A 51,730-nucleotide genomic window follows, 5' to 3' on the forward strand; every position below is an offset into this window, starting at 1 on the left:
ATCTTTATTATAACGAAAAGAAGGCCAATTCTTATTGGCCTTTTTGAACGTTATGTGTCTTGAAAGCCTCGTTCCTAAGCTCTTCAACCTCTTTTGGCGTCAAGTGGCGATACTTCGCTCTTGGCAGGCCGGTAAGAAAGATCGGACCGAATTTAATCCGTTTTAATCTGATCACAGGGAAGGAAATCGCCTCGAACATCCGTCTGACCTGCCGGTTCCTGCCTTCGTAGATCGTGATCTGAATAACGGACTCATTCTTCTCTAAATTCACGTCGGCATATTCAACTTCCGCCGGGGCTGTCATCCCGTCTTCTAACTGTATGCCCGTTTTTAGCTTATCTAATAACGTTCCGTGCGGCACCCCCTTTACCGTCGCTTGATACGTCTTCGGTACGTGATGCTTCGGATGCGTAAGCAAATGCGCAAATTCACCGTCATTCGTTAGAATGAGCAAGCCTTCCGTATCATAATCCAATCGACCGACTGGGTACACACGCTCTTTAATTCCTGGCAAGAAGTCCGTTACGACTTTACGTCCCTCAGGGTCCGTCGCGCTTGTAATGACACCTTTCGGTTTATGTAAAATAACATAAATCTTCTTCTGTTGGCCGATAGCTCGTCCATCGACTTTAATTTCATCTTCAGCCGGGTTAACCTTAACGCCAAGCGTGGTGTTCACTTCACCGTTCACTTGCACACGTCCGGCAAGGATGATTTCCTCACATTTCCGGCGGGATGCGACGCCCGCTTCTGCCAATACCTTTTGCAGTCTTTCCATTATCCGCTTTCACCTCAAGCTAATGATAACGGAGTTGACCGTAAATCACAAGAGCGCCGGCTCAGGTAAACACCAAATAACAGATAACAATGGACGCGGCGAAGCCGACAAGATCCGAAATCAGCCCTACTTTCAGCGCATAACCCGCTTTCCGTATGCCGATTGCTCCGAAATATACCGTGATTACATATAACGTTGTGTCCGTGCTGCCTTGAACGGTCGATGCGATCCGGCCAATCATCGAATCCGGACCAAACTGTTCGATCAGATCCGTTGTGAAAGCAAGGGAGCCCGCTCCTGTAATCGGCCGTAAAATCGCCAGCGGAAGCACCTCGGTAGGAACGCCAATGCTTTCGAAGAAGGGGCGCATCCAGCCAATCAGCAGATCCATCGCCCCGGATGCGCGAAAAACGGAAATAGCGACCATCATCCCCACCAGATGGGGAATAATTTTAATCGCAGTGTCAAAGCCCTCTTTGGCTCCGTCGACGAACGATTCATAGACAGGCACCTTCCGGTAAGCGGCATATAAGGGGATGAACACGATCATGACCGGGATGGCCCAAGATGAGATGAGTGAAACGAAGGCATACATGCGTAATCATCCTTTCAAAGGAGGGATGGGAGAGCGTGACCTTCGGTACCATCGATCCACAAAAATGGCGACAGCTGTCGAGATGATCGTTGCAATCAGTGTCGTGCCCACGATTTCCGCGGGGTTGACCGAATTGTAATTCATCCTAATGGCAATCAGAGTCGTCGGAATTAACGTAATGCTGGATGTATTTAAGGCAAGCAGCGTACACATCGCAGTGCTTGCGGTATCTTTGTCCGCATTCAATTTTTGCAGCTCCTGCATCGCTTTGATGCCCATCGGCGTTGCCGCGTTGCCAAGACCGAGGATGTTTGCGCTCATGTTCGACATTATATAGCCGATCGCCGGATGGTTCTTAGGGACGCTCGGGAATAAAAAGCGAACCGCCGGCTGCAGCAATCGGGCAAGCTTGCTCAAAATGCCCGCATCCTCAGCCATTCGCATCATGCCCATCCAAAACACAAGGACGGAGATCAATCCGAAGCAGACCGTCACGCCGCTCTTAGCGCCATCGAAAGCAGCTTGCGTTACCGTTTCGACATTCCCGTTCAAAGCAGCAACGACGAAGCCAATGACGATAAAAAATAACCAAATCCAATTCACCATTTCGAGGGCCTCCTTCCCATTTTGCCAGAGTGGCATCAGCAGCATCCTAAGCGTAAGTGCTCTAGTCCGCCCACTTTGATTTAGAGATCGAGAACAGCTCCTGAATCAACATCCGGCAAATCAAGCTGTAATGCGAGAGCAGCGTTACTTGATAAGGTTTTCCTTCCTGGAAGGAGAACGCGGACTTGCTCTGTGCCTGCAGCAGCGGGCTCGATTTATCGTAAATCGGCACCGTTTGAATCAGATTCTGCTGGAGCGAATACTGCACGGTGCCCCGCTCCGCCAGCCGGTAATCCGTAGACGCAGGATCGACTAGCGTCACCTTATGCGTCAGCTGCGCCGCTTCGCCTTCCGCTAACGGATACAGAAACGTTCTGCCCGCCACCCACGGCGTACCTTCGACGACGTCGCCTTTCTTGACAATCGTTTGCAAAGGGAAATACGTAAACCCATACTGCAGCAGTCTCGCATGATCCGCCCAATCGTCCCCGTCATTGAGCGTGACGACAGCCAATTGCTGTCCGTTTCTCGTCGCCGAGGAAACAAGGCACCGTTTAGCCAACTTCGTATAGCCCGTCTTCACGCCATCGGCGCCTTCGAAAAGAGAGAGCATCTTGTTTTTGTTCAGCCACGAGTAATCCCAGGCTTCATTCGGATTCGGCACCTTTTTCAGCTTGGTGGAGACAATTTCTTTAAACACAGGATTTTTAAGCGCATAAGCCGTTAACTTCGCCATATCATTGGGACTGGAACGGTGCCCTTCCCCTTCATCCAGACCTGACGGATTCGTAAAATGCGAATGATCCATGCCAAGCATGCGCGCCTTCTCATTCATCAAGTAAACGAAGCCGTCCACACTTCCGCCAACATGTTCCGCAATAGCTGTCGCCGCGTCATTCCCTGAGCGGAGCATTAAGCCATACAGCATATCGTGCAGCCGCATCTCTTCTCCCAGCTTGAGATAAATCGACGAGCCTTCTTTACCGAAAGCCGTTTTGCTGACCTTCACTTTATCGTTCAATTTTCCTTGTTCAATCGCGATAATCGCGGTCATGATTTTGGTTAAGGAAGCAATCCGCATAGGCGTGTCCCCTTTTTCGCTATAGAGAATACGTCCGGATTCCACATCAATCAGCGAGGCGCCAACCGCGTTGGTATGTATGCCGGGAGGCGCGGCTTCCACTTGCGCCCAAGGTGTTAGCAACAGACTAATGAGTACACTGCACATCATGATGAACCTGACACTTTTCTTCATCGTTATCCCCCTACACACCTAATAGACAAGACGAAACTTTGTACAAGTATATGCTTATGAAACGGGGATATGTCCAAATAGAAAAAGCTGCCATAAAGGCAGCTCCGACGATAATTCGCTATACGATGAAATTTTGATTCTCGATATTCGTAACATTATTGCCGCTAGGTGTTCCAACGGTGTTCGTCTTCGTATTAAAGCCTTTGACCATGCTTTGAATTCTGTCTACAACTTGCGGAGCAGAATCGATGAGGCGTTCAATAATGTGCGTTTGATTGTCGAGTGGAACGACCTTCACGCCATTTTTGCCTACGACGAGGAAAGCGATTGGCGTGATCGATACCCCGCCGCCGCTGCCCCCGCCGAACGGAAGCGCCACTTTCGCATTCAGCGCGTCACTTTTCCCTACTGAGCTGCCATCAATTTCAATTTCGGAATCCGTGACAAACTCGCTGCCTCCTGCGGCAAATCCGAATCCTACTTTGGAAATCGGCATAATGACGCTGCCGTCCGGCGTTTCAACCGGGTCACCGACAATCGTGTTCACGTCGACCATTTCTTTAATATTTTCCATGGCGACTTTCATGAGACCTTGAATCGGGTGTTCTGACATGATAATATTCCTCCTTCGCGTTTTTCGCCACTCAAAACTGGCATCGGAAGCTTAAACGTCTATGACCAATATTGGTTCTTTTTTAGAGTACCCTTAGAGGAATATCGTTATGTACATCACGAAGCGGTTTTCAGCCTCGATCTTGCTTTTAGGAATATTTGGATCCATATGCGAATACCGCCTTTTACTTTAGCCGCCCTGGCGATCAGACTGACCATTGCCAACACCACGTACCAACCCCGGATACGACCCGCAAAACGCACTTCCGTTGAGAAATGCTTTTCATTAAACTGCGGAATCACGTCCACCCGCGGAGCCGCCTTCACCTGCACATATCGCATCGTAAAACCAAGAAGGGATGATTTAATTCCCCAAATCGCTCCCGTCGTGATCGCCGTCTCCGGGGCATCGCCAACTCCAACGCGCGTGATCCATTTGAGCTCCGTACATTCGATCTTGGCCAAGGTCTTTTTCATCCATTCATACAGATTGACGGTATGTAGAAGAGCTTCCCTTGCCTGCTTATAAAAAAGGATCACTTTGTCTTTCGTAATATGATCCTTGCTTTCATCCCTAAGCTTGGCATAGGTATCGCTCAAAATTTCAGATTTGATCAAAATCCCTTTGGTAAACCCTCTGAATTGGATAATGGGAATGACATAACGATAACGGATGATTCCAAATAACGCACGAATCTCCACCGTCAATGTGTCATTATCTTTCACACGGGAGAAATAAAATTCTCCCCGTATATAACTAACCGCCGCCATGATAACGGCCAGGATGACGACGAGCAGCACGAGCCCTACCCATAACAACCCCATTCTCCCCCTTAACAAAAAAACTCCACTGCGGGAAGAAATCTCCCGGCAGATGGAGTTAGTATGAGCTAATTAAGGAAATGAAATGCATTTTACATTACTCGTTTTCTTCCGACACATCATCCAACGTAATCTGCTTCTGATCTCCGCCCATCCGGTCAAATAACATGCGGGTTTCTTCCTCCAGATCAAAACTCCCTTGAAAGTCAGCCGAATCCGGCAATTCCTGAATGGAACTGAGGCCGAAGTATTCCAGAAATTGCTTGGACGTCCCGTACAAGATCGGTTTCCCGACCGCGTCGGCGCGCCCGACTTCCAGAATTAAGTCTTTTCCGGTCAGAGTCGCCAAAGCCCGGTCACATTTTACACCGCGTATTTCTTCAATTTCTACTCTAGTAATCGGCTGTTTATAAGCAACAATGGACAATGTCTCAAGTGCAGCTTGAGAGAGTGATGAACGCGATGGCGTATAGGCGAGACGTTCGAAATAAGGCGCATGTTCAGCCAAAGTCGTTAGCTGGTATGCACCGGCCACCTCGACAATCTGAACCCCTCTGCCCTTGCGTTTAAATTCAGTTCGCATATCTTTAAGCAAGTCACGAACCAAATACAAATCAAGCTCCATAACCTCAGCAATTTGCTTGGCATCCAAGCCTTCGTCACCAGAGGCAAAGAGCAGTCCTTCAATAATTGATTTCATCTGTGGAAAATTGAGCGTCAATGTCGGAAACCTCCTCTTTCGCTTGAATGACGATATCTTCAAATAATTGATATTGATAGCAGACGACTTTTTTCATTTTCATTAATTCGAGAATGGCCAGAAACGTGACGACAACTTCTTCCCGCGTCATTTCATAATCGAACAACTTGGAGAAAAGCAGTTTGCCGCCCTTTATTTTAAGCAAGTCTACAACTTCTCTGATCCGGTCTTTGACGGAAATTTCATCTCTTCGGATTCTAGTCACGACATTGCGGTTGGCTAGTTTCCGCAGCGTTCGCTGAAAAGCGAATAGCAAATCGGCCACGTCCAGCCCTTCGACGGGGTTCTCCTGCACATGAGGAAGGAACGGCGTCAAATCTTCAGGCTCACGCGTATAAACCAAGCTGCGCTCTACTTCTTTATCTCTTAACATATCGGCAATAGACTTGTATTTCCGGTACTCAATGAGTTTGGCAACAAGCTCTGCGCGAGGATCAAGTTCGTCTTCCATATCGTCAAAATATTCATCAAATTCAATTACAGGCGGCTTAGGCAGCAGCATTTTGCTCTTGATGGAAAGAAGCGTGGCAGCCATGACAAGAAATTCGCTTGTAATCTCCAGCTCCAACTCCTGCATCGCTTGTACATACGCTAAGTACTGCTCTGTAATTTCTTTGATCGGAATATTATAAATGTCAAGTTCATTTTTATCGATAAGATGAAGCAAAAGATCAAGGGGGCCTTCAAAAGCTTCTAACTTATAGGTAACTTTCATTTATTCTCCCCCTTGTCATAGTGAAAATATATTCATAACAAACTGCGCGGCTAACGGATAAATATGCTCTAACGCCCATTGGCCTATAGGTGTAATCATGAGAACGATAACGAGAATAAGGGCATAAAGCTGATTGCGGTCCATCCAACGTTTATTTGCAGAAGGAACAAGGCCTTTCAATATATACCAACCATCGAGCGGATACAGCGGCAATATATGTATCAAACAAATCATGAGATTTACAATAACGCCGTACTGCAAATAGACTCGCCACTGTTCAACAGCGATCGACTCGGATGCTCCTCCTGCCATCAAGGAAGGTAGAAAGAAATAGAGCCACCAGAAGAACAAAGCGAGCAGCAGATTAGTAAAAGGGCCGACTGCATACACAAGTGTATTATACAGCTTCGGCCTCTTAAAATTCAAAGCCTCAACCGGCATTTTCTTCGACCAGCCATACGGTCCGAAAACAATCATAGCCAACCCCAAGGCATCTAGATGTACCAAGGGGTTAAGCGATAATCGTTTGCCGTCCCGGGCCGTCCGGTCTCCGAGCAGCCAAGCCGCTCCTGCATGCGCTGCATCATGGAGCGTCATAGCGATCAGAAAAGCGACCAGCCTGGGCAGCAGTGTTTCCAGATGATAATAAGAAAGCATTAGGAAGAGAATTGCTTCGTCAAATTCGCCATTTCAATCGCCGTTACTGCCGCTTCCCAGCCTTTGTTTCCAGCTTTCGTACCTGCACGCTCAACGGCTTGTTCGATGGAATCCGTCGTCAGCACGCCGAAAATCGTAGGTACGCCTGTTTTCAAGTTAATCGCCGACACGCCTTTTGCAACTTCGCTGCACACGTAATCAAAGTGAGGCGTTGATCCGCGAATGACGGCGCCAAGGGTAATAACAGCGTCATATTTCCCGCTTTCCGCCATTTTTTGAGCGATGAGAGGAAGTTCGAATGCGCCCGGTACCCAAGCAATATCAACTTCATTGTCCTGCACGCCGTGACGTTTTAGAGCGTCTTGTGCGCCTCCAAGCAATTTGGATGTAATAAACTCATTGAACCGGCCTACGACAATCCCATATTTTAAATTCTGAGATACTAAATGTCCTTCATAAATTGTAGCCATGGTAGGATTCTCCCTTTCTATATGAAAACAGTTATTCGTGTAATGTCTTTCAGATCCCGCTGCCGGAATCGTGGAAACTCAGCATATGGCCAAGCTTCTGCTTTTTCGTTTGCAAATAATTCAGGTTGTCCGCTTTGCTGTCCATTTGAATCGGAACGCGCTCAACGACTTCAAGGCCGTAGCCTTCCAGCCCTTTAATTTTGCGCGGGTTGTTCGTCAGTAGGCGAAGCTGCGTAATGCCCAGATCTTTCAAAATTTGCGCGCCAATTCCGTAATCACGAAGATCCGGAGCGAAGCCAAGCTTAATATTCGCCTCTACGGTGTCGAATCCCTGCTCCTGAAGCGCGTAAGCTTTCAATTTGTTGATTAAACCGATTCCGCGGCCTTCCTGACGCATATATAATAATACACCATTGCCCTCTTCATCAATCTGTTTTAATGCGGCATCGAGCTGCGGCCCGCAATCACAACGGTGAGAATGGAAAACATCTCCGGTCAAACACTCCGAATGAACGCGCACCAGAGTAGGCTTAGAAGGGTCAATCTCCCCTTTAACAAGGGCGACATGCTCTTTATTATCAAGCTGATTCGTGTAGGCTATCGCTTTGAAGGTGCCGAAATCCGTTGGAAGCTTAATCTCGACTTCGCGCTCAACCAGCTTTTCCTGCTGATTGCGATAGTGAATCAGATCTTGAATGGTAATGATGCACAAATCATGTTTCTCCGCGATTTCCATCAGATCCGGAACCCGGGCCATCGTCCCGTCTTCCTTAATGACTTCGCAGATGACAGCTGCCGGATAGGAACCGCATAGAACAGCTAAATCAACGGCTGCTTCCGTATGTCCGGCCCGGCGGAGTACGCCGCCCTTTTTGGCAATCAACGGGAATATGTGGCCAGGTCTGCGGAAATCCTGCGGTTTCGTAAGGGGATCAATCAAGCCCATCACGGTTCGTGAACGCTCATGCGCGGAAATTCCCGTGCTGGTATCTACATGATCCACAGAAACCGTAAAGGCGGTGCCATGATAATCCGTATTCCGGGCAACCATCGGCGGCAAATCGAGCTCCTTGGCCCGCTCTTCCGTAATCGGCGTGCATACGAGCCCTCGGCCTTCCTTAATCATGAAGTTGATGACTTCCGGTGTCGTTTTATCCGCCAGCGCGATGAAATCACCTTCGTTTTCACGATCTTCGTCATCCACCGCAATAATGACTTTCCCTAAACTGAGATCCTTCAATGCCTCTTCAATGGTACTGAATCGTATTTGTGTCATATTCACCTCTCCTAACAAAAACTGACTTGCTTCTACATAAAGCCATGATCAGCCAGAAAGCTGGCCGATAGCGTACTCTGCTTTTTGCCGCTTCCTTCCGATGCTTCAACAGGACCGAACTTTAACAGCCGCTCCATATATTTGCCCAAAACATCGCATTCCATGTTGACCGTATCCCCTGCTTTTTTGTCATGCAGGACGGTTTGAGCGAGCGTATGCGGGATAATGGAAACCGCTACGTCACGATCCGTGACGTCGACAACGGTTAGCGAGATGCCATCGATCGTGATCGATCCGCCACCGATAATATACCGGAAAATATTCTTGTTTTCCGGTTCGAACCGGTAAACCACCGCATTTTCTTCAGGGATGCGGGACAAGATCGTCGCCGTAGCATCCACGTGACCTTGCACGATGTGACCGCCGAACCGGCCGTTCGCTGCCATAGCCCGCTCCAAATTCACGCGGGTGCCGGCTTGCAGCTTGCGCAGGTTCGTCTTCCGGTAAGTTTCCGGCATAACGTCTACGGAGAAAGAGTCGCTATCGAAGGAAATGACCGTCAGACAGACGCCATTCACCGCGATGCTGTCACCCAGATGAATATCTTCAAGCACTTTCCTCGCACCGATGGTCAGCACCATCGCTTGACCTGCGCTATGAATGCGGCGCATGTGGCCGATTTCTTCAATAATGCCGGTAAACATGACAGCCCTCCATTCGTCAGCTCTTATACACCGGATAGCCGGTTAAGCATACATCCGGTCCGAATTGCTCGACCTTGAGCCGGTCGAGCATTATTGCCTCATCCATCTTCGCGAAGCCTTCGAAGGCGATGTTCACCGGTGCTGCCTGCCCGCCGCCGATAATCTTCGGCGCAAACATCAGCACCAGCTTATCCAGCAGGCGCCGCTCCAGCATGGCGCCGTTCAGCCGGCCTCCACCCTCCAGGAGGATGGAGCCGATCTCGCGCTCGCCGAGCTGCTGCATGGCGAGCGTCAGATCCACCTGCGGGCCGTCCCCGCAGGTGAGGACCGTGATGCCGCGCGCTTCCAGCGCGGCACGCCGCTCTGCGGGCGCCTGTGCGGTCGCGGGCAGGATCGTCGGCTGACGATCCTGCTCCGTGAGCACCCGGGCGCCCAGCGGGACTCGCAAGCGCGAGTCCGCGACGATCCGTACCGGCTGCACAGCCGGTACGTCGCCGCGCGCGCTTAGGAGCGGATCGTCGGCGATGACGGTGTCGACGCCGACCATGATCCCCTGGTGCCGATGGCGCAGGGTATGCACGAAAGCGCGCGATGCAGGCGACGTGATCCACTTGCTGTCGCCTGTTTTGGAAGCGATCCGGCCATCCAGCGTGCTGGCCGTCTTCATCGTCACGAAGGGCAGGCGCGTGACGATATATTTGTTGAACGCCTCGTTCATCGCCGAGGCTTCCTCCGCCAGCAGCCCGACGGTCACGTCGAGGCCATGCGCACGCAGTTTGGCGATGCCGCTGCCCGCAACCTGCGGGTTCGGGTCGGTGCCGGCAACGACAACGCGGGCAACGCCCGCTTCGATGAGACGGTCGCTGCAGGGCGGCGTCTTGCCGAAGTGACTGCACGGCTCCAGTGTGACGTAAGCCGTGCTGCCTCTGGCTTCCTCGCCGGCCATCTGCAAGGCAAGAACCTCAGCATGGCCATGTCCGCGCTTGAGATGCGCCCCCATCCCAACGATGCGTCCCTCTTTCACCAGAACGCATCCTACAACCGGATTAATCCCTGTTTGACCAAGAGCGCTCCCGGCCATCTGTAGAGCAAGCCTCATATAAGCTTCATCATTCAAGACATGCATGTGTGTTCACCGCCTTCCCAAGCCCAGTTAATATAGAATGCAAAAAGACCCCTCCGCATATCGGATAGGGGCCAGAGATTGTTTAGGTAGCACGAATAAGCTTCAGCCATCCAAACTTGTTGCATTTTTGATCAAATCAAACAAGCACGGCGAATTTGTGCCAAAGCACAGACCTGCCGAATTTTTGTTCTCGTGAAAAAATGAACAAGTATGCACAGCGAATCTCATGTTCGCGTTTTCCTTCTCCCATCCAGACTATACTGTCGGTCCCGGACTCTCACCGGGTCAGCCGTAGCGAAGCTGTATGTCAGGTACCGCTAGCTTCAAAACGGGTCACGGACTAATCGTCAGCAGGCCAATAAGCCTGCAGTCGAATCACCGCCGGTGTGGAATTTCACCACGCCCCGAAGGTTTGCACACATATGAAAAGTAACTTATGAAAAATTTATCACTCAGTCATTGAAAAAGCAAGGTCTTTTTTGTCTATGGACCGGTAAAAGACAAAAAAAGAACCCGCTGACCACGATCAGCAGGTTCTTCTTATATGCAAAAAATTATACTTCTACAACTTCAACTTTTTCCATCAAATCTCTGCCTTTGAAAGCATCGACCAGTTCCATACCTTTGGAAACTTTACCGAAAACGGTATGTTGTCCGTCAAGGTGAGGCTGTGGTTGGTAAGCAATGTAGAATTGGCTTCCACCAGTATTTCTGCCAGCATGAGCCATAGCCAAGGAGCCGCGCTCATGTTTGTTCGGGTTGATTTCACAGTTGATTTGGTAGCCTGGGCCGCCAGTTCCTGTGCCGGATGGACAACCGCCTTGTGCGACGAATCCTGGAATTACGCGATGAAAAACAAGTCCGTTGTAGAAACCGGAGTTTGCTAATTTTTCAAAGTTGGCAACCGTGTTAGGCGCGTCTTGTTCGAAAAGATCGATAAGAACTTCGCCACCGCCTGCTAGTTTAATTTTTGCTTGTTTGGCCATTGTGGTCCACTCCTTTAGACAATAATATCTTATTCTACTATGAAAACCTTCATTTCACAAACTCGGCTGGATTTTCAGCACTATTCTTCCCTGCCCGTGGCCGGTTTGACTGCGGAGCTGCGCCTCTGAAGCGGCGTGAAGCGGATAGGTCTGACCGATGACTGCTTTCAAACTCCCTTCTGCCATCAGCCGCGCGATTTCCTCCATCGTCTCGGACGACAGCAAAGCGTTCGAGAATTCAGCCCGAATTCCCAAATCTCTTGCTTTTTCCTGAGAGGGCTGCCCGGCTATGGAGAGGAGCATGCCGCCTTTTTTTACTACAGCATAGGAACGCTCCAGCGTTTCACCGCCAACTGTATCTAAAACCAGATCCATCCCCTGAGCGAACTCTTCAAATCTATTCGATGTATAATCGATAACCTGTGCAGCTCCCAATGTCTTCACTCGCTCAACATTTGCCGTGCTGCAAGTCCCTATGACATGAGCTCCTTTCCAAGCTGCCAACTGAACCGCGAACGAGCCTACGCCGCATGCTGCTCCATGAATCAGTACCCGCTGATCTTTAAGCAAGCTTCCACTGTTAAATAAAGCTTGCCAGGCTGTCGTCGCCCCACCGGATATTGTTGCCGCTTCTGCGAAGCTGATGCCGGAAGGTTTAACCGCTAACCATTCGACATCTGTGACGATGTACTCGGCATAAGCGCCATTGGAGCTGCGACCGAACACTTCTTGCCCCTTCTGAAACTTCGTGACATGGGCACCCACTTCTTCAATCACACCCGCAATAGCCGACCCCGGAATATACGGAAACGTCGTTGGGCGCATATGCTTGAACAATCCTTGACGTATTTTCCATTCGATGGGAAGTACGCCTGCCGCATGTACACGCACGAGCACTTCCTTATCCCCAGGCGTCGGTCGATCCATCGTCTCCACTTGCAGCACTTCAGGCCCGCCATGCCCATGCACCACAATGCCTTTCATCTTCAAATTGTCCATGTAGAAGATCCCCTCTCTGATTTATAGCTGGGTTGCAACCTGCTTTCCTCCATTGTAGAATGTATTTTACATAAAATGAAATATATCTTTTTGTCTATCTACATAACTTCAAGTATATGAATGAGGGAGGATAATAAGAATGGAGCTGCTGCAGCTGTATTATTTTCAAGTCGTTGCCAAGCTGGAGCATATGACGAAAGCGGCTGAATTGCTGCGCATCGCACAGCCAGCTCTTAGTAAAACCATCTCGCGCCTGGAGGCTGACTTGGGAGCTCCTTTGTTTGACCGTCAAGGCAGACAAATCAAACTGAATGCTTATGGCAAAGTCTTCTTAGCTAAAGTGAACGCAGCTCTTGGTTTGTTGGAAGAAGGCAAACGTGAGGTGGCAGACTTGGCAGGACTCGAGCATGGGCAGGTTTATATTGCGACTACCGCGATCAGCCGTTTCTCCGAGCTTTTTGGTTCTTTCGCCACTAAGCACGCTGCAGCTAATTTTAAACTGACCCAAACAACCTCCGAGGAGTCTAAAATGCAGCTGCTTCTCAGCGGAGAAGTGGACTTCGCGATCACGTATTGCTTGCCTGCGGACTTTAAAAGCCAAGGAATAGCCAGTATTCCCTTTTTGACGGAGCAAATATGGCTAGCGGTTCCACCTGGTCACCGGCTGATAGGTCGCGAGAGCATCCATTTGCATGAAGCCGCCGGGGATGCGTTTATCGTCATGAAAGAAGGACATCGTTTCCGTCAAAAAACGGACGCCTTATGCCAACAAGCCGGGTTCACGCCAAAAATTATTTGCGATGTGAATGACTTTTCAGCCATTAGCAGCCTTGTTCAAGCCGGGATGGGCGTTTCCTTGGTCACTTCTGCACCCTCGCCGCGAAAAGACAATGCGCCCCACTTGCTTCGCATACATGAGCCCGTAAGCGAGCGCACCTTTCAGCTTGCCTGGTTGCAGAATCGATACTTATCGCGAGCGGCGCAAGCTTTTCGCGATTATGTTACGGCTTATTTTCCGGATAACAAACCCGGAGGTTGAATTGGATCAGCCGGTTGGCGGATGCCGGACTTTCAACACTGCTTTATTGATCTCGACTACCGTATGGGAACTACAGGACGCTTTTTCAGCCATAAGGGGTGAATTGTAAAGCTTGGGGGAACTGCAGGGCCTTATTTGCCACAATGCCCCTCAATTCAGCTTGAAATCAGGAAATAACGGATCACTGTTCCCTCTATTTCGCCAACTGGCAGTTTTCAACGTAATAGAAGACTATAGTTCCACTCATACTAGCCTTGCATCGGAATTGAACAAAAAAAGACTATCCCCCAGGTCATTCCTGACCTAAAAGACAGCCCCTTTTCAGCCCGGAAACCCGGGCTGTTTGTTATACCGTATTGCTCACATGTTTCATTCTAGCCGGTATCACATCGTTGCCGACGATGTTATCGAACGTTTCGCGTTTCACGACAAGGTCGCTTTGGCCTTCGCTCACGAAAACAACGCCTGGACGACGGATACGGTTATAGTTGCTAGCCATCGCATAGTTGTAAGCACCTGTACACGAGACGGCAAGCACATCGCCTGTGCTCACTTGCGGCAGCTTCACGTCCCAGATGAGCATATCGCCGCTCTCACAGCATTTGCCGGCGATGGATACGACTTCAGTCGGTTCCTCTGTCGCACGGTTGGCGAGCATCGCCTCGTACACCGCCTCATACAAAGCAGGACGCGGGTTATCCGTCATTCCGCCATCGACGGAGACGTATTTGCGTACGCCAGGAATTTCTTTCGCAGTTCCCACCGTGTACAGCGTCGTTCCTGCATCGCCAACGATGCTGCGGCCCGGCTCCACCCAAATCTCAGGCAGCGGATACTCGTTTTGCCCGAAATTCTCTTTGATCGCATCGGTAATAGCTTTCACATACACAGCTACCGGCAGCGGAGTATCTTCGCTCACATAACGGATGCCGAAGCCGCCGCCAAGGTTGATGACCTTGAAAGTGACGCCGATTTCTTGGCGAACTTGAACGGCTAAGCCTGCCATTTTCTCAGCGGCCAAGCGGAAGCCCTCTACTTCGAAAATTTGCGAACCGATGTGGGAATGAATGCCCAGAAGCTCCAGGTTGCTTAACTGAGAAGCTTCTTCGATCGCACGGAATGCCGCGCCGTTGCCAAGGTCGAAACCGAACTTGGAATCCGTCTGGCCTGTAGAAATATATTCATGCGTATGCGCCTCAACGCCAGGCGTGATGCGCAGTAAAATTTTCACCTTCTGGCGCTTCTCGCCGGCAATGGCATTCAACATTTGCAGTTCGATAAAGTTATCTACAACGAAGCAGCCAATTTTCGCATCAATGGCCATTTCGATTTCATCGATTGTTTTGTTATTGCCATGGAAATGAATCCGTTCAGCCGGGAATCCAGCCTGAAGAGCCGTATATAATTCGCCGTCGGAAACGACATCGAGGGACATTCCCTCTTCTTCCACAATGCGGCACATCGCCATTACGCAGAACGCTTTGCTGGCGTAAGCCACTTGGAATTTCAACCCGGATGCTTTGAACGCATCAACGAACTCGCGGCAGCGTTCACGCACGAGCACTTCATCAAACACATATAACGGAGTGCCATATTCGGCAACCAGCTTCGTTGCATCGACACCACCGATTTCAAGGTGACCTTGACCGTTTATTTTACTTGTACCATGCAAAAACATAGCTTCATTTCCCCCTCACCCTGAACCTGCTGCTGCACCTTTCGGCTCTAACGGCCGAATGCGCATTACTATTTAAAGTACCATAGGAAAAGCGCATTTGACAATATCCTTCCTGCCTCTAATCGTAAAAAGGACAAGAAGAATCCCTTGTCCTTTGCATCAATTACGGTTTGGGTTGACGTGTGCCGTCAACCGGTTTTGTCAGGCTTAAACGCGTTTTGGCTGCCAGTACCGGCTGGCGAACGAGGATAGCGAAGAAACTTTTGGCGTTAAAAGGAATCATCGGCCACATGTACGGGGCATTGTACGATTTTCGAGTTGCCAGCAGGATCAGCCAAATCGTTGATCCGACGATAAAACCGGGAACATGGAAAATCGCGACGGCCAAGAGCAGACCCAGCCGGACGACGCGGTTGGCGAGTCCCAATTCATAGCTTGGCGTAGCAAACATTCCAATGGATGCCAGAGCCAGATACAGGATGACTTCATTAATGAACAAGCCTGTCTTGACTGCGATATCGCCTACCAAAATGGCGGCCACCAAGCCCATGGCAGTGGCCAGCGGGGTCGGGGTATGGACCGCGGCCATCCTCATCAAATCGATCCCGATATCGGCGATAAGAAATTGAACGAGCAGCGGAAGGTTCCCTTCTTTCTGCGGCCCGAGGAATTCTAAACCGGCCGGCTTCAAGGAAGGGTCCATCACCATCATAAACCAGAGCGGAAGCAGGAAGATGGATGACATGATGCCGGCAAACCGCACCCATCTTAGATAGGTGCCGATGAACGGCGTTTGCCGGTATTCCTCGGCATGCTGCACATGGTGGAAAAATGTCGTAGGCAAAATCATGACGCTCGGAGAAGTGTCTACGAACAGACAGACGTGACCTTCCAATAAATGAGCGGATACAACGTCGGGACGCTCCGAGTACCTTACCATCGGATACGGATTCCAGCCTTTGTTGACGATAGCTTCCTCCAACTGTTTTTCAGCCAGCGGGAGTCCGTCGAGCTTTACTTGGTTTATTTTCTCCTTTACGGCATCCACCAGATCTGCGTTTGCGATATCGTTGATGTATCCGATACAGACGTCCGTTTTGGTTCGTTTGCCGATTTGCATAATTTCAAGCTTCAACCGCTCGTCTCGCACTCTTCGCCTGACGAGGGTCACGTTCAAGAGCAAGGTTTCCACGAAACCGTCCCGTGAACCCCGCACAACCCGCTCCAAATCAGGCTCGCCTATCGATCGGATCGGATAGCTTTTGACATCGACGGCAAGTGCCGTCGTCTCTCCTTCAATGAAGAATGCAGTGCCGCCCATCAAAACTTGCCCCACGATTTCGGACATTTTTTTGTAGGACTTTACTTGAATATGAGGAATTAGCTTCTCCATGAACGTTTCGAGCGTACGGTGCGTTACACTCTCCTCGCTGGCATAAGAGAGACGTGTCAAAATGTCCGTAAGAACCGTATCCTTGGCGAAGCCATTACAGAAGAAGACCCCCACCCGTTTAGAGCCGAACACCATTTCTCTAAACACAAGATCGAAGCTGCGGTTCAGCCCGACGCGCTCTTCCAGCACTCTTTTGACTCCTTCTAAATGATCGGGGATCTCTTCTTGAATCTTTAATGCCTTTTCCTCAGGAGTCATATCCGTAACGGGATTATATTCAGATAAATTCCCTTCTTCGTCGATCGCCAGTTTATCCATTTTTTCCTGAGATTCGTTCGCATCGTCTTTCTCGTTGTCATGTCCTGTCTTCACAATTACTTTCATGCCGTGCGCCTCCTTCAAGCCTTAATAAAACAACCACTCAAACAAGGATCCAAACACTTTCCCGAAAATCATCGCCATAAGCAGCAAAATCATATAGGAACCCATGCCCACTCTTTTGGCGAGAATCGGCAGCACATTAATGATTTCTGTGAGCGCAGCCGCCAGCATGCCGACGAAACAACCGGCGAATAGTCCGACAATGGCTGCTCCCATCGGGAAGAGATGTATTTTGGCATCGCTAAAATCAACCCATGTAAACAAAAGTGAGCCCAAAACAACGGCCGCTTCATAGGCATGTATCTTGGAGAATGATCGTGTGATCTGCGCAAGCCGAGGTATGATATCCAGCACGACAAGGAATGCGACCATACCGCTCCCGACCGCGATCCCCCCGGCTAATCCGATAAAAGCGATCAAAAGGACTTCCCCCAGGAGAGTCATCCCTTCGACTCCCTTTCCTCGTGAATTTTCATATACTCTTCGGTGATCACATAATGATTCACATTTTCTTGGTACATGAACATTTCCACTTCCAGCGGGCTTGGTTCTTCATTGAATTTCTTTTTAAACAAATGATTAAAGAAAATGACCATCCCTACACCGATGCCAAGCGAATATGGAATTTGCAGGATGAGAGGATGTTCCACTTTTTTGCCCGTCATTAGCTCATAGATCCTTTGATGAACCTCCATCATGGACACATCCGCATGGAAATTCATAATGGCCAGCCCCGAGCCTATGAACAATAGCAGCCATACTAAACCAATCAGCACAGGGCTCACTTTTTTATTATCAGAATATATTTCGAGGAGCACATGGGGTTCGCCAAAATGTTCAATTTGCAGCTCCGGGTAGATCGCCTTCACTTTTCGAACAATCAGCATCATATCAATCAGGACGCGGTTGCCATCCTCCTGCTGCGGCTTATGAATGATCAGCTGATTAAGTGCTGTTTCATATTCAGGCTCCACGAATACTTGTGCGATATGTCGAAGCTGCACGACGCTTCCCTTGCGAACGCGGGCTCTTCGTCTGAGCCGGATATACAACTGCGGAGCTCCAGTCTTAACCATGGCATGGGCTCACTCCCTTCGATAGGTACGGGTATCATCCATGTATAGGGGTAGTATGCAAAATGTTTCCTCCCCATAATCGCCTGCACCGATGGTAAATTCTCCAGGAATAAAGCGGCCCTCCAATTGGCATAGTAAGAAATGAATACCGATAACTTATTCCATACAAAGAAGGTGATAACATGGCAAAACTGGCGTTAACACTAGTTATTATTGGTGCGCTGAATTGGCTTTTAGTTGGGCTCTTCGAATGGGATTTAGTTTCAGCTTTACTGGGCGGGGATTCCCATCGGGAATCTTCGGTTTTAAGTCGTATCATCTATACGATTGTCGGCTTATGCGGGGTTTACTGCGTTAGATTCTACTCCGACACCCGATATTCGGCGAGATAGCTGCGCAGGACAATAAAGAAAGCCGCCATACCCAGCAGATCGATGGGTAAATAGCGGCTCTTTTTCATGTTCGGTTATCGTACGTTTTGTTATTAAATTATTAGAAGGCAGTGGTCTGTTAATGTTTTCAAACTGAAACCTAATTTTATTCAACATCCTCTATTGCATCCCTATTAACGACCCGTTTAATCGCTCCTGGACAGCAAAAATTGAACCCCCTTCTCGTACTTTTTCAATCGCTCAAAATCCTTTTCCGTCAAATTCTTTATGCGTTTAACATCTCTATTATCTTCAAGATCCAAAAGCTTCACGTACCTTGCAAGTGGGTTTGGTTTGATTCGCTGAAGAAACTCATCGTACGATTCTTGTCTTCTCCTAGTGAGACAATCTAGTGCTGAAAGTACGTATTCTGAAAAACCTTCTTCACGCAATTTATCAATCGTAATATTGTTATCTTCAACTACATCATGTAAAACCGCTACAATTTTGGATTCATTATCCACCGCTTTCAACATTAATCTTAATGGATGAAGTATGTAGGGTTGGCCACCTTTGTCAAACTGACCTTCATGTGCTTGAGTTGCAATGATAATTGCCTTAGATAGTGTTGTCACGGCTTCACTCCTTGTAAAAGAATTGTTTTATTTAAACATCCAAAGTTATGAACTGTGAACATCATGACCTTTTGCATTTCTGAAGTATCCATTGTCTAAACGATATCCTTTGCTTATAGCAATATCATAGAAAATATAAAGTTTCTCGGCTCCCTTTAATGCGTGGTCTTCAGTCAAAGCGGATTCAACTAATTGTCCAGTGCTTGAGTTATGAGGAAAAACTAAAACGCCTAACTTACCATCATTGAACAACAACATAATAATCATTAAACCTCTTGCGATAAATAGTATCAGTTCCGCTCATATCAACTCTCCTTATCCTATATTTTACCATGAACTTAAAAATTGTGGATAAAAAGAGAATTATAGTTCTCAAGAATAAACGTTCAATATTGTGAGTATCATTAATTGACTACGTAACTTCTATTTATCCCTCTCCTTCATATCAATAACGTTTATTCCAACATCATCAAAGATGTACTTCCCTGCTCTTGAATGACTATATGTTCGCTTCGGATGCTTCTTTGGCAATATTGAACTATCTGTATATATCAGTTCGACAATCCATTAAGTATTCCAACACCATCGCAGACTTACAATGTTGCCACTTCGATCCTCAGAATAGTAAGATCGCAGGTTTCTTTTTCAGCCCATATGTTTCACAATATTTCAGAAATCCTTTTTCCTACATTGTGTCTAAAAGCAGTTTCTCATGAACCATGATTCTATTTGATAACTTAGGAAACGAAACAAAAAGTTCATTCATATTATTACAATCCTTTCTTTACAGTGCTTTTTAATTTCTCGATTGCGATTAATATCTACTTGTCACTCAACTGGCTACACGCTCCTCCGTAGCAATCATTCATTGTCTGTGCCCTTTTCAAACATTTCCGCATGGAATTTCGCAGTACTTTTTGCACATAACTCTTACCTATGAATTTTCAAAGAAATAAACAACCGCCCTCCGAATGGAGAGCGGCTACTTTGGGATCGTTCGGTTATTGGGCAATCTGATCTTTAATCGATTGTAAAATCTTCTTTTCCAACCGCGATACTTGAACTTGGGAAATGCCCAGCCTGCTGGCTACCTCAGACTGTGTTTGATCCCGGAAGTAGCGGAGGTACACAATAAGTCGTTCTCGCTCGGAAAGCGTTCCGATGGCCTCGTTAAGCGCGAGCTTCTCGAACCATTTCTCACCGGTCTCATCGGAGATTTGATCCATCAACGTGATCGGGTCTCCGTCATTCTCGAATACGGTCTCGTGAATCGATGAAAGCGGCTTATTGGCTTCTTGCGCGAAAACAACTTCCTCCGCCGTGATCATAAGCTCTTCTGCCACCTCTTTAATCGTAGGAAGCCTGCCAAGCCGTTTGGATAACTCGTCCTTCGTCTTGCGAATCTTATTGGCCAGTTCTTTGAGCGAACGGCTAACTTTGAGTGTTCCGTCATCCCGAAGGAAGCGCTGGATCTCGCCGATAATCATCGGCACCGCATAGGTTGAAAACTTCACATCATAGGACAGATCGAATTTGTCAACGGATTTCAGCAATCCGATGCAACCGATCTGGAATAAATCTTCGGCTTCGTATCCCCGGTTCAAAAAACGTTGAACCACAGACCAGACCAAGCGGATATTGCAGCTGACGAGTGTTTCTCTGGCGAGTCCATCTCCGGATTGGCTGAGGGCGATTAACCGTTTGACTTCCGAATCGTCTAAATAACTGTGAGAAGCATGCTTCAGATCGACATCCATAGATCAAACCCCTAATTGTATAAAGCTTTTTTAGATTCTATTCGCTTCAACATGTTTATTTTGGTTCCGATTCCGACGGCCGTCACAACTTCCACTTCGTCCATGAAATTTTCCATAATCGTGAATCCCATTCCGGAGCGTTCAAGTTCCGGCTTGGATGTGTAGAGAGGCTGTTTCGCTTGTTCCAAATCATCAATGCCTGAACCCTCGTCCTCAATCGTAATACGGACCACGTCATCATCAATTTTCGTTGTAATGGTAATTACACCATCCGGTTTATTGTTGTAACCATGAATAATCGAATTCGTCACAGCTTCGGATACAACCGTTTTGATATCGGTTAATTCATTCAAAGTCGGATCCAATTGCGATACGAAAGCAGCAACAGCCACACGCGCAAAGGCTTCATTCTCGGAACGACTGGCAAACTGCAGCTTCATAAAGTTCGGCTCGCTCATAGTGCAACCTCCAGACTGGACATTGCATTACGCTCGTTATCCTGTATCGATACGATTTTGAACATGCCGGAAAGCTCAAACAAGCGGTAGACTGCAGGTGAAACGTCACAAACGACCATCTTGCCGCCTTTGCTCGTTATTTGCTTATAGCGACCGAGAATAACGCCTAGACCTGAGCTGTCCATGAAAGTAAGATCCTTCAAACTCAGGATCAGGTGTTGCGTATGCTCTTTGGCAATCGCTTCCTCCATCCTTGCCTTCACAACATCGGCAGTATGGTGATCCAGCTCGCCTTTCAATCTAACAATCAGCGCTCTTCGGCCTTGCTCGAATTCAATTTGCAGGCTCAACCTGTTCACTCCCCTCAGCTGAGAGATCTTGAGCTTTTATACTCAAAGATCCCTATTGTAAGTCATGAGACTTATGTTTCTACAACTGAGTTGGGAACTCCTGCCCCCCGACAAAACTAGAAGAAAACCGCTAAAACTAGAAGAAAAGTGTGATTATTCGCGGAATCTCACCCTTAATCCGTATGGAACATGTGTGACGTTGTCCGTTTGAAAAGCATCCACCACGATGCTTTTTCTACGGCAACCGGGGACTCCAGCGGGTACTCGCTAAGCACGGTATCGCCGCTGTAAACAACAATTTTGCCGATCGGCTGCCCCAACGTAATTGGCGCTCGCAAGTTGGTATCCAGCTGCAGCTCATGTCGAATGTTATCCGTAGCCGTTCCCTTTTTCATCAAAATGCTGTAATTTTGCTTCGCAACTAACGGAACTGTCGAAACCTGCCCCTTATTTACCGTGAAATTTCCGAGGCTGTCGCCTGATTTGAATAAAGGATAGTTCATATATTGGGCGAAAGCGTAGTCAAACAGCTTCGTAACCTCAGCGTTCCGCGTTTTGGTGTTCGGCTCTCCGAGCACCACGGCCACGACACGCAAATTGTCCCGTTTGGCCGTTGCCGATAAACAGAACTTCGCTTCGCTTGTATATCCCGTTTTGAGGCCATCTGCGCCGCTGTAGAAACGCACTAGCTTGTTCGTATTCACCAGCCAGAACGGTTTAGGCGAATCTTTTCGCAGATAGTCCTGATAAACGCCTGTAAATTTCGTAATCTCTTCATGTTTAAGCAGTTCTCTGGACATGACAGCAATATCGTTTGCTGTTGTATAGTGATTAGCGACTGGCAGTCCGTTACAGTTTGAAAAATGTGTATTTTTCATTCCTAACTGCTGCGCGCGCTCGTTCATCATTTGCACAAAATTTTCTTCGGATCCTGCAATTTTCTCCGCCATGGCCACGGAAGCGTCGTTGCCCGAAGCCATTGCAATGCCCTTCAGCATTTCTTGAACCGTCATTTCTTCGCCCGGCTCCAGAAAAATTTGCGAACCGCCCATGGAGGCCGCGTACTCGCTGACACGAACTTTCTCATCCATTTTAATATTGCCTTTGTCAATCGCTTCCATGATCAGCAGCATCGTCATAATCTTCGTAATACTAGCTGGCGGGAGCTTCGTATCCTTGTTTTTTTCAGCGATGACCGTGCCCGTATCCGCATCCATCAAAACCGCAGACTGCGCGTTCGGCGTTAAATCCACCAACGGCGCTTTCTTCTCTTCCGCATAAGCTGCCGGTAAGATCAGCATCGCACATAACTGTAAACAGATTAAACTGAATAGCCCTTTTTTTCTAATAGCCATTGTACCCCTCCTGTGAGATATGAAGTGAAATCCAGATGCTTGCAGCTTGAATGACTGCTAATCAGTGTTGACGATTTTCCTTCAAAATATTCCAAAGCAAGGAAATAAAGCATAAACAATAAATGCAGACTCTGGTGTGGCAGCTTAACGCTGAAAGTCAAATCTCCTTAATGTCAAAAGCTTTCCACTTTAATCCCGCTGCGCGGCCGGCTTTTCACCCACGAGACGTCCTTTTCAGACGTCTCACTGCCATTTCAGCCCCTCTCGGCTTCCGAGAGGGACTTTTGCGCCTTCTCGCGCGGCATATTCCGCTGCGCCCGCGCGCATGCGCAAAAAAAGCTATCCCAAAGGTCTGAATGACCTGAGAGATAGCCCCATTTTAATCAAGCGTATATCTAAACAATCACATCATAGATCAATTGCACCGGAGCCGGTTTGCCGGACTCAATCCGATAAGCCCCTTGGATCATGGCGGTAACTTCCGCTACATTCTCCCGATTCGCATGAATCGTGCAGATGGATTCGCCGGCTTTGACAGCGTCTCCGATTTTCTTATTCAGCGTCAGTCCTACCGCATAGTCGATCTGATCTTCCTTCTTGGCGCGTCCCGCTCCGAGCAGCATGGCGGCAATCCCGATTTGTTCCGCGTCAATCTGATTGACATAGCCATCCCGCTCCGCCGGCACCTCGTAATGATACGCAGCGGTCGGCAGCAGTTCCGGCTGATCCACCACATTCGGATCGCCGCCCTGACTCGCCACAAAGCGTTTGAACGTGTCCAGCGCCTTCCCTGTCATCACAATGTCGCGAACAGCTTCCTGCGCCTTGTCAAAGCTATCAAAAACTTTACCGAGGAGCGACATATAAGCCGCTACCGAAATCGCGACTTCCGTCAGCTCCTTGTCGCCGGTGCCGCGCAGCACTTCGATGGATTCGCGGATTTCGTTCGCATTGCCGATTTCGCGTCCGAGCGGCTGCTCCATATCCGTGATCATCGCAATCGTGTTGCGGTTCAATTTGACGCCGATATCGACCATCGTGCGGGCAAGCACTCTCGCGTCCTCCACGGTTTTCATGAATGCGCCTGAACCGATCTTCACATCCAGGACGATCGCATCGGCGCCGGACGCAATTTTCTTGCTCATAATGGAGCTGGCAATGAGCGGAATAGAATCAACCGTTGCGGTTACATCCCTGAGGGCGTACATCTTCTTATCCGCCGGAGCCAAGTTGCCGCTCTGGCCGACGATCGCGATTTTATTCGTGTTCACAGCGGTGATAAAATCTTCTTTGGACAACTCGATCTGAAAGCCCGGAATGGATTCCAGCTTATCTACCGTTCCGCCCGTATGGCCGAGGCCCCTGCCTGACATCTTCGCAACAGGAACGCCTAGGGAGGCGACGATCGGCCCAACAATCAGACTAATTTTGTCGCCTACCCCGCCCGTGGAGTGCTTATCTACTTTGATGCCGGAAATCTCCGACAAATCGATCATTTCTCCTGATCCTGCCATTGCCATCGTAAGCGCGGAAATTTCCTCGCTTGTCATGCCATTGAAGAAAATAGCCATTAACAGCGATGACATTTGATAGTCCGGAATATCACCTTTCGTGTAGCCATTTACGATAAAGTTGATCTCTTGCTCAGTTAACACTTCATTGGACCGTTTCTTATGTATTAGATCTACCATTCTCATTGCAGGTTCCTCCCAAGCATTTTTATCAAGATACAAATCGAAAAAAGGGAGCTGCCAGAGCCCCCTTAGAACTATTATTCCGTTTATTGAACTACTAATTTCGCTTTCATCTTAGCATGGCCTTCGCCGCATGGAAGTATGCAATCAATCTCATATTCGCCAGGCTTGTCGAACGTAATTTCTTTGGATGGGTTTTCTTTGTCCAACTTGATATCCAGTCCTTTGATTTCGATAGCGTGTACGCCCTCTTTCAAAGACAAGGAAACTTTCGTAGGCTCACCCTTTTTGATCGTGTAGTCAGTTGAATCAAATTGCCAGTTAGATGCGGCAATCTTAAGCTGTTGCATCTTGCTGCCGGCTGCCTCTGCTGCTTTCGCGTCTTGGCGTTCAGAGATATCTTGAAAGAGGACTCCCAGCCCCAATGCGCCCGCAAGTATAAATAACACAAAGAAAATCCACTTTTGCATGCATATCCCCCTCATAATGTGTTCACTTCATCTATTCTACCTAACATCGCGAGACAATCCCATACAGGTTTAGTGGCAAATCTTTGAATATTTTGTGACGGAATTGTGAATGCCCCTTCGTAAAAACATCCCCCTTACCGGGGGATATTCTTCTTACTATTTCCCATCATACCGCAAATTACACACTATACCGTCTGTCACGAATTTGGCAACTTAGCTTCTATCCCAATTGCACTTCGCGTACAAAGGCTTTGACCAAAGCGATAAACTTCGGCTTCGTCCGGTTCGCAACCGCCACTACCTGCTCATGCGTGAGCGGCTCCAGCTCCTCGCCGACCGCCATATCTGTAATGCAGGAGATTCCCAGCACCTTCATGCCGGCATGACGCGCTGCGATGACTTCGCCTACCGTCGACATGCCAATTGCATCTCCGCCAATGCGTGCAAGCATCATCAATTCAGCCGGCGTACAGTACGTAGGTCCTGAAATGCCCGCATAAACGCCTTCCTGCAGCTTCAGCGGCACGCCGTCCTCTCCTGCTACCGATTCAGCTAGCTTATGTGCAAGCGCCCGGTATTCGCGGTTGTACGCTTCGGACATATCCGGGAAACGAACGCCCAGCTCACTGTGGTTAGGTCCGATCAGCGGGTTATCGCCCGTCATGTTGAGATGGTCGCTAATGACCATGAGATCGCCGGCTTTAAAACCGCGATTCATACCGCCTGCCGCGTTCGTCATCACGACGGTTTGAACGCCGAGTGCTTTCATGACATAGACAGGGAATACGACCTTTTTCATATCATAGCCTTCGTAATAATGAAAACGTCCTTGCATTACGATGACTTGCTTGCCTTCCAATGTACCAGCAACGAAGCGGCCTTCGTGCCCTTCCACTGTGGAAACCGGGAAATGCGGCACATCGCTGTAATCAATCGCAACCGGATTTTCCACTTGATTCGCCATATCGCCAAGACCCGAGCCCAATACTAGGCCGATAGCCGGCGCGGCATTGCCTAGTTTTTGCTTAATAAACGCTGCTGCTTCATTAATTTTCTCTATGTAAGTCATTTCCATGGTGATCTCCTCTTCTAATTAAATAGCCTCAATAATGCCCAGGACTAACTTCAAAAACTTTGGTTTTACTTGCTCTGTCGTCTCCATCACTTCAGCATGGGACAGCGGCTGATCCAAAATACCAGATGCCATATTGGAAATACAGGAGAAGCCCAGCACTTCAATTCCCGCGTGACGGGCAACGATAACCTCAGGCACCGTGGACATACCGACGGAGTCTCCGCCTAATGTACGGAACATGCGAATCTCTGCAGGAGTTTCATAGTTAGGTCCGAGCAGACCGACATAAACGCCTTCTTGCAGTTTGAAATCTTGGGAAGCCGCCACCTCGTGCGCCAATTTGCGCAGACGTTTGCTGTATGCTTCCGACATGTCCGGGAAGCGCACGCCCAGCGCAGCGTCGTTCGGTCCGATCAGCGGATTGCGGTACGTCAAATTCAAATGATCGCTGATTACCATCAAATCGCCGACTTGATAGGACTCGTTAATTCCGCCCGCAGCGTTTGTCACGATTAACGTTTCTACACCCAATTCTTTCATCACACGTACCGGGAAAGAAACGGTTTCAGCGCCATAGCCTTCATAAGCATGGAAGCGGCCTTTCATAACCAAAACCTGTTTGCCTTTAATCGTACCGACAACCAGCTCTCCGGCATGTCCTTCTACCGTCGACACCGGAAAATGCGGAATGCGCGAATAATCGACGACGATCGGCTGCTCGATAAGATCAGCAAGAACACCAAGACCCGAACCTAGAATGAGTCCGATTTGCGGTTTGATGTTTGTTTCCTTCGAAATAAAGGCTGCCGCCTCTTGAATTTTTTGAATCATGGATGTTTCTGACATTTGAATTCCTCCTATGCTTAATGGCTTCCGTCCTGTTTATTTCAAAAGATGCAAGAAGCTTTCCCCTTGCTCGGTAGGCTTCACACCGAAATTATCGGCAATCGTAGCCCCAAGATCGGCGAACGTGCTGCGGATGCCCAAGGAAACAGGCTTCTCAAAGCTCGGGCTGTACAATAAAATGGGCACGTACTCGCGCGTATGATCCGTTCCCGGATGTACGGGGTCATTGCCATGGTCCGCTGTCAGGATCAGCAGATCTTTCGGTCCAAGCTTCTCTTTAAGCTGCGGCACAAAGCTGTCGAACTCCTCCAGCGCGCGGCCGTAGCCCTCAGGGTCCCGGCGATGGCCGTATAGAGAGTCAAAATCCACGAGGTTCGTAAAAGCCAGCCCTTTGAACGGCTCGCCAAGCACCTCAATGGTTTTGTGAATGCCGTCTAAATTGCTTTTCGTTGAAGTAGCTTTCGTAACGCCTTCGCCATCAAAGATATCGTTGATTTTGCCGATCGCGATCACATCGAATCCGGCGTCTTTCAAATGATTCATCACAGTCGGAGCCGGCGGCTTCACGGCATAATCATGACGGTTCGGCGTGCGTTTGAATGCGCCCGGCTCGCCAATGTAAGGTCTAGCAATGACGCGGCCGACGGCAAATTCGCCCTGAGTCAAACGTCTCGCAATTTCACAAGCGCGGTACAGCTCTTCCAGCGGAATTACATCTTCATGCGCCGCTAATTGGAACACGCTGTCGGCAGATGTGTAAACAATCCAAGCGCCTGTTTTCATCTGCTCTTCGCCGAGCTCGTCCAAGATTTCTGTTCCGGAGGCCGGTTTATTGCCAATAACCTTGCGTCCTGTTTCCTGCTCGAATTGCGAAATCAGTGCTTCCGGAAATCCATCCGGATATACGTTAAATGGCGTAGAAATGCGAAGACCCATCAATTCCCAGTGCCCTGTCATCGTATCTTTCCCAACCGATACTTCGGCCATTTTGCCATAATAAGCTTCCGGCGCCTCAGCTGCTGGGATTCCTTGTATCTCTGCTATGCCTCCCAGACCCATACGCTGCAAGTTAGGCAGCGAGAATCCGCTAACCCGCTCAGCAATATGTCCAAGCGTGTGGCTGCCTGTGTCGCCAAAATCCTTCGCATCCGGTAATTCGCCGATGCCTACACTATCCAATACGATTAAACCTATTCGTTCAAAGCGCACGATTGTCCCCCCAAATTGTTTCTAGGTGTTTCCACCCCTGATTATCGCATTTCTGCACTATGAATGCAAAACAGCAGCTTCTCCTATTGGAAAATGCCGCTGTCATCCTTTACATATTCGCTCTCGGATGAGCGCGATCGTAAACATCCTTCATTTTGAGCTTGGTAACTTGCACATACATCTGGGTGGATGAAATATCGGAATGCCCCAACATTTCCTGCACGGATCTCAAATCGGCGCCATTTTCAATCAAATGGGCGGCAAAAGAGTGTCGTAAGGCATGTGGAGTAATCTCGCTTGCAATATTCAGCTCAGCGGCATATCTTTTTAAAATTTTCCAAAAGCCCTGTCTCGTCATCCTCGTTCCCAAATGTCCGATGAATAAGGCTTCTTCTTCCGCCGACTTTTTCAGCAATTTCTTGCGATCATGATAGATATAGGCGGTTAAACACCGGATGGCAATGGAACTAAGCGGTATGTTGCGCTCTTTATTCCCTTTTCCTAAACAGCGAATGAAGCCAAGCTGCAAATAAACGTCCGCTACGTTCAGGGAGATTAGTTCGGTGACGCGGATTCCCGTGGCATACAGCAGCTCCAGCATCGCTTTATCCCGCGAGCCGCTTACAAGTTCGGATTCAGGGGCATCGAGCAGCTTGCCAACCTCTTCAACGGAAAGCACTTTGGGCAGCTTTCGTTCCAGCTTGGGCGCTTCAACATAAAGAGACGGATCTGAATCCACCAGCCGCTCTTTCACCAGATACTGGTAGAAAGCCCTTATTGAAACCAGATTGCGGGACAAGGTTGCCGAGGCGCGGCCAAGCGATTTCAACTGGGACAAGAACCCCGCGATGTTGGACTTGCTTGTTTCCTTCCATGTTGTAACGCCTTGGCGCTGCAAGTATTCTATAAATTGCTGCAGGTCTCTTGTATAAGATTCCAGTGTATTCTTGGATAGTCCGCGTTCTACCGATAAAAACCGGATGAAGGATTGCAGATCAACCGTCATCATGCTATTAGACCCCTTCGTTCTCATGCCATCTTTCTATCTGTTAGCATTCAACGGTGCAAACGAGAACTCCTCTTTTATTCGCCATACCAATAAAATAAACGCAGCCTGTCGCTCATTTTGCCTGACTCTGGGAGCGCGGAACGCTCATGCTGGCCAAACACTTTCACGGAGTTGCCTGTTGGCGTGCGGTACCGGTTCACAGGCTCGATCCAGCCGGAAAGCACTAACATCACTTGATATAAGACAACGGTTAGTGCCATGAAAAGCAGCATAAAACGTAAACGCACAATTAACTTGCGATAGGAAAATATCATTGGCCAGCCCCATTTCTGTCCTTTCTTTAGGACAGGATATGAGACTCAGGCACATATTATGACAGATCGGACAACTTCACATAAGGCTGTCCAAGCGCTTCTGCTACCGCCGGATGCGTAACGCTGCCTTGGTACGTATTTACCCCCAATTGCAAAGCGTAATTGGCTGCGATCGCTTCTGTTAATCCTTTATTGGCCAGCTCCAGCGCATAGGGGAGCGTTACGTTAGTTAAAGCCAGCGTCGAGGTGCGGGGAACCGCGCCCGGCATATTCGCTACGGCATAATGCACGACACCGTGCTTCTCATACGTAGGGCTGCTGTGCGTGGTTACACGGTCGATCGTTTCGATCGAGCCTCCTTGATCCACCGCGACATCAACAATGACGGCGCCTGGCTTCATCGTTTTGACCATCGCTTCCGTCACTAATCTAGGAGCTCGCGCTCCCGGGATCAGAACAGCCCCGATCAAGAGATCCGCTTTCGCCGCGGCGCTTGCTATGTTAAAAGGATTCGACATCAACGTATTCAATCGGCCGCCGAAAATATCGTCCAAAGCACGCATCCGATCCGCGCTCCGTTCGATAATAACGACATTGGCTCCGAGACCAAGCGCCATTTTGGCCGCATTGGTGCCTACAATGCCGCCGCCGAGAATCACCACATTGGCAGGTGGAACGCCGGGAACGCCGCCCAACAAAATACCGCGCCCGCCATAAAACTTCTCCAGAAAGTGCGCGCCGATCTGAACCGACATGCGGCCCGCAACTTCGCTCATTGGCGTGAGCAGCGGGAGCGATCCGCTTGGCAGCTGAATCGTTTCGTAGGCAATCCCCGTTACCTTCTTGCTAAGCAGATGCTCCGTTAAATCGCCCGCCGCAGCCAAATGCAAATAGGTGAACAGCAGCTGCCCTTCACGGAAAAAGCCGTACTCGGCCGGAAGCGGTTCCTTCACTTTCATGATCATTTCGCTGCGAGCCCACACTTCAGCCGCTTCCGGAATGAGAACGACGCCTTCCTTGGCGTAGTCCTCGTCGCTGAATCCGCTGCCGGTGCCGGCGCCGGTTTCCACCAGCACTTGATGCCCGGCCGCGAGAAGCATACTGGCTCCGCCAGGCGTCAGGGCGACGCGGTTTTCGTTATTTTTGATTTCCTTCGGGACGCCGATCACGATCGATTGCTGAGTCATTCGCGTCTACCTTCTTTCTCTTGAACGTTAGTCATAATGTGCCCATGCTTCATGTCCAATTATGTGAAAGGAGATTCTTCTTTCTACTTATCCAGTATATGAAAACAATGCAAAAATGCCTGTACGCACAATCTGTGGCACAGGCATTTTCTTTGTATAAACAGCTCTATTCAGACGCTGTTATTTTGGATTTGTCCAATGAGTCCGGTTTCCCTCGTTCGCTGCAGCGATAGCATATACCTTGAAAATCAAGTCGATGATCTAATACTTGAAAATGAAAATGCTGATCCAGCCTTTCTTCCAAAGGTCCGAGCCAGTCTTCCATAATTTCATCTACGGTCCCGCATTGAACGCAGATTAAGTGATGGTGATGGTGACGCGTGCTGTCATCCCGCAAGTCATAACGAGCTACACCGTCGCCAAAATTCATTTTCTCCAAGACATGCAGCTCGCTAAGAAGCTCTAATGTTCGGTAGACGGTTGCCAGACCGATCTCCGGAGCTTTGTCTTTGACAAGCATAAACACATCTTCGGCGCTTAAATGATCTTGTTCATTTTCTAAGAGTACGCGCACAGTCGCTTCCCGTTGGGGGGTAAGCTTGTACCCTTGGGATTGCAACTGCTGCTTAATCTTCTCAATCCTTGCTTCCATGTGCCTCCCCCTCAGAAAGGTGGGCATCCAAGCCCAATTTTAGCCACTCTTTTCATTATAGGGGGAGCTTGCTGACAAAGTCAAACAGAAACATGTTGATTCGTGTCAACCATAGAGCGGAACGAGCATCGGCGTGACCCATTTCATCATTAATTGCGACATGTATCCCTCCCAAAGCGCTGCGCCCAGCAGGAAGACCGCCATGACAAGAGTCAATGTTGTAAACCGCATAAAGGGCTGGTACATGTTTCCATTCCGGCTCATGAAGCGATTTTTGATCATATAGATAGAAAATGATATCGCCGCCACACTGCATAAGAGAATCGCCGGAATGACAATCAAATTTTGCGGCGCCACAGAAACGAGCGCGAACAGCATGCCCTTCCAGGACATCTGCTGAACGAGATAACCGACGGTAAAGCCGATCAGCACGCCTTTGAGAAAATCAAGAACCAGAATAAGAGGCAATCCGATTACGGACAGTCCGAACAGCCAGATCAGCAAAATCCATTTCATATGCATGCCAAAAGATTGCGTGAACGACTGCCTGCCGTCAAACTCGGCGCCATCGTTGACTTCCTGAAAAAAATTGCCCAAATGCCTCGTCATTTCTTGCTTTTGTTCCAAGGAAAGCGCGCCTACCATAACGGCGCCGAACACAACACCAATGAGAAAGAGCACGGAGACGAATATAAATAGCGGCAAATTATCCTTCATATATTGTTTCATCGTTAGGTTCCTATTCACTCCCGCAGCTCCTTCCTTGTAAATAACCTCTACAAAGACAAGCTTATGAGCGAGAGCCTGAAACTATGAACGATTTTTCACTTTGCCGTATCTTCCGCCGCCTCCAACCTCTAAAGTAAGCGTACCTTCACGCGCACTGACAAGACAGGCTGCAATTTCTTCTCCCACCTCGCGCGCAAGCTCTTCCTGCGATGTGCGATGCAGCACATTCATCTCCGTACCAAAGCGCTCCAGCAATTGATTCAGCTTCTTAGGGCCAAGACCCGGGATAAACTCCAGCGGCACTTGAAAATGATACGGCGGACGGTAGGAAGGCAAATACGGCGCTTCACGATCAGCCAAATCCAAGATCCGGTCCATGACGCCTCTGACGATTTTATGGCTGCCGCAATCTGCGCAGCGCTCCACCGTGCCCGCCGCATCATCGAGAACCGCTTCGCACAAGGAACAATACGTCCGGTGGTACTTGCCTAGCCGGGGATTTAGCCCATAGTTCGCCGCTATGCCCCGCCCTTCTTGGCGATGCAGCGCTTTTACGAGCTCTTCGTAAGTTGGAGCAGCTAACTGCACCTCGTTATACTCACGCCCAATTTTACCCAGGGAATGGGCATCAGAATTGGTCACGAACGTAAACGGATCGAGCTCGGAAATCAAGCCGGCCATTTCAGAATCGGCGCTCAGCCCGAGCTCAACGGCAGAAATGCCAGCCAAGTCCAGCAGATGTTCCATCCTGCTTGACGCGCTGCCGTACACGCTTTTGTGAGGCGTGAAAATATGCGCTGGGATGAGGATGCCCCCTCTTCCAAGCACCTCTTCCTGCAGCACTCGCGCAGGCACATAGATACGCTGAGAGCTGAGCTCCACATTTTTCATGTGGCCCTTCATCCATTTCGTAAACCCCTGCATCGTATCCAGATTCGGCATATAAGCCAGCAAATGCGCAGGTCCCATCCCAGGATCCCTGACTTCAATCTCGCTGCCCAGCAGAATGGTCGTATCCCGGTAACCAATGCCTCCGCCAGCCTGCTCCACCATCTCCCCCCGGTCCAAATACGTCATGATGTCTTCCTGCACGGAAGGGGAATGGCAATCGATAATGCCGATGATCTCCATCCCTTTTCGAACTGCCGCTTCATGGGCAATATTGAAAAAAGTAAGGTTATTCGCGGCGCTAATCTTCACAGCTTGGCCGCTTTCGGTTCGCCCGATGTGAATATGAAGGTCTGCGTAATAAGACTTCATCTCAGATCTCGCCCGTTAGCCGGTACAGCTGCCATGCATAGACGGCCATAATGGTTTTCGCATCGCTAATACGCCCGTCACGCATGTACTGCTTCGCCTGCTCCAGTGTGATGGCTTCGCATTCCAGAAACTCATCCTCATCCGGATGGGCATTCCCTCTGATCAAATTTTCGGCGATGTACAAATGGATAATTTCGTCCGCAAACCCAGGAGACGTTGAAAAAGAACTGACCAGCCTCACATGCTCGGACCGGTAGCCCGTCTCTTCCTCCAACTCGCGCAATGCGGCTTTCAAAGGCTCTTCGCCTTGATCCAACTTGCCTGCAGGAATCTCGACCTGGCTTTTTTCCAGCGGCTTACGGTACTGTTCCACGACGATCATTTTATCCCCGAGTAAAGGGATAACTGCCACCGCTCCCGGGTGTTTCACAATTTCTCTTGTTGCCGTCTCCCCGTTTGGCAGCGTAACGGTATCTACTTGCAGGGAAATAATTCTCCCTTTGAAAATGGACTCCGACTTGACAGTGACCTCTTTGAATTTCTTGTGTACGGACATATGAGCACCTCAGCAATTTCAAAATGGAATAACTTGTCCTGCTTTTGCATATCGATCATTATATCAAATTTTAACCGGAAAAGAGGAAGATCGATATGAAGAGCTATGTGACAGATCGTCAAATTCGCCTTGTAGGCAAAGCATGGGAGATCAAACGCCAGCTAAAGCTCATGCTGCAGCAAGGCGGTCAGCATATCACATTGATGGAGTATGCAGCCGGATTGCACAATCCACAGCAGCACAAACTCCTTGGAAATAAGCAGGATCCTGCCATAATCCCCTTCCCATCGAGGTAATCGGCTGCGGAAAGGAAGCAAAGGCTTCCGCTATCTCTTCCGTCGAGACCGCAGGCATCAGCATCATCTGATGGCGCTCCAGCGTATTTGCCTGCTCCACGATGAAGGCGTGTTCCTCTCCCGCCAACTGCGGCAAAGGCAAAATAGCCGGGCATCTCGCGGCGAGCCCAAGCGCAGTTAACGTATGATGGCTGATCCCCCGGTGACGGGACCGCCGATCGGCAAAAGAAATGCGCGGGATCACAACCGGAATCCCTCCCAGCGCGTATACGGCATTGACCAGCTCGCCGATTTCAATGCCGGAATAGCCATACCGCGTCCCTGTGCCTACAATCCCCGGCCCCATCGTTACTAGAGCGAGGTCCGCTTCGGCCGCGTGCTTAGCGGCGATTAAGGCGCTAAACTTGTTCACAGCCTCCAGTTGGCCACCGTACGCCTGACCGTAAGTAATGGTGCTTTGAAGCCATCCCATCTCCTCCAGTTGAGCGACGTGCTGACTCCAAGCAAGCGGGAGCGCTCCGGCATCCGTCATGATATAGGCCATATTCATTGAGGGCTTAGACGGTTGATTCCGCCGCTGCTCGCGATACCGCAGCCAGCTCACCGCCGCAGGCAGCATACTATGCAATTCCCCAAGCAAAACGGGCATGCCCGCCAAATTTTTCTCTTCTTGAAAAATAGAATGATACAGGCCACTCTCCTCTTCCACAGCCATGACACTCCGCTGCAACGGGGTATATTTGAGTTTCATCACGTGACCGCTTGATTGCCGGCCTGCAAATGCATGCTCGCTATCATGCAAATGCGAAGGCAGCACGATGTGATAGCCTCCTGAGCCTAATCCAAGCTCTTCGGCGGTTACATTAACAACGACCCGGTCTCCGGGATGAAGCACGGGGGAAGTATCGGTATAATGCACGGCACGCTTCTCTTCGCCGCTGCCGCTCATGACAACGCCTATAACCTGCAAACCCTCCCTGACGGAAATAATGCTCCTCACCGTTCCAGCTTCCCGCTTCAGCATCTCCGCTCCTCCTTTAGGACTCCCTTACTCCCAGACTATGTGGATGAACGCCGGATTAAGCTCCCTTTTCCCAACAAAAAAAAACCGACTAGCATGTTCCATTTCGGACATGAACTAATCGGTTGCAACACATTTTATACGTTTGCAGCTTCTTTCACAAGCGCAACGACCAATTCAGCCGTTTTGACCAAATCGCTGATCGCAATATGTTCTTTCGTCGTATGAATCTCATGATAGCCAACAGCCAAGTTCACCGTCGGAATTCCCATGCCGTTGAAAATATTCGCATCGCTGCCGCCGCCGGAGTGGAATGTGCGGGCTGTCAGTCCTAACGTGGACATAGCTCTGGACGTAAGCTGCACGATTGGTGCGGAATCGTCATGCATATAGGATGCATATACGATGTCTGCGTTAAACTCGCAAGTCGTTCCGGCATCTGCCGCCGCTGACTCGCACGCTTCTTTCATCGCAGCGATTTGCGCCTCCAGCTTGTGCTGAACGATACTGCGAGCTTCCGCTTCCATTCTCACTTTATCGCACACGACATTAAGCGGGCCTACACCGGAGAAACTGCCGATATTCGCTGTAGTTTCACTGTCGATTCGACCGAGCGACATGCGTGAAACAGCTTTGCTTGCAACTTGGATGGCACTGATGCCATCTTCCGGATTTACGCCGGCGTGAGCCGATTTGCCATGGAAAATGATTTCAATTTCCGCACGTCCAGGGGCAGCCGTAGCAATATCGCCGATGGCGCCATTGGAATCCAGCGCGAAGCCGAACTCAGCTTCCATGACGCTGCGTTCCATAGCACGAGCGCCTTTCAGACCGCTTTCCTCGCCTGCTGTAATAACGAACTGAATGCGGCCATGAGGAATATTTTGTTCTTTGAGCACTTGGATGCCCTCGATCATCGCTGCGATTCCCGCTTTGTCGTCGCTGCCCAGAATCGTTGTTCCGTCGCTGCGGATGTAGCCGTCATCTCCGATTTGCGGCTTGATCCCTTTACCGGGAGCAACCGTATCCATATGGGATGTAAAGAAAATCGTCGGAATCGCGGCATTGCTGTCCGTCGCTTCCAGCGTACAAATCAAATTCCCTGATCCGTGACCGCTCTTGGCCTTCGAATCATCTTCAATCACCGTTAAGCCTAAACGGGTAAATTTCTCTTTTAGAACGGCACAAATTTCTTGCTCGAAACGAGTTTCGCTGTCTACTTGGACAAGCGAAATGAATTCTTCCACCAAACGGGTTTGCTGAATCATGGACTTTCCTCCGATGCTCTGTATGGGTTACAATAAAGTCGTACAAGCTTTTTTACGATAAAGGAGTGACTTTTCGTGTTACAGAATAGACGTTGGTTCAAAGTCGTGATCTACGTAATGCTGATCACAATGCTTCTCTCAAGCCTATTGTTTACTGCCGGATTATTTTTTGATTCCTAGTTTAATAAATTTTCGTATCCGCATTATAGCTTTCTAGATTTTCTTTGACTCTCTGCAGGAATCTTCCGCAGATAACCCCGTCCAGAATCCGGTGATCCAGCGACAAACACAGGTTAACCATGGAGCGGACAGCGATCATATCTTGAATAACGACAGGCTTCTTCACAATCGATTCGAAGGTCACAATAGCTGCTTGCGGGTAGTTGATGATCGGATAAGACAGAATCGAACCGAAGGAGCCTGTATTGTTAACGGTGAACGTTCCGCCCACCATATCGTTCAGCGACAATTTGCCGGCGCGCGTCTTCTTCGTCAATTCGTCAATTTCCCGGGCCAGTCCGGCGATATTCTTCTGATCCGCCTTTTTGATCACCGGCGTCATAACCGAATCTTCCGTTCCTACGGACAGGGAGATGTTGATATCGCGTTTCACGATAATTTTATCTACCGCCCACACCGAGTTGATGATCGGATAATCCTTAATCGCATTGACGACCGCCTTCATCATGAAAGCCAAATACGTTAAGTTAATGCCCTCGCGGCGCATAAACTCATCCTTCACTTTATTCCGCAGTACCACGAGATTCGTAACGTCAACTTCAATCATCGTCCAGGCATGCGGGATTTCCGTTACGCTCTGGCGCATGCGGGTAGCAATGGCATTCCGGATTGGCGTTACGTCGATGAAATGCTCATTGCGCGAATCGAGCGAGTGTCCTTCCGCTTCGATCAGCGGCGTTTGCGGATTTGCAGACAAATGAATGCCGGAGCTGCGAACCGGCAGGTTGATCGGCTGCGCTTCCGCTTGCGGAGCCGCCACGCTGCTTATGGTTGCCTCCCGGGCTGCATGCTGATTCGTATGTACAGCTGCCGGAGCTGCGCTGGATCCGCCTCCTGCAAGGTACTGTTCAATATCTTTGCGGGTGATTCTACCGCCGAGCCCTGTACCTGCAACTCGTGACAGGTCCACATTGTTGTCCTGCGCCAGCCGCTGAACAGCCGGCGAGTAACGGCCGCGCATGCTTTGGTCGGCGCCTTCCGGTGCAAACGCACCCGCGCTGCCGGCCGTTTCCGCTGCTGAAACAGACGATCCAGCCGCCGCCCCAGCAGACTCCTCGATCAAGCAAATCGCTTCACCGACAGCCGCCGTTTCTCCTTCTCCGACAATGATTTTCACCAGTCGGCCTTCAATCGGAGAAGGCATTTCCGTATTCACTTTCTCTGTGAAAAGCTCACAAATTACGTCATATTGCTCGATATAATCGCCAGGCTTCTTAAGCCATTTGCCGATTGTAGCCGAAACGAGGCTCTCCGCCAGATGGGGAACTGTAACCTCCGTAAGTCGACCGTTCGTTTGGTTCATGGGTGTACCTCCTAAGTTCAGGAAATGATCAATGGCTTGAAATCAGACCAAAGGAATTTATGAAAAAGACTAAAACATAGCAAGCTGGCGCATAGCTTCCTTCAGTTTATCACTATTGAGCAGGAAGAACTTCTCCATAGGAGGATTGCTTCCCACCGCCGGAACGTCCGGCCCGCAAAGTCTGGCAATCGGCGCGTCAAGCTCAAAAAGCAACTCTTCTGCAATGATGGCAGCCACTTCGGCGCCAACCCCGCCTGTTTTGTTATCTTCATGCGCGATGAGCACTTTGCCCGTTTTTCTTACTGCTTCCAGGATCGCTTCTTTGTCCAAAGGCTGGAGGGAACGCAGGTCGAGCACGTGGCAAGAGATCCCTTCCTTCGCAAGTTCCTCCGCTGCTTGCAGCGCAAAGTTCACGACCATCCCATAGGCGATGACGGTAATATCTGTGCCCTGGCGCTTCACGTCGGCTTTGCCGATCGGCACGATGTAATCCTCTTCCGGCACATTGGCGGACAGCGCCAGATAAGCCTTCTTGTGCTCGAAGAAAAGCACGGGATCGGCATCGCGGATCGCTGCTTTGAGCAATCCCTTTGCGTCATACGGATTCGAAGGAGCAACGATCTTTAAGCCCGGCGTGCCGAAGAACACCGATTCCGGACACTGGGAATGGTACAAGGCGCCTGCGCCGGTCGCACCGTAAGGCGCACGAATGACGATCGGGCAAGACCAGTCATTATTGGAGCGATAGCGGATTTTCGCCGCTTCGCTTAAGATTTGATTCGTCGCCGGGAAGATGAAATCGGCGAACTGAATTTCGGCGATCGGCTTCATGCCGTACATGGCCGCGCCGATCGCTACACCGACGATTGCGGATTCCGCAAGCGGCGTATCCAGCACGCGGTCTTCGCCAAAAAGATCGCGCAGCCCTTTGGTGGTGTTCAAGACACCGCCTTTGCCGACATCTTCTCCAAGAACGAAGACATTGTCGTCGTCTTGCATTTCCTCCTGCATCGCAGAGCGGATTGCTTCCAAATAAGTAATGACTGCCATATTTTAGTTGTCATCTCCTTCTGCGTAAACGTGGCGAAGCGTATCTTCCGGCTTCGGATACGGAGCCTGATCCGCATACTTCGTCGCTTCGTTGATCTCTTGCTTGAGCTGTTCCTGCAGTTCCTGATCCTGCTCCTCGCTCCAAAGGCCGCATGCCATTAAATACTCTTTAAATTTCACAATGCCGTCCTTTTGACGGTTTTCCTCAACTTCTTCTTTGGTCCGGTACAGCATGTCATCATCCGAAGTGGAGTGCGGCATCAGGCGGTAGGACATCATTTCGATCAACGTAGGTCCTTCTCCGCGAGCGGCCCGGTCTCTTGCTTCCTTCGTAACGCGGTACATTTCCAAGACATCGCTGCCGTCGACTTGCACGCCTGGGAAGCCGTACCCCAGCGCACGATCGGAAATTTTGCCGGCCACTTGTTTGTGCAGCGGCACAGAGATTGCATATTGATTATTTTCGCAAACGAAAATGACAGGCAGCTTATGTACGCCGGCAAAATTACAGCCTTCGTGGAAATCCCCTTGGTTGCTGGAGCCTTCACCGAAGGAAACATACGTAACGAAATCTTGTTTTTTCATTTTTGCGGCAAGAGCGATGCCTGCGGCATGCGGAACTTGTGTCGTTACCGGGGAAGACCCTGTCACGACATGATTTTTGCGGTCGCCGAAATGCCCGGCCATCTGTCTGCCGCCGCTGTTAACGTCCTCGGCTTTGCAGAAGATAGCAAGCATTAAATCCTTCACTGTCATACCAACCGCAAGAACAAACGCATAATCGCGATAATAAGGCAGGAAATAATCTTTTTGCGCTTCCATAGCGAAAGCCATTCCTACTTGACCTGCATATTGACCCATTCCTGAAACGTGGAACGGGATTTTGCCGGCACGCTGAAGCATAAAAGCCCGCTCATCGTATTTAGCCGCAAGACACATGACTCTATACATTCGAATAACGACTTCGTCGGATAACCCTAATGTTCGATGCTTATAAAGCTGACCAATGGACATGGAGGTTGCCTCCTTAAAGATAGTTTGAGTTTCTTAAAATTATTACCTGGTCCTAAGACTTGACTCTATAAGCTTATTATAAACGCAAACGCGTATGATTACAATTTTTATCCGCTAATCGCAATTCCGTCTACAGCAAGCATCGCTTCGCCTAAAGCTTCAGACAACGTAGGGTGAGGATGAATCGTTTGGCCAACTTCCCAAGGCGTTGCGTTCAGAAGCTGAGCCAGAGCGGCCTCGGAAATGGAATTCGTCACGTGCGGTCCGATCATATGAACTCCGAGAATATCATTCGTCTCACTGTCCGCAATCACTTTGACAAAGCCGTCGGTATCGCCGTAAACGAGCGCTTTCCCGATCGCTTTAAAGCTGAACTTGCCGACTTTCACTTGGTGACCAAGCTCAATCGCTTGCTGCTCCGTATAGCCTACGCTCGCAATTTCAGGTCTCGTATACGTGCATTTAGAAACGAGGTGCGCGTGCAGCTCATGAGGCGTCCCGCCTGCGATATGTTCAGAAGCCAGTATGCCTTCGTGCCCGGCCATATGCGCCAGCATCAAGCCGCCAATTACATCGCCAACGGCGTAAATGTGGGATTCGGAAGTTTGCATGAAACGATTCACACGAATGACGCCTTTATCCACTTTAATATCGGTGTTTTCGAGTCCGATGCCTTCAATATTCGCTTCCCGGCCAACAGAGACAAGCACTTTTTCCGCTTGCAGCTCCACGATTTCACCCTGCTTGTCCGCTTGCAAAGCAACCGTTCCTTCCGCCACTTTCACGGAATCAGCGAGCACTTTCGCGCCGGTCACCAAGTGAATGCCCCGCTTTTTGAACAAGCGTTCCAGTTCTTTGGAGACATCGGCGTCTTCCAGGCTCACGAGCCGCTTCTCATACTCAACGATGGTCACCTCGACACCGAAATCACGCAGCATGGAAGCCCATTCCACGCCGATGACACCGCCTCCGACGATGATGATCGACTTCGGAAGCTCTTGCATGCGCAGCGCATCTTCGCTCGTCATAATGTGCGTGCCGTCAATCGCAAGTCCCGGCAAGCTGCGCGGTCTGGAGCCTGTTGCGATGATTAAGTTGTTCGAAAGCAGCGTTTCGATGTCCCCGTCTTCTTTCTCAACGGAAACCGCACCGCTGCGCGGGGAGAAAATGGATGGACCGATAATGCGGCCATTCCCCTTATGTACGGTAATTTTATTTTTTTTCATAAGGAACTGCAGCCCTTGGTGAAGTTGATCGACAATGCGCTGCTTGCGTGCCAGCACATTCTCAAAGTTGAGTTCAAGCGAGCCTGACGTGATCCCGTATTCCTCGCTCTTTTTCATCGTGGCGTACACTTCTGCGCTTCGAAGCAAAGCTTTGCTCGGAATACAGCCTTGGTGCAAACAGGTGCCCCCCAGCTTGTCTCTTTCCACGACAGCAACCGTTTTTCCAAGCTGGGCAGCACGAACGGCAGCGGTATAACCGCCGATCCCTCCGCCTAAGACAACGACATCATATCTATGTTCACTCATTATATGTTTCCTCCTTATGAACTCTCAGTACCTTCATATGTATACGCATGTCTCTACTATATTACCCTTTTTTGAAAGGGAAATCATAGTCTTATTTGTGAATTAGACAGTCCAACCGATTCAGAGTATGATGATAGAAAAAGATGAAACTTTAATGTAAGGAGCAGCTATGAAAGCAACATTTTACCGATTTATCGCCATTCTTCTACTCGTTATTCCCGGTTTGACGGCAACCTACGGATTTCTTTCCATGAAAGACGCTTTTTTCGCACAATTCGATACGGGCGGCCACATCCTGTGGGGGAAATTTTTTCTAGGCTTTATACTTTTTCTATTAGGTGTTGCCTTTATTGGGGGATGGACCTTTTTCCGTGACCGCAAACGAAACTATGTAGCCCCCCGTTTCAAAGCAAAACGGCGCAAATAAGCCGGACCCTCAATCGCTCAAGTCCGGCCTAGGCGGTCCAGCCAATTTAAAAATCGGTTCCGCTCAATCATGGCAGTAATGGAACTTACTTCAGCCTGTTGATGCAAAAAAACGAGCACAGCGATCGTAAGGCCTTGCATCTCCCACGGCAGGGTCATGATCGCAGCATAGCCAAGCGTAAACCCAAGCAGGTTCGCTCCGGCATCGCCGAGCATGCCCCTTCCCCGGACGTCCGTCCGGTATACCAAAAAACTGCCAATGCACACCGGCCATATTGAAAACAACGAACCTGCCCCCGTAAAGAGCAAGCCAAGCAGCGCAACCGATAGCACACCGGTGAAAAAAAACTTGAACGAACGCCCCGGGCGCACATCCAGCAAATTCAAGGCATTCGTCATCAGCATAAGCAAAATCAGTTGTCCCCCCATCCACCAGCTGGGGGTTTGCCCGCTTTGGACAGACAGCACCAGCCAGCCTGCGGCCGTCGCGATGCCTACCACTTTGACAGCCCCCATGGAGAAAGTTCGCGATTCCTTCCAATACCGGTAATGTCCTCTCAACCCTTTTACCTCTTTGCTCCCGATTAAATCGTCCGTCCAGCCAAGCATGAAAATGATGGTAGCAGCAAGCGTAAATATCCGATGATTCGTCTCCGGCAAGTTGATGAGCGGCAGCGAGCTTACTCCGACCCAATCATTTATCCGCAGCGCCGCTTGCAAAATAAGCTCCTGCAGCCATAGAAGCAGCCACAGCACGCTTCCCACTCCGCGGGGAACCTTATGCCCTGCATAGTTGGCCTCTACTTGACCGTGGCCCTCCAGGAACCTCTGAACGTGCGGCAGCAGCCACCGCCCTGCAACTGCAAGCAGGATCAGATCGAGGAGCGATCCGACGAATACCATACAGGCTTCCTCTCCCTCCAGCGAGATAGCAGCGTCATGCCGACCGCGGCAAACTGCTTGCCGCGGTGCACGAACCCGCGCCAATCCCGCCCCGTCTCCCGGTGCGTGATCGGCACATCCAGCTCAACGATGCGCAGGCCGCGCCGCGCCGCATCGATGGTCAGCGCGACTTCCACGCCGAAGCCGCGCTGAAGCTTCCCGAGCTCCCGCAGCCGGTCCGCGCGCACCGCGCGCTGGCCGGACAAGGGAGCTTCGGTCTCGTAGCCGCTGAGCCGGCGGATGCCGCGGCGGGCTAAGCCCTTCACCAAGCCGAAGCCTGCTTTGGTTCGGGATGGCGGCAGCTTCGCGATCGCCATGTCCGCTTCGCTCCGCAGCAGCGGCTCGATGAGCACGAGCGCCTCGCCGGCCGTAGCCTGCAGATCGGCGTCGAGAAAGAGCAGCAGATCGCCTCTGGCCTCGGCGATGCCCGACTGCATAGCCGCCCCTTTCCCGCAGCGGCGGCTGTGCTTGATCAGCTTGTCCGCCCAAGGCCAAGCGACATCATACGTGTTGTCCCTGCTGCCGTCGTCCACCACGATAATTTCAAACCTCATAGCCGGACTCCACAGCAGGTCCGCCTGTTCTTGCAAATAGCGAAGCGTATGCTCAATATGTCCCCCTTCATTCCAAGCTGGAATAATAATGGATAAGTACGGCTTCATCCTTCACCTCCAAGCTTCCACACCACATGAGCCACCCGCTTCACAATCCAGTGCAGCTGAAATAAGCCCAATGCGATAAAAAAAAGCGAGAGAAAAAGCGTTGTACTTGCCTCTTTCGTCCATCCCTCCCGCTTATACAAGAGGCCAATGCTCTTAATGTCTACGAGTCGCGCCCCAATTTTCATTCGCACAAGCAGCGTACTCCCCATGCCTGCTCTTCCTTTTTCCAGAAAATCAATCATATGCGTGCGCGCGCCAACTGTAACCAGCACTTCGCACCGTTTTTCATACGCCAATAAAAGCGCCGCATCCTCGCTTGTTCCAAAACACGGAAGCACGTGGGCTTGCAGTCCCAACGCATTCGTGCGTAATAGTCCCGGAGCTTCTCCATTGGCATACGCATGTACGACCAGCTCCGCGCCGCAGGCAAGCGCTCTATCCGTTACGCTATCCATATCGCCAATAATTAGATGTGGCCGGTAGCCGCATTCGAGCAGCGCATCAGCTCCCCCATCCACACCGATAAGAATCGGTTTGACTTCGGCGATATAAGCCTTGGCGGCAAGCAGGTCCTTTTTATACCCTTTTCCTCTGGAAACAATCAATACATGTTTATCCGCCAAATCCGTTTGAAGGTAGACCGGCGGCAGCGGCTCCATGATCGCGTGCATGTCACGCATAGCGTAAGTCAACGTGTTTTCGATAAATTGCTCCATCAGCTTCGTCGTCCGCTCATTGGCAAGCTGCTGCATGCCGAGCCACTTCTCACGTGTAAAAGAGTTGCAAGGAATCTCCCGTTCCCCCAATAAAATACGGTCCTCATAAATAGCTATTTCCGCGTTGGTCGTAAAGCATCCGAAGGCGGCTGCATCCGCTTCCCAAATCGGAATATGCTGCTGAAGAAGCATGAGGGGACCATGGGTCGGGTACGCGCCGCTCATCGTTTCCTCACAATTGATAACAGCTTTTACTTTCTGCTCGATAAGCTCTTGAGCGGCTACTTCATCAAGGTCACGATGCTGGAGAACGACAATGCGGCCAGGGGGTAAATCACGGAGCAGTACTTTCGTGATCGCCCCTACGCTAATCTTCCCTTTGCAGAGCGGCAGCGGCTTAGAGGAAAACAAGGACAGCGAGGACCAGTTCAAGATAGACACCGACTTTCCTTTCGTCTATAGATGAATGTATTTTGTCCTGCCCGGAGAAAATCTATGTATATTTTACCAAGCGAATGGCAAGCCTTGAGATTATATCCTTGTGGAAAGGAGAGACACCATCCATGGAGCTAAACATGAGTGCAGAGGAAGTGCTGGGCCAAATTGTGCAGCTTCACAACACAGGGGAATCGCTTACTAAAAAAAATGTGAAGAAACTGCATCCTGATCTGATGAAAAACGCCCTGTATTATTACCCAAGCTGGGAGCACGCCTTGCAAAAGACCGGAGTAGGCAATATTGTTCACTAAACATACATAGACCATACAAATGAAAAAGCTCCGAAGGCGTACAGCCTTCTCGGAGCTCTTTTTTTATTGCCGCTATTCGTCGATGACTTCCCATTCCACTTGGATCATCCGGTCCACCCAAGTACGGATTTTAATTTCAATCGCGCTTTCTATTTCCTCGTCTGTCATATCGCCAAGCTTATGTTCGGCAATTTCCAGCACATCGCGCTTAACAGTTTCCCCGCCAACTCCTAATTGAATGCTGATACGCAACTCGCTCACCCATTTCTGCCCATGCATCGTTATATTGATAAGAAAACTTTCCATTGCGGCCGACCTTCTGCCAATTTACAATAGAGCGTGTAAGCCATATTCCAAATGAAATGAGGAACGCCACATGTCCAAATCGCAAGCGCAAAAACTGCGGCAGCGCCAATTACGGGAAGGCAAGTCTGATCCCGCAACGCATCGTTTAAATTGGAACGGAGTGAATCCCGTCACGAAGAAGACCCCAAGTTTGAAGGAACTGCAAGCCAAACAACAAAATAAACATAAATCAAGGAATTCGAACCATTGGCATGGGGACGATTCCTTTTTTCATGAGGCTATTTGATGATAATGCCCTGCTCGGCCGCATATTGAATCAAGGCTTCTTTCTCATGGGAACGAAAGTTGTACTTGCAATCAAACCCGTTGAAAAACAACGTCCACTGGGAAACCTCCCCGCGCTCATCCACTGCCAACTCGGCAACGTACAAGGAATCAGGCTCATCCTCAAATTGCAGACCTATGTGGAGCTGCATCTGCCCATCCGTTATTTGCTGCTCACAATAATCGATAATCACGTCACAGGCCTCCTATTGAATAAAATCTTTTTTATTTATATAATATACTAACGCGCCCAAGCTAATAAAGATAAGGGCATGCTTTTAGGAGGAATTTCAAATGGCTTATGATCCGCAAGTAGTAGATGCAACAATTGTTAGTGATAATAAAAAAAATGGTCTGTTCGAAGTCGTTGTGTCGTTGAAAGACCGTAACAAATGCCGTCTATTCTTTGAAAGAGACTCCGAAACCGGCATCGGCAGAGTTACCGATCTGAATAGATTGATGAAAGAACCTTGCCCGATCTGCCGCAAAGATTACCTCTGCAACTGCCTAGACCGTTATAAAGAATCCATTGCAGATCAAGCGCTAACACTCATAAAATAAAACATGAAGCAAAATGGTTGGACAGGAGGTATCCTGACCAACCATTTTGCTTTATGTCCGCTTATACCGCTCGCAAGCGCGAATCCAATTGCTCACAATCCCCGGATTGGAGGCAAAATGCAGATGCGTATAGCCCGCTACAAGATTGCCTTTGGCATAACCCTCCGCATTCATGCCCCTTCGGCCCTGGGATTGAAAAGCAGCCGGTATCTCCGCTCCCTCTCTGGCTTGGAACGTGGAATAATGGAACTCATGACCACGCGCTTGATCTCCTGCTGCGAGCAAATAGTTGCCGTTGCTTGTTACTTCGCGGTATCCCAGCGCAGCTAACTTCTTCTGCATGGTTACCTTACCGGGAACAATGCCTGCCATGCTGTAGCTGTTTCCTGTTGTATCTACAATTTGCTCCGTTAAATACATGAAGCCGCCGCATTCTGCCAAAGTCGGCAGGCCATCCGCGATGCGGCTGCGAAAAGATGCCTTGACCTTCTCGTCTCTGCTTAGCCGTTCCGCAAACTCCTCCGGAAATCCGCCTCCAATATATAACCCGTCCGCATCGGCGGGGACCTCCTCACCGGCAAGCGGCGAGAAGAATACGCATTTTGCGCCTCCAGCTTCCAGCAGCTCCAGGTTTTCAGGATAATAGAAGTGAAAAGCGGCATCTTTGGCGACAGCAATCTTGACGCGCTTTGACGTTGATTCGGCAGCGCCGGCAAACAGCGCTTGACGACTTACAACAGGCGGCGCCACCGCCACATTAAGCAGCTGATCTAAATCCACATGAGCGGCCGCTTGATCGGCCAGCCTGTCAAAAAAAGGCTGCAGCCCGCCTCGCTCAATCGAAGGCACAAGCCCTAAGTGCCTCTCCGGAACTTCGATTCCCTCATCGCGCGGCATATATCCGAGGACAGGAATTCCGCACTCCTGCTCGATCGCCTGCTTCACCATCTTGTAGTGCCCTTCGCTGCCGGGTCGATTGGCAATGACCCCAACGATGTTGTCCTCTTGCCCGAATTGCTGAAAGCCCTTGACAATCGCTGCCGCGCTTCTTGCCATGCTCGCGACATTCACGATGAGGATGACCGGCGCGCCTAGAATGCGGCCAATATCCGCCGTACTCCCCTCATCGGACAGCGGATCTTTGCCATCGAACATGCCCATAACACCTTCGATAATCGAAATGTCGGAGGAGCTGCTGCCGCGAACAAACAGCTCTTTGACGCCTTCCCGGCCAACCATCCATGAACCCAAGTTGCGGGAAGGTCTCCCGGTCACGGCCGTATGGTAGGTCGGATCAATGTAATCGGGGCCGCACTTGAAGCCCTGCACCGATAGTCCCCGCCTTTGCAAGGCCGCCATAATTGCGATCGTTAACGTTGTTTTGCCGACGCCGCTGCCGGTTCCGGCAATAACGATTCTACGCTCCATATCGATCCCCCCGTCAAAGGCTTGCCACGCACTTATTCATAGATTGCCTTGTATAGCCCTTCTAGCAAACTTTGATAGCTGCTAGCCTCATATGATATCTCAGAGAATGAGACATGAATCACTTTGTTGCTTGTCTTGACTACAAAAAAGCTATCTTCCGAGCGTTCCGGATCGATATAAGTATAGCACTCTAGCAAGCCGCTTCCCGTTTTTTGACGTAAAAAATCGGTCGCTTCCGCACTAGCATTGGCATATTTAGGCATGGTTGTCTTCCTTTCAATTATACTACTATCATGCTGAAAAAGAGGCTGTTCCAGATAGATAACTGGAAATTCTCAGACTGCACAAAAGGCTATCCCACAAGTCATAACTATGACTGGGACAGCCTCCCTGTATAACCTTTTTTCATTATTATCGCGTCTTGTTCCTCTTTAGAGCCAGATAACCGCCTAGCAGCGTAACCGGGACAATGGCAATGAAGCCGACAAGCTCATACCATAATGGACCACCGGTGTTTCTTAACATCGCATCAAACCCGATCGCCGCGCCAATGACACCAATGCAAGCCGCATTAAAATATTCAGCTCGCTTTGCTACTCTAGCCGCAACATATCCGCCAAGGAAAGACCAGAACAGGCCTATAGCCATTAACAACAAGATCAGTCCTGTGTTCGAAAACAGTGCATTTACATCCTGCTCATTCACCGGTCTATTTCCAAAATATAAGCTGCCGAATACTGACGTCGATACGAGCGTCCCCAAATTATCAACGGCTACTCCGAGCAGCACGCCCAGAAAATGAAATTTTCTTCCACTTTTTTGCTCAACCATAAATTATTCTTCTCTCCTGATTCCTTATCTAGATCCCTACCCATCATAACATGCAGATAAGCCAGTATCCAGTTTCTGCTATCCCCCCGCTATTTCCACCAAGCTGCAGTCGGAATTTGCTCCGCATGAACAGTCACCGTTTGACCGATTTTCGGCGTTGCAATGCGGACATGATGCAGGCTTGCCGCTTTTGCGGCACGCTCCACCGGATCGAACCAGTCATGTACCGCTAAGGTGAATGCTGCCCAATGAATTGGAATAAGCAGCTTGCCTTTGACATCCATATGGGCTTGTACAGTTTCTTCAGGCTGCATATGAATATCCGCCCAACGCATGTCGTATTGTCCGCACTCCATCAACGTCACGTCGAAGGGGCCGTATTTCTGCCCAATCGCTTTGAAATGAGGCGAATACCCGCTGTCCCCACTGAAAAAAACACTTGACGCCATGCCTTTGATCACCCACGAGCACCATAGCGTAGCAGCGCGATCGGTCAAGCTTCTCCCCGAAAAATGCGTAGCAGGCGTACACGCAAATGTTAGGCCGTCATACGTAAACTCATCCCACCAATCGTACTCAGCGATCTTCTCGGGAGGGACTCCCCATCGCTCCAAGTGGCCTCCGACTCCAAGCGGGACCAGAAACTTATTGACTTTATGTTTTATCTTCATTATTGAGCCATAATCCAAATGATCGTAGTGATCATGAGACAACACGACGGCGTCGATGACAGGCAGCTGCGCAATCTCAAAAGGCAAACCGCCGCTGTATCTCCCCTTCCCGAACCAAGGAAATGGCGACGCTGCCCTGCCAAACATCGGATCAAGCAAGAGCGCTTTACCATCGATCATGACCAACGACGCCGAATGACCGAACCACGTAACTTGCGTTTGGGAATCCTTTTGCAAATTAGGGGCATCCATCGTTATCGGCTTTCTTGGACGACGGTTCGGGCTGCTCTTGGCGAAGTCCCGCAGGATGCTCAGCGTCGTTTTTAAGCCCATGTCCATCATTGTCGGCACTGGATTTTGAAACTTCCCTTGAACAAACTGCGGGGATCGGGATAAGGCCTGCTGCCTTACTTTGGAAGGTCTTCGCCCGAATACCGGATATGCGTACATAAATAGAACAATCACAACAGCAAGCCCTGCAATAATCATGAATGAGAGTAACAACTTCTTCGCAGCCTCCAAGCGTAACCTTACGGTAATTAATATGATTTGACTAGATGTATAACGTAAAACTACAGAGGTTGGTTCCAATTTTTTTATTCAATCGGGACACTAGCACAATCCCACATCTCGCCCAAGCAATATTGAAAACTAGTCATATGCTATCTCGAAACACAAACCAATTCTCTGTTGGAGGTTGATTAGTATGAGTTATGGAACTGGGTACACTTCTTCGGCAGCAATTTTGGTACTTTTCATTTTGTTGGTCATCATCACTAGCGCGTTTGTGTGGTAATTTAACCGTACGGAAGGACTACCTATCCGATAGGTAGTTCTTCCGCATTTGGAATTAATTCATATAATTCCTTTACTTCACACCCCATGGTGTCAGCAATAGATATCGCCGATTTCAGCGGCATCATTCTTTTATTTTCTATAAAATCGTTCAGCCTCTCCGGCTTATAGTGAAGGACATGGGCTAGTTCCTCCAACGTTAAACCCGAATTTTGCAAACGCTCTCTTAGCAAACATCTGCCTAGTTCATATTTCATTTCGGATATTTCCTCCAGCGATCGTCGTTGGTGTACATAGTAAAACCCAATAAACCAAAGCGGTTATTGGGTTCAACATCGCGATAAATTCGTTGTAGTACTACACGATTATTCCCTATTTCTTAGTAACCTATCCTTTATCGAAATATCGGGATAGTTATATTGGTGTATTACTTTTTGAAACTTAATGGATAAACGTTTGCTTTACCCGCTTTGACATTAGGAAGTAGCATACCCATAGTCCAGTCCAGATTACTCTGACTGATACACCTGTCATAAGAGAACTATGAACGACACTCTCATATGACATAAAAAAATTAACGCCAAATGGAATTAAATTTAGTATTTCTAAGACAACAATGACCTTTGGAGCATACTTTTTCTTTCTACTAATCAATACTAGAGTAGCTGTCAGACAAATTAAATGAACTACGTTGTATGAAGTTAAAAATATTAGTTGTTTCGTCCATTCAACGTTCAATATGCCAGCTCGGATTATTAGATAATACGAATAACAGATTTGCTTCACACCAAGGGCATTCCATCCTATGTGATTTCTTCAAGTTGTGACCTCACTCTCAATGTTAACGCCAGCCTTATTAGAAGCATTCTTGTATTTCTTAACGTCTCTAACATACAAAACAAAAGTATTTGCCAAAATATCTCCAATTCTTTTCTGGTCCTTTGTTATTAAGGCTGAAATTCCAGCAGGAACTCCTCCCAGTAGAATAGGGTTAACTTCTATTACCCTAAGCAGTGTTCTAATGATTCCCTTTACAATTCCAGGATTGTCAAAATCCTTTTTGACAACTTTGATTCTCATAATAAACTTACCAAAAGTATATCCTGTTAATCCCTCTAAAAGTATGTAATAGCAAAGAAAAATGATTAAAATAGTCCAGTTTTGAACTAGCTTATTCTCAAAAAATCGTGGCAATGAAAATATTAAGAGCGCCCAAACTATTAAGTCCAGTATTGTTGCTACCCATCTTGCACCTATAAAACTCTTAGGATACTTTCGTACTATGTCGCTTGCATTAACACACGTTTCCATGTTGATCTCCCCTTTTTCCCCTTCATGGTCTATTTAGAGATTGTTGAGGTTTGCATCTAAATAGTTACCTATAACCTCAATATACTTGTCACCTAACTTATCATGCGCCATGACAAAACAACCACTCCAATTATCCCATCCAATAGTTATCTTAATCCCATTCTTTACAAAATCCATAAATACTTGATCAATCCCATTGACAGTATTTGAATGAGTAAAATCAAACTTTTCAGCCACAGCATTAGCAATTTTATTGATAAATGTCGCTTCAGCATCAATAATTTCATATGAATTGCAGCCATTAGCGGTTTTATAAAACTTCCCCTCCAAATTCTTCATTAAATCATCTCTTTCAGATTGAATGAAAATGCTCTTTGATTAAATCACTTATTTCTTATCTGCTACTATCCTTACATTTATGCTTTATAT

At 49.1% G+C, this 51,730-nt stretch carries 64 protein-coding genes, 1 pseudogene and 1 riboswitch; of the genes and pseudogenes, 9 read left to right on the forward strand and 56 right to left on the reverse strand.

Annotated elements, in window-relative coordinates; genetic code table 11:
* Nucleotides 1-31 precede the first annotated feature (31 nt).
* The 15 genes from AC3WRW_RS25825 to AC3WRW_RS25895 all read right to left on the reverse strand — a co-directional run bounded on the left by AC3WRW_RS25825 (nucleotide 32) and on the right by AC3WRW_RS25895 (nucleotide 12,361).
* Complete coding sequence (locus AC3WRW_RS25825; protein ID WP_492549108.1) at nucleotides 32-778, reverse strand: pseudouridine synthase; 747 nt, start codon at nucleotides 776-778, stop codon at nucleotides 32-34.
* A 61-nt stretch (nucleotides 779-839) separates the two neighbouring features.
* Nucleotides 840-1,373: a spore maturation protein gene (locus tag AC3WRW_RS25830; protein ID WP_492549109.1), complete on the reverse strand. Its 534-nt coding sequence runs from the start codon at nucleotides 1,371-1,373 to the stop codon at nucleotides 840-842.
* A gap of 6 nt (nucleotides 1,374-1,379) precedes the next feature.
* Nucleotides 1,380-1,979 carry a nucleoside recognition domain-containing protein gene (locus AC3WRW_RS25835; RefSeq protein WP_171682122.1) on the reverse strand — a complete coding sequence of 200 codons (600 nt, stop codon included), beginning with the start codon at nucleotides 1,977-1,979 and terminating at the stop codon, nucleotides 1,380-1,382.
* A gap of 61 nt (nucleotides 1,980-2,040) precedes the next feature.
* Entirely contained in the window at nucleotides 2,041-3,234 is a 1,194-nt protein-coding gene (locus AC3WRW_RS25840; RefSeq protein WP_492549110.1) for a D-alanyl-D-alanine carboxypeptidase family protein, read from the reverse strand.
* Nucleotides 3,235-3,352: 118 nt separating this feature from the next.
* Nucleotides 3,353-3,847 (reverse strand): GerW family sporulation protein, encoded by a 495-nt coding sequence (gene ytfJ, locus AC3WRW_RS25845; RefSeq protein ID WP_492549111.1) that lies wholly within the window; start codon nucleotides 3,845-3,847, stop codon nucleotides 3,353-3,355.
* 116 nt (nucleotides 3,848-3,963) lie between these two features.
* Nucleotides 3,964-4,665 carry a DUF2953 domain-containing protein gene (locus AC3WRW_RS25850; protein ID WP_492549112.1) on the reverse strand — a complete coding sequence of 234 codons (702 nt, stop codon included), beginning with the start codon at nucleotides 4,663-4,665 and terminating at the stop codon, nucleotides 3,964-3,966.
* Nucleotides 4,666-4,765: 100 nt separating this feature from the next.
* The gene (scpB, locus tag AC3WRW_RS25855) at nucleotides 4,766-5,368 is read right to left on the reverse strand and encodes an SMC-Scp complex subunit ScpB (RefSeq protein ID WP_492549113.1); all 603 of its coding nucleotides are present in this window, start codon (nucleotides 5,366-5,368) and stop codon (nucleotides 4,766-4,768) included.
* Complete coding sequence (locus tag AC3WRW_RS25860) at nucleotides 5,352-6,143, reverse strand: segregation and condensation protein A (protein ID WP_492549114.1); 792 nt, start codon at nucleotides 6,141-6,143, stop codon at nucleotides 5,352-5,354. The genes scpB and AC3WRW_RS25860 overlap by 17 nt, the downstream gene beginning before the upstream one ends.
* Nucleotides 6,144-6,158: 15 nt before the next feature.
* Nucleotides 6,159-6,800, reverse strand: a complete 642-nt coding sequence (locus AC3WRW_RS25865) for a site-2 protease family protein (protein ID WP_492549115.1) — start codon at nucleotides 6,798-6,800, stop codon at nucleotides 6,159-6,161.
* Nucleotides 6,800-7,270 (reverse strand): 6,7-dimethyl-8-ribityllumazine synthase, encoded by a 471-nt coding sequence (ribH, locus tag AC3WRW_RS25870; protein WP_492549116.1) that lies wholly within the window; start codon nucleotides 7,268-7,270, stop codon nucleotides 6,800-6,802. Before ribH ends, AC3WRW_RS25865 begins: the two co-directional genes overlap by 1 nt.
* Nucleotides 7,271-7,319: 49 nt before the next feature.
* Nucleotides 7,320-8,546 carry a bifunctional 3,4-dihydroxy-2-butanone-4-phosphate synthase/GTP cyclohydrolase II gene (locus AC3WRW_RS25875; RefSeq protein WP_492549117.1) on the reverse strand — a complete coding sequence of 409 codons (1,227 nt, stop codon included), beginning with the start codon at nucleotides 8,544-8,546 and terminating at the stop codon, nucleotides 7,320-7,322.
* A gap of 32 nt (nucleotides 8,547-8,578) precedes the next feature.
* Nucleotides 8,579-9,250, reverse strand: a complete 672-nt coding sequence (gene ribE, locus AC3WRW_RS25880; protein WP_492549118.1) for a riboflavin synthase — start codon at nucleotides 9,248-9,250, stop codon at nucleotides 8,579-8,581.
* Between the two features lie 16 nt (nucleotides 9,251-9,266).
* On the reverse strand, nucleotides 9,267-10,376 hold the full coding sequence (gene ribD / locus AC3WRW_RS25885) for a bifunctional diaminohydroxyphosphoribosylaminopyrimidine deaminase/5-amino-6-(5-phosphoribosylamino)uracil reductase RibD (RefSeq protein WP_492549119.1): 1,110 nt from the start codon (nucleotides 10,374-10,376) through the stop codon (nucleotides 9,267-9,269).
* 234 nt (nucleotides 10,377-10,610) lie between these two features.
* Nucleotides 10,611-10,792, reverse strand: a riboswitch (FMN riboswitch).
* 138 nt (nucleotides 10,793-10,930) lie between these two features.
* A complete protein-coding gene (locus tag AC3WRW_RS25890) occupies nucleotides 10,931-11,362 on the reverse strand; it encodes a peptidylprolyl isomerase (protein ID WP_171682133.1) in 432 nt (143 codons plus the stop codon).
* A gap of 54 nt (nucleotides 11,363-11,416) precedes the next feature.
* Nucleotides 11,417-12,361 carry an NADP-dependent oxidoreductase gene (locus tag AC3WRW_RS25895; RefSeq protein WP_492549120.1) on the reverse strand — a complete coding sequence of 315 codons (945 nt, stop codon included), beginning with the start codon at nucleotides 12,359-12,361 and terminating at the stop codon, nucleotides 11,417-11,419.
* Nucleotides 12,362-12,500: 139 nt separating this feature from the next.
* On the opposite strand from AC3WRW_RS25895, the gene AC3WRW_RS25900 reads away from it, so the two are divergent.
* A complete protein-coding gene (locus AC3WRW_RS25900) occupies nucleotides 12,501-13,400 on the forward strand; it encodes a LysR family transcriptional regulator (RefSeq protein ID WP_492549121.1) in 900 nt (299 codons plus the stop codon).
* Between the two features lie 346 nt (nucleotides 13,401-13,746).
* On the opposite strand, the gene lysA is transcribed toward AC3WRW_RS25900, so the two are convergent.
* The 4 genes from lysA to AC3WRW_RS25920 form a co-directional block, all read right to left on the reverse strand.
* Nucleotides 13,747-15,078, reverse strand: a complete 1,332-nt coding sequence (lysA, locus tag AC3WRW_RS25905) for a diaminopimelate decarboxylase (protein ID WP_492549122.1) — start codon at nucleotides 15,076-15,078, stop codon at nucleotides 13,747-13,749.
* A 163-nt stretch (nucleotides 15,079-15,241) separates the two neighbouring features.
* Nucleotides 15,242-16,855, reverse strand: coding sequence for a spore germination protein (locus tag AC3WRW_RS25910; RefSeq protein ID WP_492549123.1), 1,614 nt, complete (start codon nucleotides 16,853-16,855; stop codon nucleotides 15,242-15,244).
* A 21-nt stretch (nucleotides 16,856-16,876) separates the two neighbouring features.
* Nucleotides 16,877-17,296, reverse strand: a complete 420-nt coding sequence (locus AC3WRW_RS25915; RefSeq protein WP_492549124.1) for a stage V sporulation protein AB — start codon at nucleotides 17,294-17,296, stop codon at nucleotides 16,877-16,879.
* Nucleotides 17,293-17,928 (reverse strand): stage V sporulation protein AA, encoded by a 636-nt coding sequence (locus AC3WRW_RS25920; RefSeq protein ID WP_492549125.1) that lies wholly within the window; start codon nucleotides 17,926-17,928, stop codon nucleotides 17,293-17,295. Before AC3WRW_RS25920 ends, AC3WRW_RS25915 begins: the two co-directional genes overlap by 4 nt.
* Nucleotides 17,929-18,110: 182 nt before the next feature.
* Between AC3WRW_RS25920 and AC3WRW_RS25925 the strand changes: the two genes are divergently transcribed.
* The gene (locus AC3WRW_RS25925; protein ID WP_171682139.1) at nucleotides 18,111-18,320 is read left to right on the forward strand and encodes a DUF378 domain-containing protein; all 210 of its coding nucleotides are present in this window, start codon (nucleotides 18,111-18,113) and stop codon (nucleotides 18,318-18,320) included.
* 185 nt (nucleotides 18,321-18,505) lie between these two features.
* Here the strand turns inward: AC3WRW_RS25925 and AC3WRW_RS25930 are convergent, their stop codons facing one another.
* The 18 genes from AC3WRW_RS25930 to AC3WRW_RS26015 all read right to left on the reverse strand — a co-directional run bounded on the left by AC3WRW_RS25930 (nucleotide 18,506) and on the right by AC3WRW_RS26015 (nucleotide 33,855).
* Nucleotides 18,506-18,934 (reverse strand): GTP pyrophosphokinase, encoded by a 429-nt coding sequence (locus AC3WRW_RS25930; RefSeq protein ID WP_492549126.1) that lies wholly within the window; start codon nucleotides 18,932-18,934, stop codon nucleotides 18,506-18,508.
* 45 nt (nucleotides 18,935-18,979) lie between these two features.
* A complete protein-coding gene (locus AC3WRW_RS25935; RefSeq protein WP_492549127.1) occupies nucleotides 18,980-19,201 on the reverse strand; it encodes a hypothetical protein in 222 nt (73 codons plus the stop codon).
* Nucleotides 19,202-19,935: 734 nt separating this feature from the next.
* The gene (gene sigF / locus AC3WRW_RS25940; protein WP_126141164.1) at nucleotides 19,936-20,691 is read right to left on the reverse strand and encodes an RNA polymerase sporulation sigma factor SigF; all 756 of its coding nucleotides are present in this window, start codon (nucleotides 20,689-20,691) and stop codon (nucleotides 19,936-19,938) included.
* An 11-nt stretch (nucleotides 20,692-20,702) separates the two neighbouring features.
* Complete coding sequence (gene spoIIAB, locus AC3WRW_RS25945; protein ID WP_492549128.1) at nucleotides 20,703-21,149, reverse strand: anti-sigma F factor; 447 nt, start codon at nucleotides 21,147-21,149, stop codon at nucleotides 20,703-20,705.
* A complete protein-coding gene (gene spoIIAA, locus AC3WRW_RS25950; RefSeq protein WP_492549129.1) occupies nucleotides 21,146-21,499 on the reverse strand; it encodes an anti-sigma F factor antagonist in 354 nt (117 codons plus the stop codon). The genes spoIIAB and spoIIAA overlap by 4 nt, the downstream gene beginning before the upstream one ends.
* Nucleotides 21,500-21,672: 173 nt before the next feature.
* Nucleotides 21,673-22,848 (reverse strand): D-alanyl-D-alanine carboxypeptidase family protein, encoded by a 1,176-nt coding sequence (locus AC3WRW_RS25955; RefSeq protein ID WP_492549160.1) that lies wholly within the window; start codon nucleotides 22,846-22,848, stop codon nucleotides 21,673-21,675.
* A gap of 401 nt (nucleotides 22,849-23,249) precedes the next feature.
* On the reverse strand, nucleotides 23,250-24,551 hold the full coding sequence (locus tag AC3WRW_RS25960) for a pyrimidine-nucleoside phosphorylase (RefSeq protein ID WP_492549130.1): 1,302 nt from the start codon (nucleotides 24,549-24,551) through the stop codon (nucleotides 23,250-23,252).
* 83 nt (nucleotides 24,552-24,634) lie between these two features.
* Entirely contained in the window at nucleotides 24,635-25,018 is a 384-nt protein-coding gene (locus AC3WRW_RS25965; RefSeq protein WP_171682145.1) for a cupredoxin domain-containing protein, read from the reverse strand.
* A 220-nt stretch (nucleotides 25,019-25,238) separates the two neighbouring features.
* A complete protein-coding gene (locus AC3WRW_RS25970) occupies nucleotides 25,239-26,093 on the reverse strand; it encodes a purine-nucleoside phosphorylase (RefSeq protein WP_492549131.1) in 855 nt (284 codons plus the stop codon).
* Nucleotides 26,094-26,111: 18 nt separating this feature from the next.
* Entirely contained in the window at nucleotides 26,112-26,939 is an 828-nt protein-coding gene (locus AC3WRW_RS25975) for a purine-nucleoside phosphorylase (RefSeq protein ID WP_492549132.1), read from the reverse strand.
* Nucleotides 26,940-26,975: 36 nt separating this feature from the next.
* On the reverse strand, nucleotides 26,976-28,148 hold the full coding sequence (deoB, locus tag AC3WRW_RS25980) for a phosphopentomutase (RefSeq protein WP_492549133.1): 1,173 nt from the start codon (nucleotides 28,146-28,148) through the stop codon (nucleotides 26,976-26,978).
* Between the two features lie 109 nt (nucleotides 28,149-28,257).
* On the reverse strand, nucleotides 28,258-29,154 hold the full coding sequence (gene xerD, locus AC3WRW_RS25985; RefSeq protein WP_492549161.1) for a site-specific tyrosine recombinase XerD: 897 nt from the start codon (nucleotides 29,152-29,154) through the stop codon (nucleotides 28,258-28,260).
* A gap of 77 nt (nucleotides 29,155-29,231) precedes the next feature.
* A complete protein-coding gene (locus AC3WRW_RS25990; RefSeq protein WP_492549134.1) occupies nucleotides 29,232-29,471 on the reverse strand; it encodes a DUF4227 family protein in 240 nt (79 codons plus the stop codon).
* A gap of 56 nt (nucleotides 29,472-29,527) precedes the next feature.
* Nucleotides 29,528-30,643, reverse strand: a complete 1,116-nt coding sequence (gene ald / locus AC3WRW_RS25995; RefSeq protein ID WP_492549162.1) for an alanine dehydrogenase — start codon at nucleotides 30,641-30,643, stop codon at nucleotides 29,528-29,530.
* Nucleotides 30,644-30,824: 181 nt separating this feature from the next.
* Nucleotides 30,825-31,310, reverse strand: coding sequence for a ferric iron uptake transcriptional regulator (gene fur, locus AC3WRW_RS26000; protein WP_492549135.1), 486 nt, complete (start codon nucleotides 31,308-31,310; stop codon nucleotides 30,825-30,827).
* 105 nt (nucleotides 31,311-31,415) lie between these two features.
* Entirely contained in the window at nucleotides 31,416-32,057 is a 642-nt protein-coding gene (gene spoIIM / locus AC3WRW_RS26005) for a stage II sporulation protein M (protein WP_492549136.1), read from the reverse strand.
* A gap of 63 nt (nucleotides 32,058-32,120) precedes the next feature.
* Nucleotides 32,121-33,299, reverse strand: a complete 1,179-nt coding sequence (locus AC3WRW_RS26010; RefSeq protein WP_492549137.1) for an endonuclease Q family protein — start codon at nucleotides 33,297-33,299, stop codon at nucleotides 32,121-32,123.
* A 1-nt stretch (nucleotide 33,300) separates the two neighbouring features.
* On the reverse strand, nucleotides 33,301-33,855 hold the full coding sequence (locus AC3WRW_RS26015; RefSeq protein WP_492549138.1) for an NUDIX hydrolase: 555 nt from the start codon (nucleotides 33,853-33,855) through the stop codon (nucleotides 33,301-33,303).
* A gap of 95 nt (nucleotides 33,856-33,950) precedes the next feature.
* Here AC3WRW_RS26015 and mciZ point away from each other — a divergent pair.
* A pseudogene (gene mciZ, locus AC3WRW_RS26020) lies at nucleotides 33,951-34,019 on the forward strand (Z-ring formation inhibitor MciZ); the annotation flags it as partial.
* Between the two features lie 31 nt (nucleotides 34,020-34,050).
* Here mciZ and AC3WRW_RS26025 read toward each other — a convergent pair.
* Together AC3WRW_RS26025 and AC3WRW_RS26030 are read right to left on the reverse strand one after the other, a co-directional pair.
* The gene (locus AC3WRW_RS26025) at nucleotides 34,051-35,175 is read right to left on the reverse strand and encodes a DUF3866 family protein (protein ID WP_492549139.1); all 1,125 of its coding nucleotides are present in this window, start codon (nucleotides 35,173-35,175) and stop codon (nucleotides 34,051-34,053) included.
* 134 nt (nucleotides 35,176-35,309) lie between these two features.
* A complete protein-coding gene (locus tag AC3WRW_RS26030; protein ID WP_492549140.1) occupies nucleotides 35,310-36,440 on the reverse strand; it encodes a M20/M25/M40 family metallo-hydrolase in 1,131 nt (376 codons plus the stop codon).
* A gap of 75 nt (nucleotides 36,441-36,515) precedes the next feature.
* Between AC3WRW_RS26030 and prli42 the strand changes: the two genes are divergently transcribed.
* Nucleotides 36,516-36,620 (forward strand): stressosome-associated protein Prli42, encoded by a 105-nt coding sequence (gene prli42, locus AC3WRW_RS26035; RefSeq protein WP_167053655.1) that lies wholly within the window; start codon nucleotides 36,516-36,518, stop codon nucleotides 36,618-36,620.
* Nucleotide 36,621: 1 nt separating this feature from the next.
* On the opposite strand, the gene AC3WRW_RS26040 is transcribed toward prli42, so the two are convergent.
* The 4 genes from AC3WRW_RS26040 to lpdA form a co-directional block, all read right to left on the reverse strand.
* Entirely contained in the window at nucleotides 36,622-37,983 is a 1,362-nt protein-coding gene (locus tag AC3WRW_RS26040; RefSeq protein ID WP_492549141.1) for a dihydrolipoamide acetyltransferase family protein, read from the reverse strand.
* 69 nt (nucleotides 37,984-38,052) lie between these two features.
* The gene (locus AC3WRW_RS26045; protein ID WP_492549142.1) at nucleotides 38,053-39,033 is read right to left on the reverse strand and encodes an alpha-ketoacid dehydrogenase subunit beta; all 981 of its coding nucleotides are present in this window, start codon (nucleotides 39,031-39,033) and stop codon (nucleotides 38,053-38,055) included.
* Between the two features lie 3 nt (nucleotides 39,034-39,036).
* Nucleotides 39,037-40,047, reverse strand: coding sequence for a thiamine pyrophosphate-dependent dehydrogenase E1 component subunit alpha (locus tag AC3WRW_RS26050; RefSeq protein ID WP_171682156.1), 1,011 nt, complete (start codon nucleotides 40,045-40,047; stop codon nucleotides 39,037-39,039).
* A 107-nt stretch (nucleotides 40,048-40,154) separates the two neighbouring features.
* Complete coding sequence (lpdA, locus tag AC3WRW_RS26055) at nucleotides 40,155-41,579, reverse strand: dihydrolipoyl dehydrogenase (RefSeq protein ID WP_492549143.1); 1,425 nt, start codon at nucleotides 41,577-41,579, stop codon at nucleotides 40,155-40,157.
* Between the two features lie 169 nt (nucleotides 41,580-41,748).
* Between lpdA and AC3WRW_RS26060 the strand changes: the two genes are divergently transcribed.
* On the forward strand, nucleotides 41,749-42,006 hold the full coding sequence (locus AC3WRW_RS26060; protein WP_492549144.1) for a DUF2627 domain-containing protein: 258 nt from the start codon (nucleotides 41,749-41,751) through the stop codon (nucleotides 42,004-42,006).
* Between the two features lie 17 nt (nucleotides 42,007-42,023).
* Here AC3WRW_RS26060 and AC3WRW_RS26065 read toward each other — a convergent pair whose 3' ends face one another.
* The 3 genes from AC3WRW_RS26065 to steA are packed head-to-tail and all read right to left on the reverse strand — an operon-like array spanning nucleotide 42,024 to nucleotide 44,766.
* A complete protein-coding gene (locus AC3WRW_RS26065; protein ID WP_492549145.1) occupies nucleotides 42,024-42,908 on the reverse strand; it encodes an MraY family glycosyltransferase in 885 nt (294 codons plus the stop codon).
* Nucleotides 42,878-43,609 carry a glycosyltransferase family 2 protein gene (locus AC3WRW_RS26070; RefSeq protein ID WP_492549146.1) on the reverse strand — a complete coding sequence of 244 codons (732 nt, stop codon included), beginning with the start codon at nucleotides 43,607-43,609 and terminating at the stop codon, nucleotides 42,878-42,880. The genes AC3WRW_RS26065 and AC3WRW_RS26070 overlap by 31 nt, the downstream gene beginning before the upstream one ends.
* Nucleotides 43,606-44,766 (reverse strand): putative cytokinetic ring protein SteA, encoded by a 1,161-nt coding sequence (gene steA / locus AC3WRW_RS26075; protein ID WP_492549147.1) that lies wholly within the window; start codon nucleotides 44,764-44,766, stop codon nucleotides 43,606-43,608. The genes AC3WRW_RS26070 and steA overlap by 4 nt, the downstream gene beginning before the upstream one ends.
* Before the next feature lie 122 nt (nucleotides 44,767-44,888).
* On the opposite strand from steA, the gene AC3WRW_RS26080 reads away from it, so the two are divergent.
* Entirely contained in the window at nucleotides 44,889-45,074 is a 186-nt protein-coding gene (locus AC3WRW_RS26080; protein WP_492549148.1) for a hypothetical protein, read from the forward strand.
* 72 nt (nucleotides 45,075-45,146) lie between these two features.
* On the opposite strand, the gene AC3WRW_RS26085 is transcribed toward AC3WRW_RS26080, so the two are convergent.
* Nucleotides 45,147-45,380, reverse strand: a complete 234-nt coding sequence (locus tag AC3WRW_RS26085; protein WP_492549149.1) for a hypothetical protein — start codon at nucleotides 45,378-45,380, stop codon at nucleotides 45,147-45,149.
* 70 nt (nucleotides 45,381-45,450) lie between these two features.
* On the opposite strand from AC3WRW_RS26085, the gene brfA reads away from it, so the two are divergent.
* Nucleotides 45,451-45,666 carry a ribosome rescue factor BrfA gene (gene brfA, locus AC3WRW_RS26090; RefSeq protein ID WP_492549150.1) on the forward strand — a complete coding sequence of 72 codons (216 nt, stop codon included), beginning with the start codon at nucleotides 45,451-45,453 and terminating at the stop codon, nucleotides 45,664-45,666.
* On the opposite strand, the gene AC3WRW_RS26095 is transcribed toward brfA, so the two are convergent.
* Complete coding sequence (locus tag AC3WRW_RS26095; RefSeq protein WP_492549151.1) at nucleotides 45,659-45,898, reverse strand: hypothetical protein; 240 nt, start codon at nucleotides 45,896-45,898, stop codon at nucleotides 45,659-45,661. The two genes, brfA and AC3WRW_RS26095, sit on opposite strands and share 8 nt — an antisense overlap.
* 100 nt (nucleotides 45,899-45,998) lie before the next feature.
* Between AC3WRW_RS26095 and AC3WRW_RS26100 the strand changes: the two genes are divergently transcribed.
* Nucleotides 45,999-46,265, forward strand: a complete 267-nt coding sequence (locus AC3WRW_RS26100; protein WP_127449685.1) for a hypothetical protein — start codon at nucleotides 45,999-46,001, stop codon at nucleotides 46,263-46,265.
* Nucleotides 46,266-46,316: 51 nt separating this feature from the next.
* Here AC3WRW_RS26100 and AC3WRW_RS26105 read toward each other — a convergent pair whose 3' ends face one another.
* The 4 genes from AC3WRW_RS26105 to AC3WRW_RS26120 all read right to left on the reverse strand — a co-directional run bounded on the left by AC3WRW_RS26105 (nucleotide 46,317) and on the right by AC3WRW_RS26120 (nucleotide 49,684).
* A complete protein-coding gene (locus AC3WRW_RS26105; protein WP_492549163.1) occupies nucleotides 46,317-47,699 on the reverse strand; it encodes a cobyrinic acid a,c-diamide synthase CobB in 1,383 nt (460 codons plus the stop codon).
* Nucleotides 47,700-47,725: 26 nt separating this feature from the next.
* Complete coding sequence (locus tag AC3WRW_RS26110) at nucleotides 47,726-47,956, reverse strand: hypothetical protein (RefSeq protein ID WP_492549152.1); 231 nt, start codon at nucleotides 47,954-47,956, stop codon at nucleotides 47,726-47,728.
* A 148-nt stretch (nucleotides 47,957-48,104) separates the two neighbouring features.
* Entirely contained in the window at nucleotides 48,105-48,524 is a 420-nt protein-coding gene (locus AC3WRW_RS26115; RefSeq protein ID WP_492549153.1) for a hypothetical protein, read from the reverse strand.
* An 89-nt stretch (nucleotides 48,525-48,613) separates the two neighbouring features.
* Complete coding sequence (locus AC3WRW_RS26120; protein ID WP_492549154.1) at nucleotides 48,614-49,684, reverse strand: MBL fold metallo-hydrolase; 1,071 nt, start codon at nucleotides 49,682-49,684, stop codon at nucleotides 48,614-48,616.
* A gap of 217 nt (nucleotides 49,685-49,901) precedes the next feature.
* Here AC3WRW_RS26120 and AC3WRW_RS26125 point away from each other — a divergent pair, with 217 nt between their 5' ends.
* Entirely contained in the window at nucleotides 49,902-49,991 is a 90-nt protein-coding gene (locus AC3WRW_RS26125; RefSeq protein WP_492549155.1) for a YjcZ family sporulation protein, read from the forward strand.
* A gap of 22 nt (nucleotides 49,992-50,013) precedes the next feature.
* On the opposite strand, the gene AC3WRW_RS26130 is transcribed toward AC3WRW_RS26125, so the two are convergent.
* The 4 genes from AC3WRW_RS26130 to AC3WRW_RS26145 form a co-directional block, all read right to left on the reverse strand.
* Entirely contained in the window at nucleotides 50,014-50,247 is a 234-nt protein-coding gene (locus tag AC3WRW_RS26130; protein ID WP_492549156.1) for a helix-turn-helix domain-containing protein, read from the reverse strand.
* Between the two features lie 184 nt (nucleotides 50,248-50,431).
* Nucleotides 50,432-50,776, reverse strand: coding sequence for a DUF2569 family protein (locus AC3WRW_RS26135; RefSeq protein WP_492549157.1), 345 nt, complete (start codon nucleotides 50,774-50,776; stop codon nucleotides 50,432-50,434).
* A gap of 30 nt (nucleotides 50,777-50,806) precedes the next feature.
* Nucleotides 50,807-51,301 (reverse strand): RDD family protein, encoded by a 495-nt coding sequence (locus AC3WRW_RS26140; protein WP_492549158.1) that lies wholly within the window; start codon nucleotides 51,299-51,301, stop codon nucleotides 50,807-50,809.
* Between the two features lie 33 nt (nucleotides 51,302-51,334).
* The gene (locus tag AC3WRW_RS26145) at nucleotides 51,335-51,640 is read right to left on the reverse strand and encodes a hypothetical protein (protein WP_492549159.1); all 306 of its coding nucleotides are present in this window, start codon (nucleotides 51,638-51,640) and stop codon (nucleotides 51,335-51,337) included.
* Between the last annotated feature and the right edge of the window lie 90 nt (nucleotides 51,641-51,730).

It is taken from the genome of Paenibacillus sp. FW126-R14 (assembly GCF_058789495.1).

Bases quoted from the DNA above. Each gene is read 5' to 3' on its own strand.
- AC3WRW_RS25910 (WP_492549123.1), bottom strand. From the start codon at position 16,855: ATGAAAGTAATTGTGAAGACAGGACATGACAACGAGAAAGACGATGCG.
- AC3WRW_RS25900 (WP_492549121.1), top strand. From the start codon at position 12,501: ATGGAGCTGCTGCAGCTGTATTATTTTCAAGTCGTTGCCAAGCTGGAG.
- AC3WRW_RS25915 (WP_492549124.1), bottom strand. From the start codon at position 17,296: ATGACTCTCCTGGGGGAAGTCCTTTTGATCGCTTTTATCGGATTAGCC.
- lysA (WP_492549122.1), bottom strand. From the start codon at position 15,078: ATGTTTTTGCATGGTACAAGTAAAATAAACGGTCAAGGTCACCTTGAA.
- spoIIAB (WP_492549128.1), bottom strand. From the start codon at position 21,149: ATGAGCGAGCCGAACTTTATGAAGCTGCAGTTTGCCAGTCGTTCCGAG.
- scpB (WP_492549113.1), bottom strand. From the start codon at position 5,368: ATGAAATCAATTATTGAAGGACTGCTCTTTGCCTCTGGTGACGAAGGC.
- ribD (WP_492549119.1), bottom strand. From the start codon at position 10,376: ATGCATGTCTTGAATGATGAAGCTTATATGAGGCTTGCTCTACAGATG.
- AC3WRW_RS25920 (WP_492549125.1), bottom strand. From the start codon at position 17,928: ATGGTTAAGACTGGAGCTCCGCAGTTGTATATCCGGCTCAGACGAAGA.
- AC3WRW_RS26125 (WP_492549155.1), top strand. From the start codon at position 49,902: ATGAGTTATGGAACTGGGTACACTTCTTCGGCAGCAATTTTGGTACTT.
- AC3WRW_RS25875 (WP_492549117.1), bottom strand. From the start codon at position 8,546: ATGACACAAATACGATTCAGTACCATTGAAGAGGCATTGAAGGATCTC.
- AC3WRW_RS26045 (WP_492549142.1), bottom strand. From the start codon at position 39,033: ATGGCAGTCATTACTTATTTGGAAGCAATCCGCTCTGCGATGCAGGAG.
- AC3WRW_RS26140 (WP_492549158.1), bottom strand. From the start codon at position 51,301: ATGGAAACGTGTGTTAATGCAAGCGACATAGTACGAAAGTATCCTAAG.
- AC3WRW_RS26070 (WP_492549146.1), bottom strand. From the start codon at position 43,609: ATGAAGCCGTACTTATCCATTATTATTCCAGCTTGGAATGAAGGGGGA.
- AC3WRW_RS25895 (WP_492549120.1), bottom strand. From the start codon at position 12,361: ATGGACAATTTGAAGATGAAAGGCATTGTGGTGCATGGGCATGGCGGG.
- AC3WRW_RS25990 (WP_492549134.1), bottom strand. From the start codon at position 29,471: ATGATATTTTCCTATCGCAAGTTAATTGTGCGTTTACGTTTTATGCTG.
- AC3WRW_RS25975 (WP_492549132.1), bottom strand. From the start codon at position 26,939: ATGTCAGAAACATCCATGATTCAAAAAATTCAAGAGGCGGCAGCCTTT.
- AC3WRW_RS25835 (WP_171682122.1), bottom strand. From the start codon at position 1,979: ATGGTGAATTGGATTTGGTTATTTTTTATCGTCATTGGCTTCGTCGTT.
- AC3WRW_RS26080 (WP_492549148.1), top strand. From the start codon at position 44,889: ATGGAGCTAAACATGAGTGCAGAGGAAGTGCTGGGCCAAATTGTGCAG.
- AC3WRW_RS25865 (WP_492549115.1), bottom strand. From the start codon at position 6,800: ATGCTTTCTTATTATCATCTGGAAACACTGCTGCCCAGGCTGGTCGCT.
- brfA (WP_492549150.1), top strand. From the start codon at position 45,451: ATGTCCAAATCGCAAGCGCAAAAACTGCGGCAGCGCCAATTACGGGAA.
- fur (WP_492549135.1), bottom strand. From the start codon at position 31,310: ATGGAAGCAAGGATTGAGAAGATTAAGCAGCAGTTGCAATCCCAAGGG.
- AC3WRW_RS26110 (WP_492549152.1), bottom strand. From the start codon at position 47,956: ATGCCTAAATATGCCAATGCTAGTGCGGAAGCGACCGATTTTTTACGT.
- AC3WRW_RS26100 (WP_127449685.1), top strand. From the start codon at position 45,999: ATGGCTTATGATCCGCAAGTAGTAGATGCAACAATTGTTAGTGATAAT.
- AC3WRW_RS26130 (WP_492549156.1), bottom strand. From the start codon at position 50,247: ATGAAATATGAACTAGGCAGATGTTTGCTAAGAGAGCGTTTGCAAAAT.
- ribE (WP_492549118.1), bottom strand. From the start codon at position 9,250: ATGTTTACCGGCATTATTGAAGAAATCGGCCACATGCGCCGCATTCAT.
- AC3WRW_RS26060 (WP_492549144.1), top strand. From the start codon at position 41,749: ATGAAAGCAACATTTTACCGATTTATCGCCATTCTTCTACTCGTTATT.
- AC3WRW_RS26145 (WP_492549159.1), bottom strand. From the start codon at position 51,640: ATGAAGAATTTGGAGGGGAAGTTTTATAAAACCGCTAATGGCTGCAAT.
- AC3WRW_RS26025 (WP_492549139.1), bottom strand. From the start codon at position 35,175: ATGCTGAAGCGGGAAGCTGGAACGGTGAGGAGCATTATTTCCGTCAGG.
- AC3WRW_RS25825 (WP_492549108.1), bottom strand. From the start codon at position 778: ATGGAAAGACTGCAAAAGGTATTGGCAGAAGCGGGCGTCGCATCCCGC.
- sigF (WP_126141164.1), bottom strand. From the start codon at position 20,691: ATGGATGTCGATCTGAAGCATGCTTCTCACAGTTATTTAGACGATTCG.
- lpdA (WP_492549143.1), bottom strand. From the start codon at position 41,579: ATGAGTGAACATAGATATGATGTCGTTGTCTTAGGCGGAGGGATCGGC.
- AC3WRW_RS25890 (WP_171682133.1), bottom strand. From the start codon at position 11,362: ATGGCCAAACAAGCAAAAATTAAACTAGCAGGCGGTGGCGAAGTTCTT.
- AC3WRW_RS25860 (WP_492549114.1), bottom strand. From the start codon at position 6,143: ATGAAAGTTACCTATAAGTTAGAAGCTTTTGAAGGCCCCCTTGATCTT.
- AC3WRW_RS25830 (WP_492549109.1), bottom strand. From the start codon at position 1,373: ATGTATGCCTTCGTTTCACTCATCTCATCTTGGGCCATCCCGGTCATG.
- ribH (WP_492549116.1), bottom strand. From the start codon at position 7,270: ATGGCTACAATTTATGAAGGACATTTAGTATCTCAGAATTTAAAATAT.
- AC3WRW_RS25960 (WP_492549130.1), bottom strand. From the start codon at position 24,551: ATGAGAATGGTAGATCTAATACATAAGAAACGGTCCAATGAAGTGTTA.
- ytfJ (WP_492549111.1), bottom strand. From the start codon at position 3,847: ATGTCAGAACACCCGATTCAAGGTCTCATGAAAGTCGCCATGGAAAAT.
- AC3WRW_RS26040 (WP_492549141.1), bottom strand. From the start codon at position 37,983: ATGAACCAAACGAACGGTCGACTTACGGAGGTTACAGTTCCCCATCTG.
- AC3WRW_RS25925 (WP_171682139.1), top strand. From the start codon at position 18,111: ATGGCAAAACTGGCGTTAACACTAGTTATTATTGGTGCGCTGAATTGG.
- AC3WRW_RS26050 (WP_171682156.1), bottom strand. From the start codon at position 40,047: ATGTCCATTGGTCAGCTTTATAAGCATCGAACATTAGGGTTATCCGAC.
- AC3WRW_RS26085 (WP_492549149.1), bottom strand. From the start codon at position 45,380: ATGGAAAGTTTTCTTATCAATATAACGATGCATGGGCAGAAATGGGTG.
- AC3WRW_RS26030 (WP_492549140.1), bottom strand. From the start codon at position 36,440: ATGATTCAGCAAACCCGTTTGGTGGAAGAATTCATTTCGCTTGTCCAA.
- xerD (WP_492549161.1), bottom strand. From the start codon at position 29,154: ATGACGGTTGATCTGCAATCCTTCATCCGGTTTTTATCGGTAGAACGC.
- AC3WRW_RS26120 (WP_492549154.1), bottom strand. From the start codon at position 49,684: ATGATTATTGCAGGGCTTGCTGTTGTGATTGTTCTATTTATGTACGCA.
- AC3WRW_RS26065 (WP_492549145.1), bottom strand. From the start codon at position 42,908: ATGGTATTCGTCGGATCGCTCCTCGATCTGATCCTGCTTGCAGTTGCA.
- AC3WRW_RS26015 (WP_492549138.1), bottom strand. From the start codon at position 33,855: ATGTCCGTACACAAGAAATTCAAAGAGGTCACTGTCAAGTCGGAGTCC.
- AC3WRW_RS25965 (WP_171682145.1), bottom strand. From the start codon at position 25,018: ATGCAAAAGTGGATTTTCTTTGTGTTATTTATACTTGCGGGCGCATTG.
- AC3WRW_RS25840 (WP_492549110.1), bottom strand. From the start codon at position 3,234: ATGAAGAAAAGTGTCAGGTTCATCATGATGTGCAGTGTACTCATTAGT.
- AC3WRW_RS26115 (WP_492549153.1), bottom strand. From the start codon at position 48,524: ATGGTTGAGCAAAAAAGTGGAAGAAAATTTCATTTTCTGGGCGTGCTG.
- AC3WRW_RS26010 (WP_492549137.1), bottom strand. From the start codon at position 33,299: ATGAAGTCTTATTACGCAGACCTTCATATTCACATCGGGCGAACCGAA.
- AC3WRW_RS25970 (WP_492549131.1), bottom strand. From the start codon at position 26,093: ATGGAAATGACTTACATAGAGAAAATTAATGAAGCAGCAGCGTTTATT.
- AC3WRW_RS25935 (WP_492549127.1), bottom strand. From the start codon at position 19,201: ATGATTATTATGTTGTTGTTCAATGATGGTAAGTTAGGCGTTTTAGTT.